Raw genomic sequence first — 49,518 nt, 5'->3', positions numbered from 1 at the left:
AGACACTCGCTTAGCAAAACAACACCATCTGTCTCAAAAGCCATGACGGGTTACATTCACCTACGACACTATTTTTTCTGACGGCTACCCATGGAACACCGTCACGCCGAGAGGTGACTATGTTCCCGACCATTCTGCGGTAGCTGCCAAAGCCGCACTGGGACTTTGGGCGCTTTGGGACACCGAGTACACGGACGTTCTTTATGAGGCGGTCATTGAGCTCTATGACCCGGAGAACGGCATGTATGAGGGGCTTTATGAGCGAGGCCAAGGTCGTGTGGCGATTTTTACTGCGAACAACAATGGCATCATCCTGACGTCACTGCTTCACAAGGTTCAAGGGCCAATCTTGACGCCTTACACGGGCGAGACCGAGGTCTGGTATACGGCCTACCGAGATCAGGACACCCGCGTCAATCGTAACTATCCCGATCCTCCACAAAAGGAAGATTGGCTGCCGGCCCTGCGCCACTCTGTTCAAGAAAGGGCGGATTTCTAATGACATTTATTCCTAGATCCATCGCGATTTTCCTTTGCCTGATTCAGATGCCGGGAGGGCTGAGTGCGCAAACCAGTTTCGACGCAGCAGAAAATCGTAGTTTCGCATCTGAAAACGCGATTCTGGACACGTCCATCCCATTCGCCATTGGAGCTCGAGAAGCACAGCAAGCTTTGCGAGGTTCGTTTGGCTGGCCAAATTTTCAGGAAGGTCTCGTGGAAGGGGTCTATTTTCGATTTGATCCGGACGGTTACGCGCGTTTCGCGCCCACCCCGAGATTGGACGTAGACGTCTTCGAGGTTATTTGTCGCCCGAGAACATATTCTTGTGCTGCCCGAAAAGAGGGCTTTGAGATGTTCCTCACCGATAGGGGGCAAATCCAGCTGAAACTGGAGAATGTGGCTTCTGGCGACACATTTCACGTTGTAGAAGGCGTGTCTGAAATACAAGTGCCGGTCCGGATACTTCAGCCGTTGGATTTCCAGTTGGAGATGCTGCTCGCCTCCGGTGGCGATTTTTCAGCAAGGCGCGGCGGCACAGAGGTTTTGCAGGTGTCTCTAAAAGGATTTGCGGCGGTTTCCGCCTACCTACGGTGGATTTCTGCACGGCAGAATTACGCGGTTTTACCAAGAGGGTGGCCGGTGCCAAACGGCGCGACAACTGACGCAGGTTCTACTGTCACTCAATCGTCAACGTGGGCCTCTCCAATGCCGCAACCCCAGGCACTTGCTCCTGCTGGCTCGCAGCAGCAGTTGCCGCAGATCACTTCTCCCTCGGGGGTCCCAACTCAGACTGAAGCAGGTGCACTACGGGCGGAGCTCGAAGAGTTAAAGCGACTGATGATGCAAGGAAACCTCCCTGCATCCGCGCCGCAGGCTCTGCCACCCGTCGTGGTGCACACCACGACACCGGCTGTGCCACAAGAACGCGATTTGGGGGGGCAAGAACTACTTGCGACAATATCGGCTTTGCAATCCGATCTTGACGCGCTGAAAACGCGGAGTCAGCACGTCCCATTGGCGGCCGAAACTGCGATTGAATCGGTTGGTCATTCTGCGGACATTGCGCCATCTCTACCGATGAATGACACGGCACAAAAAATGCAGTTCCTGATGGATAGCCTTGGTTTGGACATGCAAACCGCCGTGGCAGTCATACAAATGTCGCCCCAAGCGGGTGCCGCTTCGAATAGCCTTAATGCCGCGGCCTCTGGTAGCATGTTGGAGGTGCAAAAAACACCCGGGGCCGTCCTCGAATCTGCTCAGAATATGGCGGTGTTGCACGCGTCAAACCCTCCGGCTCAGGTCTTGTACCAAACTGATGTCGTGGACCAGATTTTGGCTGAAATAGAAGAGGAGATTGTCAGACCGAGGCAAGCCGCAAAGGGTTCTGACCTTGCGACGGGCCGCCCAACAATTGAGGACTATCAATTGCTTTCACGCTACTTCGTTTCAGTCGCGTTGCCAGCGTTATCGGCCATGGCACAGAAACCGTGAGGATTGGGTTCAAGAACGCGGGAGAGATGCGTTCGTTCGCGGACTGAGCATTGAACGCCGATAGAGTATTGAAACCGGTAAAGAAAAGACCTTGCGCCGGCGGCTAGGGACTGGATACTTCGGAGAGAAAATTGTCCCTTTCCAAGGTCCAAATGCAAAAACGACGCTCTTCTTTGTGTTCAGTAATAACGGCAGTTGCTGCAACCATTTGGATGTGCATTGCCGGTGCAAGCCGCGCCGACGTAAATGTCTTTGCGGCTGCCAGTTTGAAAAATGCACTGGAAGAGATCGCATCCCAATTTGCGCAATCCCATGAAGTCGACGTGCGACTGACGTTGGCTGGCTCGTCCGTTCTTGCGCGCCAAATTACTTTAGGTGCACCGGCAGATGTATATATCTCGGCCAACGTGGCCTGGATGGACTATCTTGTGACGAAGGGGAAGATCGCAGGAGGTTCTCTTCGTCGGGTCGCAGGCAATCAAATGGTTTTGGTTCGCCCTTCGAATTCGTCCAGAAACGAGTCCTTGGCACTGGAAGACGTTTTTGCGGGGAATGCAGAAGGCAGAATTGCAATGGCATTGGTAGAGGCTGTTCCTGCGGGGATATATGGCAAGGCAGCCTTGCAAACCCTAGAATTCTGGGATCAATCTTCGGCACGCGTTGTTCAAACAGATAATGTAAGAGCGGCCTTAGCGTTGGTAGCGCTTGGCGAAGTGTCTTGGGGCATTGTTTATGCCAGCGACGCCAAGGCGGAAAAGCGTGTGGAAATTGTGCATTACTTTGCCGCTGAGACGCATCCCGAAATCGTTTATCCGGCAGCGGTAATCGCGCGGTCGAAATCCTCCAGTGCACAAGAGTTCGTGGAATTCTTGGGAGGGGATAACGCGCGAAGGGTGCTTTCTGAAAATGGATTTGTTTTGCTGGGCGAGCCGCCATGATGGATTGGCTTGGACCAGAAGAATGGCAGGCAGTGGCCTTGTCTCTAAAAGTGGCGTTTTGGGCCGTTTTAGCAACCTTACCGCTTGGGATTCTAACCGCGTTTGCGATGGTGCGATGGCGGTTCGCAGGGCGCGATCTTCTGAATGTCATCATTCATCTACCTCTTGTTTTGCCTCCGGTTGTTACAGGGTACCTCCTGCTGCTGACCTTCGGCACTCAAGGCGCTGTTGGGCAGGCGCTGCAAAAGGTCGGTATCGTTTTTGCCTTTCACTGGACGGGCGCCGCTTTGGCCGCAGCGATCATGGCGTTCCCGTTGTTCGTGAGGGCTGTTCGCCTTTCTTTGGAGGCGGTCGATCCAAAACTCGAACAAGCGGCATCAACCTTAGGGGCTTCTAAACCGCGAATTTTTATCACGGTGACCTTACCGTTGATCCTTCCTGGAATATTAGCCGGGGCGGTTTTGGCCTTTGCCAAATCTATGGGCGAGTTCGGGGCAACGATAACATTTGTTTCCAATATCCCCGGGCAAACCCGCACGTTGCCCTCGGCCGTTTACGCCTTTTTGCAGGTGCCAGGTGGTGAGACGTCGGCGATGCGGTTGGTGATTGTGTCTATCGTCATCGCTTGTGCCGCCTTGGTTCTCTCTGAGGTTTTGGCGCGGCGGGTTTCGAGGCGGGTTGGCAAGTCATGACTCTTTCCGTCAAAATCAGACAAACATTTGAAGACTTTGCACTGAACATCGACTTTGAAGCGCCTGACGGTCTTACAGCGCTGTTTGGCGCCTCCGGATCGGGCAAAACCACTGTGGTCAACGCGGTCGCGGGATTGAGCCGACCTGATGAAGCAAAGATATCGGTCGGCGCGCGCGTGCTGTCGGACACGCAATCCCGAGTGTGGGTGCCGCCGCATCGTCGGGAAATTGGCTATATTTTTCAGGAGGGACGCCTGTTCCCGCATATGAGTGTGCGGAAAAATCTGTTGTATGGCAGGGCTTTGGCGCGTGATCGATCGGATGAAATCACATTGGACCGTGTGGTGGAAATGCTGGGATTGGGAGATTTGCTTGTTCGGCGCTCCGCGTATTTGTCGGGAGGTGAAAAGCAGCGGGTCGCCATTGGTCGCGCTTTGCTTGCGCGGCCGAACATGATCCTCGCGGACGAGCCGTTGGCCGCGCTTGATGAGGCGAGAAAAGCCGAAATCATGCCCTATTTTGAATTGCTAAGAGACGAGTTTTCCGTTCCAATTCTGTATGTTAGCCACTCCATAGCGGAAGTAGCGCGATTGGCGACCACCGTTGTGGCGCTAGAGAAAGGGAAGGTGTCTCGAGTGGGGTCTGCCGGCGCCGTGTTGAGCGATCCGGAGTTCACGCCAGCAGGGGTGCGGGCAGTGGGGGCGGTTCTTGAGGCGAAGGTCAGAGAGCATCACCGTGATGGGCTGACGGAACTGGATGCCGGAGGAACGGCGCTTTTCTTGCCAAAACTGGCGCACAAGGTCGGACGAACGGTCAGAGTGCGGATTGCCGCACATGATGTGATCTTGTCACGGGACGCACCTAAGGGGTTGTCGGCGTTGAATATTTTGTCCGGGAAAATTGCGGCCGTTCGCGCGGGTGACGGCCCCGGTGCAATTGTGTCGATAGACACAAATGCGGGGCGGGTTCTGGCACGGGTGACACGGCGGTCGGTTCAGACGATGGGGTTGGCAGAAGGGCAGGCCATTCATGCGGTGGTCAAATCTGTGGCCGTGGCGCCGGAAGATGTCGGGCGATAGACACGTCCCTACTGGTTAATGCGCTGAAAGATCAAAAAATCGATGTCTGCAACGCGTCGGTAATACGTCGGTTTTGCGACTGTGTGGATTTTCGGTTTGCCCCTATGAAACAGGCGTGCGGTGTTGCGTCGAAATTCTGTGGAAATTCCGACCTGCTTCGCCCTTGGCGGCGCACCGCGAGGCAGCTAGAAAGAGCATCCCAATGCCAAGAAGGAGCGCGCCCCAGTGCAGATGAGTGAGCAGGCCACCACCCGGATTTCCCGAACAATAGCCAATGAGATCGGCGCGTCCGCATCGCAAGTTGGATCGGCCGTAGGGTTGCTGGACGATGGGGCCACTGTTCCGTTTGTGGCGCGGTATCGCAAAGAGGCAACCGGCGGTCTGGATGACACGCAGCTGCGCACGCTTGCGGATCGTTTGGGATATTTGCGTGAGCTGGAAGTGCGGCGGGAAACTGTGTCGTCCTCGATCACAGAGCAAGGCAAGATGACCGAGGCGTTGGCCAAGGCAATTTTTGGAGCGGAGACCAAAGCGACGCTGGAAGATATCTATCTGCCATACAAACCCAAGCGGCGCACAAAGGCGATGATTGCGCGCGAAAACGGGTTGGAACCATTGGCGGAGGCGATTTTGTCGGATCGCGCAGCGGAGCCGGAGGCGTTAGCGGCGAGATATGTGTCCGACGCAGTGGCCGATGTGAAAGCCGCGCTGGACGGAGCGCGGGACATCGTCGCCGAAGGGCTGACCGAAAATGCGACGCTTTTGGGCGAGTTGCGCGCGTTCTTGCAAAAAGAGGCCCGCGTGTCTGGCAAGGTGATCCCGGGGCAAGAGCAGGCGGGCGCGAAGTTCTCGGACTATTTTGAACACACCGAACTGTGGTCCAAAGTGCCGAGCCATCGGGCTTTGGCGATGATGCGGGCCAGCAATGAAGGCGTGATCACGCTGGATATCGGGCCCGATCCCGAAGGTGGCAAAGCGCGTGCGGAGGAGATGGTGGCGAGCCATCTGCACACCAGAACCGAGGGTGCTGGCGACAAGTGGTTGCGCAAGATTTCCGGCTGGACCTGGCGGGTAAAGTTGAGCCTGACGATGACTGTGGATCTGATGGGCGAGCTGCGGCAGCGGGCACAGGAAGAGGCCATTCAGGTTTTTGCACGCAACTTGAAAGATTTGCTTCTGGCGGCACCGGCTGGCGCGAAGGCCACGCTGGGACTTGATCCGGGTATTCGGACGGGTGTGAAGGCCGCTGTTGTTGATGCCACGGGCAAGGTTTTGGATACAGCGACGTTGTATCCTTTTCAGCCGCGAATGGATGTGCGCGGTTCAGAAGCAGCCATTCTGGGGTTGATCGCCAAACACAACATCGAGTTGATTGCGATTGGTAACGGCACAGCAAGTCGCGAGACAGAAAAGCTGGTTGGGGACACGCTGAAACTCTTGCCCAAAGGTGTGGCCGCACCCACCAAAGTTGTGGTCAGCGAGGCGGGGGCGTCGGTCTATTCCGCGAGTGAACTTGCTGCGCGCGAGTTTCCGGATCTGGACGTGAGCCTGCGTGGCGCGGTGTCGATTGCGCGGCGCCTGCAGGATCCTTTGGCGGAGTTGGTGAAGATCGAACCCAAGTCGATTGGGGTTGGCCAGTATCAGCACGATTTGGATCAGCACCGACTTGGCAAGTCGCTTGAGGCCGTTGTTGAGGATGCGGTGAACGCGGTGGGCGTGGATTTGAACATGGCCTCTGCACCGCTGTTGGCGCATGTGTCCGGCCTTGGGCCTGGGTTGGCGGAGGCCATCGTGGCGCATCGCGACGAAAAGGGTGCCTTTGGCGCGCGCAAGGATTTGTTGAAAGTTGCGCGACTGGGACCGGTGGCGTTTGAACAGTGCGCAGGGTTTTTGCGCATTACTGGTGGATCAGAGCCTTTGGACGCCAGTGCGGTGCACCCGGAAGCCTATAATGTGGCGCGTAAAATCGTGTCGGCCTGTGGACGGGACGTGCGTGCGTTGATGGGCGACGGAGCGGCGCTCAAGCAAGTGCGAGCAGAGGAATTTGTGTCCGAGAAGTTTGGCCTGCCGACAGTGCGCGACATTCTGGGTGAGTTGGAAAAGCCGGGGCGCGACCCGCGGCCGACGTTTAAGACGGCGACGTTTGCTGATGGGGTTGAGCAGATCTCTGACCTTAAACCCGGCATGGTTTTGGAAGGCACGGTGACCAACGTCGCGGCCTTTGGTGCGTTTGTGGATGTCGGCGTGCATCAGGACGGGTTGGTGCATGTCAGCCAGTTGGCGGACCGGTTCGTGAAGGACCCGCATGAGGTTGTCAAAGCGGGCGACGTTGTGAAGGTGACGGTCGTTGAGGTCGACGCGCCGCGCAAACGGATTGGCCTGAGCATGCGCAAGGACGGCGGGGCCTCGGCCAAGCAGGATCGCAATGCGCGCGGTGGGGATGAGCGTGGCCGTGGTGGGCCCAAAGGCGGTGGGCCGCGCGGTGGCGGGCGTCCTCAGGCCAGCAAGCCGAAGGCAGATAGCGGCGGCAATGGCGCATTGGGCGCGGCGTTGCTGGATGCGATGAAAAAGCGCTAAAGGGCAGGGACGTTAGGCGAGCAACGTCCCCATCCGACGCATCGCGAGCGCGTAGCCTTCGACGCCGAAACCGGCGATCACACCATCGGCGCGTTGGCTGACGTAAGAATGATGCCGGAAGGCCTCGCGTTTGTGCACGTTGGAAATATGCACCTCAAGCACGGGACCGTCGAAGGTGTGCAGCGCATCCAGAATGGCAACAGAGGTGTGCGTATAGGCCGCCGGATTGATGATGATGCCGGCCGCGTTTTCGCGTGCGTCATGGATCATCTCGACGATCTCGCCTTCGTGGTTGGACTGCATGAGCTTGACCGACAGGGCGACGTCTTTGCCCACAGTGGCGCAGGTGGTCTCAACATCGTCAAGCGTGTCGTGGCCGTAAATCTCCGGCTGGCGTTTGCCCAGAAGGTTCAGGTTCGGGCCGTTCAGGATGTAGATCGTCTTGCTCATGGTCGGCTCCTGCCGTGTTCAGTTGTTTCGGAGTAGACGTTGAAGCGCCAATAAAGCAAGGGCTTAGCTCTTGATGTCGCGCAGAATGACGTTGGTCTGTGCCGAACTTACCGCAGGCAGGTCGAACAGAAAGCCTTCCATAAAGCGGTTGTAGGCCTCGATATCGGTGCAGAGTACGCGCATGTGGTAGTCCGCCGCGCCTGTGATTGCGAAGCATTCCTGAACCTCCTCTCGGGTGGAAACAGCGTCAATAAATCGCTTGAGATGCGCGGGGTCGTGGCGGGTGAGGTTCACGTGGACAATGGCGTGGAACGTTAGGCCGAGTTTGGCCGGGGCCAAGCGGGCGCCGTAGCCTTCGATCAAGCCTGCGCCCTCAAATGCGCGAATGCGGCGCCAGCAGGCGGAAGTGGACATGCCGACTTGTTCTGCAAGGTCGGCATTGGAGGCGCGGCAGTCGCGTTCCAATAGGGCCAATAAGTGGCGGTCTTTGGGGTCAAGGAGCATTGGTTCGATCTCTCAGAATTTTGTCCATACTTGGCACGTAAATTCGAATTTGGCCACATATCAGTAAAAGTTGGCACGAAATTCCCGCCTACGCGTGAGATTATAGAAGGCCAATAGGAGCGCGCAGATGACCAAAGCCAGCCACGACTTCAAAGGGTACGCCCTGTCAGACCGATATGATCACACCAAAGGGCGCGTGTTTTTGACCGGCACGCAGGCGCTAGCGCGGATCATGTTTGATCAAGCGCGGCGGGATCGCGACGCGGGGCTGAACACGGCGGGCTTTATTTCGGGGTATCGTGGGTCTCCGCTGGGTGCGTTGGATCTTGAATTCTGGCGCGAACGGCAGCGGGTGACGGACAACAACATCACCTTTATGCCTGCGGTGAATGAAGACCTTGGGGCGACCGCCGTTTTGGGCGCGCAGCAGGCGGTGCTGGACCCTGATTGCGAGGTCGAGGGCGTGTTCTCCATGTGGTATGGCAAGGGGCCGGGCGTGGACCGCTCGGGCGACGCGCTGAAACACGGCAATGCTTATGGATCGTCGGCCAAGGGCGGCGTGCTTGTGGTGGCGGGCGATGATCACGGCTGTGTCAGCTCGTCGATGCCGCACCAATCGGATGTCGCGTTCATGTCGTGGTTCATGCCGACGCTCAACCCGGCGAGCGTGGAAGAATATCAAGCGTTTGGCGAATTTGGCATCGCGCTCAGCCGGTTCTCGGGCACCTGGGTCGGTTTCAAGGCCGTGTCGGAGACTGTGGAGTCCGGTCGTTCGGTTGAAATCGTGCCGGATCGCACCTTTGCCACACCTGAGTTTGAGATGCCGGCGGGCGGGCTGCATGTGCGGCCCAGCGATTTGCCGAGTCCCGAGATTGAAACACGGATTGGCCACAAGCTGCGCGCTGTGGAGGCGTTTGTGGAGGCCAACCCGATTGATGAGCGTCTTTACGACATTGCCGATGCGAGTTTTGGCTTTGTGACTACGGGCAAAGGGCATCTGGACCTGATGGAGGCGCTGCGTCTGTTGGATTTGGATGAGGCCGCGTGCCGCCGGCTGGGCGTTGATATCTATAAGGTCGGCATGGTCTGGCCATTGGCGCGGCGCGACGCATTGGCGTTTGTGCATGGCAAAACCGAAGTGCTGGTGGTTGAGGAAAAGCGCGGCATCATCGAAAGCCAATTCAAGGAATACTTCTACGATTGGCCGGGCGATAAGCCTGAGCGCATGGTCGGTAAGCACCGCGCGGTGGGTGACCCGCTGTTGCCTTGGACGGGCGAGTTGAGCCCGCTGCAACTGGTGCCAGTGGTGGCGGAGCGTTTGGATCGGTTGTTTCCCGACGAAGGTCTGGCGGCAAAGGCCCGTGCGTTGACCGAAGAAAAGCCGCCGGTGTTGAATGTCACAGGTGCGACGCGCACGCCGTATTTCTGTTCGGGGTGTCCGCACAACACGTCGACCAAAGTGCCTGAAGGTTCCAAGGCTTTGTCGGGCATCGGCTGTCACGTGATGGCCAGCTGGATGGATCGCAACACCGGCGGCTATGCGCAGATGGGCGGCGAAGGCGTGCCCGTGGCCGTGGCGCAGAAATACAACGGCAAGAAACATGTGTTCCAGAATTTGGGCGAGGGGACGTGGTATCACTCTGGCTCACTTGCAATCCGACAGGCGGTGGCGGCTGACGCCAACATCACATTCAAGGTGCTGTTCAACGACGCTGTGGCGATGACCGGCGGACAGCCGGTGGACGGGCCGGTGTCGGTGCATGGCATCGCGTGGAATGCGCGGGCCGAAGACGTGGCGCGGATTGCCTTGGTCAGCGACGATATCGGCAAGTTCAAACGCGGTGATTTTCCGCCGGACACGTCGTTTCACGACCGAAAAGACATGGACCCCGTGCAGCGTGAGTTGCGCGAGATCGAAGGCGTGACGTTGTTGGTTTATGAGCAGACCTGCGCGACGGAAAAACGTCGTCGCCGCAAACGCGGGACGATGGAAGATCCTGACACATTTGCGTTTATCAATGATCTGGTCTGCGAAGGCTGTGGCGATTGTTCGGTTGAGAGCAACTGTTTGAGCGTGGAGCCGGTGGAAACCGAGTTTGGGCGCAAGCGGAAAATCAATCTGAGCACCTGCAACAAGGATTTCTCCTGTTTGAACGGGTTCTGCCCTAGCTTTGTGACCGTAACGGGAGCGAAGCGGCGCAAGAAAGACGGCAGCGATGTGGATTTGCCAGCGTTGCTGGCGGATGTGCCAATGCCGACTGTGCCCTCGTTGGACAAGCCGTTTGATTTGTTGGTGACGGGTGTGGGCGGCACAGGTGTGGTGACTGTGGGCGCGTTGATCACCATGGCGGCTCATTTGGAAGGGTTGGGCTCTTCGGTGCTCGACTTCACGGGTTTCGCGCAAAAATTCGGCACGGTGTTGAGCTATATCCGCTTGGGCACCAGCCCGGCGGCGGTCAATCAGGTGCGGATTGAACAAGGTGCGGCGGGTGCGGTGATCGGCTGTGACGTGGTGGTGAGTTCGGCCCCAAAGGCGAGCGTGCATTATCGCAAGGGTGCGCAGGTTGTTTTGAACACCGCGGCGATGCCCACTGGCGATCTGGTGCTAAACCGTGATGCAGACCTGAAGATCGGTCTCCGCGAGCAGGTCATTCGCCAAGCGGTTGGTGCCGAAAACGTACGGGCGATGGATGCCAACAAGCTGGCGGAGCGGCTTATGGGGGACAGTGTTTTTGCCAACGTGATGATGCTGGGCTTTGCTTGGCAACGTGGGTTGGTGCCGGTCAGCGAGACCGCTTTGAAACAGGCGATTTTGCTGAATGGCGTGGCAGTCGAGAAGAACGCGCGGGCGTTTGATCTGGGGCGTGTATTGGCGCATGACGCGGAGGCGATTTCGTTTGATGAGGCGCCGAAAATCGAGACATTGGACGAAGTGATCGCGCGCCGTGTGGCGTTTTTGACCGACTATCAGGATGCCAAATATGCGGCGCGGTTTGAGGCGCGGATCGCAGAGGTTCGGGGTGTGTTGCCTGAGCCGTTGGTGGAGCAGGCGGCGAAGTCGTTGTTCCGGTTGATGTCGTACAAAGACGAATACGAAGTGGCGCGGTTGCACATGCAGACCGGGTTTGAAGATCGACTTCGTGAAGAGTTCGATGGCGATTTCAAAGTGAACTATCATATGTCCCCGCCTGTGCTGCCGCTGGGCAAGGATGCGCGTGGACGGCCCAACAAGGTTGCGTTGGGGCCATGGATGCGGCCGGTGCTTGGGCGATTGGCCAAGATGAAAGGTCTGCGGGGTGGCGTGTTTGATCCGTTCCGCTTTAGCGTGGACCGCAAGCTGGATCGTGCTTTGTTGACGTGGTTTGAGGGCGTGTTGGATTTGGTGGTGGATCGCTATCGCCCGGCCACGCTAGAGGTTTGCGCGGCACTGGTGTCGGCGCCGTCTGACATTCGCGGTTACGGTCCGGTGCGCGAGAAAGCAGCGGAAGACGTGCGCGCGGCGATGCGCGTGCATGAAGATGCGTTGCGTGGGTGACAGCACAGCTGTGGCTGATAGGGTCGCGGAAAATTTAGGGAGAGAGTTATGTCTGTAATCGAAGCGCGCTTGGCGGACCTTGGAATGGTATTGCCTGCGGCGACCGTGGTTCCGGCCACGGTGCATTTGCCGTTTTCCTTTGTGAACCGGCAGGGCAGCCGTTTGTTGATATCCGGTCATCCGAAATCCAATGCGGACGGCAGCATTGGCGGCCCGTTTGGGCAATTGGGTACGGATATGACCACCGAAGAAGGGTATCAAGCGTCGCGCGAAATCGCGTTGGCGGTGCTGGCGAATGTGAAGGCCGAGATTGGCGATTTGGACGAGATCGCAGGATGGACGCGGGTTTTCGGCATGGTCAATTCCGCGCCCGGCTACGCCGAGCAGCATCTGGTGATCAACGGCTTCAGCGATGTGATCCTTGAGGTGTTTGGCCCGGACGTGGGGCGTCACGCGCGCTCGGCGATTGGCACCCATGGGTTGCCGATGAACTTTGCGATTGAGGTCGAAGGTGAGCTGGAGTTGCGCGCCTAAGTCACGCGGTGCAATTGGAAAAAATAAAGCCCGGATGGAAAACCATCCGGGCTTTGAAATTCTGTGGTGGCGGTACAGGGATTTGAACCCCGGACACGCGGATTATGATTCCGCTGCTCTAACCAACTGAGCTATACCGCCACGGTGGAGGCGATTTAGGCTTTCGAGCGCGCATGGTCAAGAGAGAAAACGCCAAGCCTCGCTTGGATTTTTTGGTTTCCGTGCCAATTTGAGAAATCTGCCAAGGCGCTCTCCCAAAAAACAGGTAATTTCAAGGAATTTGATGGCCAAAGCTTTGGTGGAGTATAGTCGGCGCAATCCGGAACACGCCGGCGACCGTTACAAAAAAGTTATGAAACCGACACGATTGCTTTGAGAAAGCGGCCTATTCACCGCCCCAACACAGTTTGGGGATAGCCGTGCTGAGAATCGAAGATCTGACCAAGTCATTTGGTCCAAATGTGGCTGTAGACGCGGCCAACATCACTGTCGCAAAACCTGCAATGATCGGCATCATTGGCCGGTCGGGTGCGGGCAAGTCCACCTTGTTGCGCATGTTGAATTGCCTGACGGAGGCGACCTCGGGCCGGATCCAGTTTGAAGATCAGGAGATCACGGCTCTGAAGGGGAGCGACAAACGTCGTTGGCAGTCCGAATGCGCGATGATTTTCCAGCAGTTCAACTTGGTTCCGCGTTTGGATGTGGTGTCCAACGTGCTGCACGGAACGCTCAATCAACGTTCAACTCTGGCCACGATGTTCAATCTGTTTCCGACATCCGACATTCATCGGGCCATCGACATTCTGGATCGTCTGGGCATTGCCGAGCATGGACCGAAACGCGCCGAAGCCTTGTCGGGCGGCCAGCAGCAGCGTGTCGCCATTGCGCGCGCCTTGATGCAGGACCCCAAGATCATTCTGGCTGACGAGCCGATCGCCTCGCTTGACCCGATGAACGCGCAGGTGGTGATGCAATCGCTGCGGTCCATCCACGAAGAAGACGGGCGCACGGTGATTGCCAACCTGCACACGCTTGATACGGCGCGACGGTTTTGTGACCGCGTGATCGGTATGCGCGACGGACGCGTCGTGTTTGACGGCACGCCTGAGCAGCTGACCACAGGCGCTGCCCGCGACATCTACGGCGCGGATGACAGCTTCAGCGAAGAAGCCACATCCACCCAGATCGAAACGCTCGGCCGCACAGAGGCGAACGAGATCGTTGCTTAACTTTCATCACAACCCTGCACACCAATGTGCGGGCAATTTACCAACCGGAGAGAAAAGATGAAAAAACTGATTGCTGCCGCACTGGCCACAACTGCTTTGACCGCACCGGTCATGGCTGAAGATATCAAAGAATTCCGCATCGGTGTTCTGGGCGGAGAAAACGCACAGGATCGCATGAATTCATACGAGTGCCTGCGTACCAAAACCGAAGACCTGTTGGGTGTAAAAACCAAAGTGTTCGCACCTGCCGATTATAACGGTGTGATCCAGGGCCTGTTGGGCGGCACCATCGACATGGCATGGCTCGGCGCGTCGGGTTACGCAAAAACCTTCCTGTCCGACCCAGAAGCGGTTGAGCCAATCCTCGTTAAAGTGAACGTTGACGGCGGCTTCGGCTACTACTCTGTTGGCTTTGCGCGCAAAGACGCGGACATCGAGAGCCTCGACGCCATGAAGGGCAAAGTCTTTGGCTTTGGTGACCCGAACTCCACGTCCGGTTTCTTGATCCCATCGATCGAAATTCCTGAAGCAACCGGCGCGACCATGACGTCCGGCGACTACTTCGGCGAAGTAAAATTCACCGGTGGCCACGAGCAGACAATCGTAGCGGTTTACAACGGCGACATCGACGCTGGCGTAACCTGGGCCGACGGTCTGGGCGAATGGGAAGACGGTTTCAACTCCGGCGCGCTGCGCAAGGCTGTTGATGCGGGTCTCGTAGACATGAACGAACTGGTTCAGATCTGGCAGTCCAAGCCGATCCCAGAAGGCCCAATCGTTCTGCGCAAAGCTCTGCCAGAAGCCACCAAAGTGAAAATGACTGCTCTGATGGCGTCGCTTCCGGCGATGGACAGCGAATGTGCTTACGGCGTTCTGTCGGGTGAGGCCAAAGGCCTGATGCCAATCGGTCATGACGCCTATGAGGTGATCATCGAAGCACGCAAACTGAAGTCCAACTAAAGTTTGCGACGCAAGATTTCTCAGGCCCCGCACCCTTCGCGGGGCCTGTTTTTTGACTTGAAAGGGCAGTCATGACTGAGCTGACGGGACGCGTCACCGATATTCGCGCCGATTACATGGCGCAGGTGCGGCGCAAGCGGATGATGGACGGCATCATCCTTGTGATTTTCATCGCGTTGATGGTGTCAGGGTTCATGATCGCAGACGACCGCAATGCAGGCGGTTTCTGGGACGGGCTGCACCGGTTTTTTGATTTCCCCAAAGAAGTCGTGAGCGAAGCGGTTGGCAAACTCGACGAGATGCCGGCGCATTTCGTGACGTTCTTCCCGTCGTTGATTGAAACGATCAACATCGCGGCGGCGTCGACCTTGCTGGGCGCAATGCTGGCGATGGTTCTGTCGCTGTTGTCGACACGTGGAATGGCCAAGTGGCCGCGCCTGATCCCTTTGTTTCGCCGGATCATGGACATTATGCGCGCAGTTCCGGAGATCGTGATTGCGCTGGTTCTGATCTTTGTCATGGGCGGCGGACCTGTGCCCGCGATGATCGCGATTGCGTTTCACACGGCTGGAGCGCTGGGCAAATTGTTTTCCGAAGTGAATGAGAACGCGTCGTTGAAACCCGTTGAAGGGCTGCAATCGGTTGGGGCCAGCTGGGCACAACGCATGTGGCTGGGCGTGATCCCGCAGGTGGCGCCGAATTATTTCAGCTATGCGCTGTTGCGGTTTGAGATCAACATCCGTGCGTCTGCGATTTTGGGTTTCGTGGGTGCCGGCGGCATTGGCTATGAGCTCAAGAACACTATGAGCTGGGGTAAAGGCCAGTATGACGAAGCTGCTGCGATTTTCCTTCTGTTGTTTGCCGCCATCGTGGCGGTCGATCAGCTGTCCTCTGTGGTGCGCGAGCGCCTGACACACGGCAAAACCACCGCACAAGCACAAAAGGTGTCGGCATGAGCATCGCAGCCAATGAAACCGATTTCCTGAAAGTTCAGGCCGATCAGCAATTTAGCCGCAAACGCCTGTTCAGCTTTGGTCTGCCGGTCGTGGTCTTGCTCTATCTGACTTTTATTTTCTTCAACTTCGACGTGCCGGGCCTGTTCAAGCGTTTTGAAGTCGACAATGCGCGGGCTTTGGTGGCTGACAGCTATAGCTACAAAACCCACATCACGCGTGACAACCGCACTGGTAATGTCACCGCCGCCATCGAAGGCGAGCGCAAAGGCTCTTATCCCGAAGGCACCGTCCCTGAATGGGTGACGCTGGGCGCGACCGACACGGTGATTGACCTAGGTGGCGGACATGAGATCGTCTTTGGGGCCGACAACTTTGTCAGCTACGACGTGCCGGGATACGGGATGATTACGGCACAGCCGAGCCGTGCGAGCGGTGTGCAAGCCAGCTTGCCAACCTCCGAAACGCCTGATTGGATCAATGCGTCCAAAAACCGGATGACGATCACCACCGACGCTGGCCGTTTGACGATCACCCGCAACCGCACCGAAGTCTTCCGGTATTTCGCGGGGTGGGAGCTCTTCTTCTTCACACTCGACAGCCCCTATTCCGGTCTCGGGTTTGGCGAGGTCATGTCTCGCGCGCTGGGCGGTGACTCTGCTGCGATTTGGCAGGACTTCTGGAACAACAAGATGTGGCGCCACAAAGACGTGGTCTGGGCCTTGTTTGAAACCATCCTGATGGCGTTTTTGGGCACGATGGGCGCGGCGATTGTCGCCTTGCCGCTGGCATTTCTGGCGGCCAAGAATTTCACGCCTTTCACCGCCGTGCGCCAAATCACCCGCCGGTTCTTTGACTTCTTCCGTGGCGTAGACGCGCTGATCTGGACCATCGTTCTGGCCCGTGCTTTTGGGCCCGGTCCTCTGACGGGCGCCTTGGCGATCCTGATCACGGACACGGGCAGCTTTGGTAAGATGTTCTCCGAGGCGCTGGAAAACGTCGACAAGAAACAGATCGAAGGCATCCAGTCTACCGGCGCAAAACCTCTGCAACGCTATCGCTTTGGCGTGATCCCGCAGGTGACACCGGTGCTGCTCAGCCAGATCCTGTATTATCTGGAAAGCAACACCCGCAGCGCGACCATCATTGGTGCGATCACCGGTGGCGGCATTGGCTTGATGCTGACCCAGGCGATGATCACCCAGAAAGACTGGGAAGAAGTCGCTTACTACATCGTTCTGATCGTCCTGATGGTAATGGCGATGGATTGGTTCTCCGGCTGGCTGCGCCGCAAATTGATCGCGGGCGACGAAAGCGGGCGCTGAGCGTTCTCTTAATGGAAAAGGCCTCGCGGAGACGCCCGGCCTTTTTTGTTCCCCAAATACCTCCGCCGGAGGCATTTCATCTCTTCTTCAATCGGAGACACAGACCATGGCCAAACTTTCGGCAGACGCCCCTTTGATCCATCCCGATTGTATTCTGCACGAGGTCACCTATGGCCGGTTTGTCGAAATTGGACAGGGCAGCCGGATCATCAATGCGCGGTTTGAAGACTACTCATACTGTGACCGCATGGCCGAGGTGGCCAATGCCGAGATCGGCAAGTTTGCCAACATCGCCGCCTTCAGCCGGATTGGCGCCACGGATCACCCGATGGAGAACGCTTCCCTTCATCATTTCCTCTATCGCTCTGCAGATTATTTTGACGACGCGGAGCACGATGTCGCGTTCTTTGAGCGCCGCGCTAGCCGCGTGGCGCTGATCGGGCACGACACGTGGATTGGGCACGGGGCGATGATCAAGCCAGAGGTCAGTTTGGGTCACGGCAGTATCGTGGCGGCAGGCGCGGTGGTCACAAAAGACGTGCCGCCTTACATGATTGTGGCGGGAACACCGGCGACGCCGTTGCGGCCAAGGTTTTCGCAAGCGGTCGCGGACCGGCTTCTGGCTTTGGCTTGGTGGGACTGGGACCACGCCGCGCTGCGGGCGGCGCTGACGGATTTCCGCAGCCTCAAAGCCGAGGCGTTTTTGGAAAAATATGAGCGGTGATAGCGTGGAATGGCGCGCGGGTTCTGCGTTAGGGTGTGATTGGCGTAGCGGGGAGAGTTTGGTTTGAGCCCAGAGCTACATGCCAACCTCAGTTCGATTCATTTGAATTCAAGCCTGTTGTATGCAAGCTCGCACAAATTAGATCTCTCTTGGATTGGAAAACGCGCGTGGCCACTTGGACATTTATAGTTGAATTCGGAGGCGGCACTTATTGTAGCCAGTTTCATGCCGAAAGGCTGCAAGATGCTGTTTTAGAATACAATAGAAGTGACCCGTCAGAGCAAGGGGCCATTCCGTTAGACGCAGATGCGGTGGAGTTGACGGGTTTGAAGAACATTTTTGGCACTAGCGGTTTAACCGAAAAAGATGAGCAACTCATCTTGGCAAGTATCGTGAAAACCGAAATCTCGAAGTAAGAAGTGCTGTGAGGAAGCATCGCTTTGTCCCGCAAAGCGGACGCGCCGAATGCCTGCCCCCAGCTAAAGGCCAACCCGCGAGGCGATCTACTCGGCGGCCATCTTCATATGCGTGGGCGAGGCAAAGAACCGCTGCGCCGCTATGCCGGTGAGGTGGCTGATGCGACCACCGGAGATTGTGCCTTCGATTGCGTGGGTCTTCTCGTTCACGATGGCAATGTCGGCGCGTTTTCCGTGATCCAATGTGCCGCGGTCATGCAGCCCCATGATGTCGGCTGGTGTGCGGGATATCATTGCCCAGGCTTGGGGCAGCGTGCACAGGCCGTCATCAACCAGACGAAAAGCCGCTTTGGCAAGGGCGGGGTAGTGATAGTCAGAGACCAACACGTCACACAGCCCTTCGGCGACCAGATTGGCGGCGCGAATGTTGCCCGCCTGCGATCCACCTCTGACGACATTCGGGGCGCCCATAATCACACAATCCCCAACAGCTTTGGCCACTGCGGCCGCGCCACGTGCCGTGGGAAATTCGCAAATCCGTGCGCCGATCAGGGAAAACCGCTCGCGCGTGTCGGCATCGGGGTCATCATGGCTGCCGTAGCGAATTCCGAGCGTGTCAAACGCATCCGCAAGCGTACAAAGATAGCGCGGCACGCGGGTTTCCTGTTCGATGGCGCCGTTGACGATGGCCATGTGTTGCGCGGCGGTGCGCCCGCTTTTCTTGGCCCAAAGCATAATCTCGTCGGGCTTTTCACGGGCCAGCTGGCGTGCTTCGTCGAGGTGATTGTTGAAGACAACATAGTCGATGGCATGGCGGCGAACGGCCGCCAAAAGCCGGTCTGTTGTGTCGACGGTATGGGTTTCGCAGCGCACTTGAATGCGCAGATCGCTGACCGCGTGGGGGCGGTAATGGTCCAGTGCATCAAACAGGTCTTCGGCAAAATCAGGGCCGCGATGGCCGCCTTCCCAGCTCCAGCTTTGGGCGAGCCACGCCGTGGTCACACCATTGGCCGCCATGTCGCGGTCGGTGGCGCGCAGACCCATTTCCAGCGGAAACGGCGCGGAGGGGCGCGGGGCGATGTGGCGCTCAAATGCGTCGCCGTGCATGTCGATAATGCCGGGCAGAAGCAAGTAACCGGACAGGTCAACTTCCGGCAACGGGCCTTTTGAGATGCGTCCTTTGTCAACCACCAGAGAGCGGCTTTGCAGGGTGCCATCGCGCAAGATTTTGGCGCCTGTGAGGCGCAGAGACAGTGTTGATCTGGACATGGTTATGCTCAATCTCGGTTTTTCGTAACTTTACATGTCCTATGTGTCGCCTGCGTGACGGGCGGTGGGGGTTTGGCCTTATTCAGAAAGGGTCAATGTCACACGGTCCCCGGCAAACCACGTGGTGCCAAATTCGATTGGACGCTGGTCAGTGTCGACGTTCACTCCGACGGAGCGCAGAATTGGGTCGCCTTCTGAAATGCGCAGGTGCAATGCCTGAGTGGCGGACGCGGGACGCGCGGCCAAACGGGTCTTGGCGCGGGTGTAGTCGGCGATGCCATGTTCCTTGAGTGCCGCGGTGACCGAGCGCAGGCGATCAAGTTGGGCGGTGAGGTCCGGAAAGCGGTCGGCGGGAAAGACGGAGCGGAAGACGGCAATGGGTTGACCATCCGCAAGCGACAGACCGTCGTAAACGTGAACTTGTGCGCCCTCAGGAAGGCCGAGGGCGTCGGCTTCTGTCGCGTCCGCGAGGCGTGTTTCAAGATGCAGTATTTCTTTGCCCGGCAGACGCCCGGCCTGTTCCAGATTGCGGTGGTAGCGGACGCGTTTGCCAATCGCATAATCTGTGGGAACCTGAGCCACAAAGACGCCCGCGCCGCGGCGCGCGTGGACCAACCCATTGTCAGACATGGATTTTAGAGCGTGGCGAACCGTATGGCGGTTGACCCCGAAGCGTGCGGAAAGCTCGGCCTCGGTGGGCAGTTTGTCGCCCGGTCCATAACGGCCTTCGGCAATGTCTTCGGTCAGAGCGACGGCAATGGATTGCCAGATGGGTGTGCGTTTGGCTGTCATCGGAGGTCTTTTGTCATGAAAAGTTCACGGGTCTTGGGATTGCGCGACTCGCGTCGTGCGGCTAGGATTTGTCTAGTTGTATATGAAAATAGACAAATCAGCAAGGTGTCTAGATGACCGCAGAAAATAACAGACGCTCATGGATGTCGGTGTTGGCCAAGGCGCCAGCGGGACGGCTTTTGGCGCTTTGGCATGAGTTGGGCGCAGAGCCTGATTTTCACTGGCTGCGCGCGCCGGAGATTGGCGCGACGATGGTACGAGGCCGCCTCGGTGGCACCGGTGCTCCGTTCAATTTAGGGGAAATGACGCTGACACGATGTGCGTTGCAGCTGGAGAGTGGCGCGGTTGGACATGGGTATGTGCAGGGGCGCGACAAGGACAAAGCGCGGGTCGCTGCGTTGGTGGATGCGTTGATGCAGACCGAACAGGCCGAAGCTGTGCGCGCGACGATCCTGACGCCTTTGCAGGCAGAAATGACGGCCGCCAAGGACACGCGTGCCGCTAAGGCTGCGGCGACGAAGGTGGATTTCTTCACCATGGTGCGGGGGGAAGACTGATGGATGCAGATGTCCTAAAGGGCGGTTTTGCAGATGCGCCGATTGAGGCAGCACATGCCTTTCGCGCGGCGATGACTGCGATTGCGCGCCCCGGCAAGATCGAAACCCTAAAAGGCGCGGTGCCGCCTGCGCCGATGTCGGTGGCGGCGGGAACCTTGGTTCTGACGTTGTGCGACCCTGACACGCCCGTCTTTCTTGTGGGCGAATGGGATTGCCAGCCGGTGCGCGACTGGATCGCGTTTCATGTGGGTGCCCCGATTGTTGGCGCCGCTGAGGCGATGTTTGCGATTGGCGATTGGGCGGGTTTGGCGCCGCACACGCAGTTTGCAATTGGCACGCCGGAATACCCGGATCGCTCGGCCACTTTGATTGTCGAGTGCGACGCTTTGAAAGCAGACGGCGCGGTGCTGCGGGGCCCCGGCATCAAAGACACGGCGTCGATGGGATTGCCTGAAGTAGACGCGTTTCAGATGAATGCGATGCTGTTTCCCTTGGGCTTGGACTTTTTCTTCACCAGCGGGGACCAAGTGTCCGCGTTGCCACGTACAACGAAAGTGGAGGCGGCCTGATGTATGTTGCAGTTAAAGGCGGCGAGCGTGCGATTGACAATGCGCACGCGTGGTTGGCCGAAGAACGGCGCGGTGATCTGGATGTGGCTGAGCTGTCGATTGCGCAAATCCGCGAACAGCTGTCACTGGCTGTGAACCGTGTAATGGCAGAAGGGTCGCTGTATGACCCCGATCTGGCGGCGCTGGCGATCAAGCAATCCCGCGGCGACATGATCGAGGCGATTTTCCTGATCCGCGCCTATCGCACCACATTGCCCCGGTTTGGTGCCACAGCCCCTGTGGACACCGAGGCGATGGCTTGTGACCGACGGATTTCGGCGACCTTTAAGGATGCGCCCGGCGGGCAGGTCTTGGGGCCAACGTTTGATTACACACACCGTTTGCTGGATTTTGCTTTGGCCGCCGAGGGGGACATTCCTGAAGCGCCCCAAAGTGAGCCGCGCACGGAGGTCACACCGCATATCACCGAGTTCCTCAATCAAGAGGGTTTGATCCAGACCGAGGTGTCATCGGATGACGTTCCGGGGGATTTGACGCGCGAACCGTTGGAATTGCCAAGTTCGCGTCCTTTGCGTCTGCAGGCTTTGACGCGGGGCGATGAGGGATTTGTTCTGTCGATGGCCTATTCGACGCAGCGTGGGTATGGCCGCAACCATGCCTTTGTCGGCGAGTTGCGGATTGGCAAAGTGGCTGTGGAAATGGACATCCCTGAATTGGGTTTCGCGATCGAAGTTGGCGAAATCGAGCTGACCGAATGTGAGACGGTGAACCAGTTTCAGGGCTCAAAGACCGAGCCGCCGCAGTTCACGCGCGGTTATGGGCTGGTGTTTGGACAATCTGAGCGTAAGTCGATTTCGATGGCTTTGGTGGACCGTGCGTTGCGCTGGCAGGAGTTGGGCGAGGACAACATGGGCGCGCCCGCGCAGGACGAAGAGTTCGTGCTGTATCACTCCGACAACATTCAGGCGACGGGCTTTTTGGAGCACATCAAGCTGCCGCATTATGTCGATTTCCAATCTGAGCTGGAGCTGATCCGCAAGCTGCGCCGTGAGGCGATGGAAAACATCAATCCCGTGCAGGAGGCGGCGGAATGAGCGACTATAACTTTGCCTATCTGGACGAGCAGACCAAACGCATGATCCGGCGCGCGATCCTAAAGGGGCTTGCCATTCCCGGATATCAGGTGCCGTTCGCCAGCCGCGAAATGCCAATGCCTTATGGCTGGGGCACGGGCGGTGTGCAGGTGTCTGCCGCGACTTTGACGCCGGATGATACGTTCAAGGTGATCGATCAGGGGGCAGATGACACCACCAACGCTGTGTCGATCCGCAAGTTTTTCGAGAAGACCGCAGGCGTGGCCACAACCGAAGAAGCCAGCGCGGCGAGTGTTATTCAGACCCGACACCGCATCCCAGAGGACGAACTGCGCGAAGATCAGATCCTTGTCTATCAGGTGCCAATCCCCGAGCCTTTGCGGTTTCTGGAGCCGTCTGAGGTGGAAACCCGCAAGATGCACAGCCTTGAGGAATACGGCCTGATGCATGTGAAACTCTATGAGGACATCGCCAAACATGGCGCAATTGCCACGTCTTACGCCTATCCGGTGAAAGTCGAGGGGCGCTATGTGATGGACCCGAGCCCGATCCCGAAGTTTGACAATCCCAAGATGGAAATGGCGGGCATTCAATTGTTCGGCGCTGGGCGCGAACAGCGGATTTACGCGCTGCCGCCGTATTGTCAGGTGGTCAGCCTCGACTTTGAAGATTTTCCGTTTGAGGCCAGCAAAGCCGATCACGCCTGTGACATGTGCGGCGCGACCGACAGTTATCTGGATGAAGTCATTATGGATGACGCAGGCAACCGGATGTTTGTGTGTTCGGACACAGATTATTGCGCCAGCCGCCGCAAGGCGGGGCATGTGGGTGCGCAAGGCACGCCTTTTGAGGAGACAGCAGCATGACGCCGCTTCTGAAGGTTGAGAACATCAGCAAGTTCTATGGCAACCGTATCGGGTGTGAGAACGTGAATTTTGACCTCTATTCAGGAGAGGTTATGGGCATTGTTGGGGAAAGCGGTTCGGGCAAATCTACGCTCCTCAACTGCCTCGCCGGTTTTCTAACTCCGGAGACCGGCGAGGTGCGATTTGAAATGCGCGATGGCGAGATGCGCGACACAGTCACGATGAGTGAGCCGGAGCGTCGTATGCTGAGCCGCACCGATTGGGCCTTTGTGCACCAACATGCGCGGGACGGGTTGCGGATGAACGTGTCGGCGGGCGGCAACGTTGGCGAGCGGCTGATGGCGGTGGGTGCGCGGCATTACGGCAATATCCGTGCTGAGGCCGTCGATTGGCTGGGCCGGGTGGAAATCAGCGAAGAGCGTGTGGACGATCGCCCGACACAGTTTTCCGGCGGGATGCAGCAGCGTTTGCAGATTGCGCGCAACCTGGTGACCGGGCCGCGATTGGTGTTCATGGACGAACCCACGGGCGGGCTGGATGTGTCGGTGCAGGCGCGCTTGCTGGATTTGTTGCGCGGATTGGTGCGCGAGATGGGGCTGAGCGCCATTATCGTGACGCATGATCTGGCGGTGGTGCGGCTGTTGGCGGACCGGCTGATGGTGATGAAGGATGGTCATGTGGTGGAAACCGGTCTGACCGATCAGGTGCTGGATGACCCGCAACATGCGTACACGCAGTTGTTGGTGAGTTCGGTTCTGCAAGTTTGAAAACGGGGAGGGGGGCTGTCTGCCCCCCGTCGCACGCGACTCCCCCCGAGGATATTTTGGGCAAAAGGAAGCTCTGATGATCGAGATCAGGAACCTCAGCAAGACATTCACCCTGCACAATCAGGGTGGCGCAGTCATTCCGGTGATGCACGGCGCAGAGTTGGTGGTGGCGCCCGGTGAGTGCGTGGCGTTGACCGGCGCGTCGGGTGCTGGCAAGTCGACGTTGATGCGGATGATATACGGCAACTATCTCGCTGCGGGCGGGTCGATTGTGGTGGACGGCGTGGACGTCGTGCAGTCGGAACCACGCGAGATTTTGGCGTTGCGGCGTGACGTGCTGGGCTATGTGAGCCAGTTTCTGCGCGTGGTGCCGCGTGTGCCAACCGTGGATGTGGTGGCGGAGCCGTTGTTGGCGGTGGGGGCCGAAAGTGAAGCAGCGCGGGCCAAAGCGCGAGAGCTGTTGGCGCGGTTGAATATTCCCGAAAGGCTGTGGTCGTTGTCGCCAACATCCTTTTCAGGCGGCGAGCAGCAGCGCGTGAACATCGCGCGCGGGTTTGCGCACGACTATCCGGCGATGTTGCTGGATGAGCCGACTGCGAGTTTGGATGCAACCAACCGCGAGACGGTACTGAACCTCATAGAAGAGGCAAAGGCGCGGGGAGCTGCCATCGTTGGCATTTTTCACGATGAGGCAGCGCGGGCGCGGGTTTGCGATCATGAGATTGACGTGTCGATCTATACTCCAGGTTTGACGGCGGGGGCTGCATGATGACGGTGCGCGTGATCGGTGTTGTCGGGCCATCCGGCGTCGGCAAGGATACCGTGATGGAAGCCTTGTCAGCGGCGGACGCACGGGTGCGGCTGGTTCGGCGGGTGATCACACGGGCGGCCGGCGCGGGCGGTGAAAACTCGGTTGGTGCGACCGAGGCGGAGTTTGATGCATTGGTCGCGCAAGACGCTTTTGCGCTGTGGTGGGCCGCGCATGGGCTGCATTATGGCGTGCCGCGTGACGGGCTGGCGGTTGAGGACGCGGACGCGGTTGTGTTGGTGAACTTGTCGCGCAGCATTCTCGACAAGGCGCGCACGGCATTTGACAATTTTGCGGTACTCTCTTTAACAGCCGACATTCCAACTTTGGCGGCGCGGTTGGCGGCGCGGGGACGCGAGAGCGCAAAAGAGATTGAAGGCCGTTTGGAGCGGGCTGCCAGTGAACAACCGCAGGGCGCGGATGTGATTGAAATTTCCAATGACGGCGCGCTTGAGGAGACCGTTGCGCGGGCTTTGGCCGCGCTTCAGCCGGTGAGGGTATGACGTTGGATTTCGTGAAACATTCCTGCGTCGTCCTCGCCCACGAGGGTGAGACTGTTGACCACAAACGGGTTTGGCAAAATCGGGGTCACGTGCGGCGTCAGCGCTGCAATCGTGGCCTCGGCGTTTTTGCCAACGCGACCGGACAGGGTGATGTGGAAGCGGAACTCGTCCATCACATAGGGATAACCCCATTGCGTCAGAAGCGCATCTTGGCGGGCGGAAAGGCTGGATTTGCGGCGGCGTTCCAACTCGGCTTTGGTTGGCGGGGCACGAAAGTTGTCAAGGTCGCGGACCACCGTACCTGCGAGATCCGCAAGCGCCGTCTGATCGCCATCAATTTTCAGTGCGATGAAGCTGCCGAGACGCGCAAGCACCAAGCCATCAAGCGTGATCGGTGCGAGGCGGGTGCAGAGCGTTGCGAAAGTTTGTGCCAGGTCATCGATCTGCGTGCCGTCCGCCAGAAAGAACGGCGGTTTGATCGTTCCGTGCAGGCCGTACTTGCGCGGCGTCGCGGTGATCTCAGTGACCGGCAGAGGCAGTCCGTCCACATCGGGATGCGCCACGTCCGCGCCGGTGGTCACGTCCCAACCCAACCAAGCCGCACCAAAATCAGCCAATGCGCCGGGGCACGGTGTGTAGTAAATGCCGTATCTTCGGAACTGCATGATGACTCTTTCAACCTTTTGACAGCGAATGCCAAGAATGCGTGACACCCACATGACACAAGAGATGATCCTTGCAAATGCCACCCTTGTTTTGCCCAACGAGACCGTAACCGGGTCTATCGTTGTGCGCGACGGAGTGATCGTTGAGATGGACCAAGGGGCCGCCGTGCCGAGAGGCGCGCAGGACTGCGAGGGGGACTATGTCGCTCCGGGTCTGGTCGAGTTGCACACCGACAACCTTGAGCGCCACATGCGACCGCGTCCCAAAGTGGATTGGCCGCATCAGGCGGCGATTGTGGCGCATGACGCCGAACTGGCGAGTGTTGGCATCACGACGGTGTTTGATGCGCTGCGCGTCGGGTCGATCTTGAGCGATCCAAGCAAGAAATACGGCAAGTACGCGCGTTCGGTTGCGAGCGAAATCCTGTCGATGCGCGACAGCGGCGGGTTGCGGATCAGTCATCACATTCACCTGCGTGCCGAAACCTGTTCGGAGACATTGGTGGAGGAGTTGGAAGAGTTCGGCGCCGAAGATCGTATCGGCATTGTGAGTTTGATGGATCACACGCCGGGCCAGCGCCAGTTCACGGACCTGTCGAAGTTTGAGGCCTATATTCGCGGCAAGTACGCGATGGATGCGGATGGGTTTGACGACTACATGGCGTTTCTTGTCGGGCTGCATGACGCGTTCGGACACAAACACGAACGCGCAACTGTTGCTGCTGCCGAGCGGTTTGGCGCCGTTTTGGCAAGCCACGACGACACGACGGCCGCTCAGGTGGCCACATCGGCGGGCTATGGCATTCGCTTGGCGGAGTTCCCAACCACGGTTGAGGCCGCAAAGGCGAACCACCACCACGGTATTGCCAATATCATGGGCGGGCCAAACCTTGTGCGCGGCGGTTCCCATTCGGGCAACGTCGCGGCGATGGAGTTGGCGGAGAAAGGCCTGTTGGACATTTTGTCCTCAGATTATGTGCCGTCGTCTTTGTTGTTCGGCGCTGTCATGCTTGGCAATCAATGGGGTGACATGGCCAAGGGGCTGCGCACGGTTACGGCCGCGCCTGCGGAATACACCAATTTGACGGATCGCGGGCGCTTGGAGGTGGGACTGCAAGCTGACCTGATCCGATTTAGATTGACCGAAGGTGTCCCTGCGTTGCGGGCCGTGTGGCACAAAGGGGTGCGGGCGGCTTAAAGTTGGTCAAAGGCGGCGGCGTAGGACACCGCGAAAGGCGTCTTTAGCGCACCGGGTGTCAGCTCGAGCGCCATGAAGTAGGGCCCGGCAAAGACGTTGGTGAAGCCTTTGGCGGTGTCCACCGCGTAACCAAAACGTGTATAGTAGTCCGGGTTGCCCAAAACAAAGCTGGCTTGCCAGCCGTCCATTTGCGCTTGGGAGAGGCCGCGGCGGATGAGCTGCGCGCCGATGCCTTGTTTCTGGTGATCGGGGGCGACGGAGACTGGCGCGAGGCCCAAGGCGCGGATCGGTGCGGCCATGGGCGAGAACATCACATGGCCGATGATGTGACCGGCATCTTCTGCCACGAGCGAAATCGCTGCATCACCGTTTTCGCGCAACAGGTCGACAAGTCGGGCTTCGTCCGGCTGGCCAAAGGCTGCGTCGGTCAGGTCGCGGATGGCCGTTATGTCACCGGGCGTTTCAGGGCGAATATGCATAAAACGAGATTAGGCGCTGTGGCATTTGAAGTCTATTGTCACGGACAGGGTTAAGGCCCGTTTGGCGGTGCGAGATCGCCCTAAAAAGAGCAGGTAGCAACCGGATTTGGTGCGGAGTCAGACACGCACAGAAGAAGACGTTAGGCCGCTTGCAGAAAACGCTCACATTGCGCCGTCTCTGCGTCTACTTTGCAAGGTGGCGGAGGTCTGCTCGGGAGGTTGACGGTTGCGAAACCCGCGTTTACAAAAATGGTTCAGGGGTCTGCAAGAACCTCGTGAGGCGCCAGCCCAAACTTGCATCCTTCCAACCTGTTCAAGGAGGATGCTTTATGGCGTCATACAATGAAATCCCCGTTTCGACATTGGCCCGCTTGGTGGGCACACCAGATTGCCCCGTGCTTTTAGATGTGCGCATCGATGCAGATTTCGAAGCGGACCCGCACCTGATCCCCGGCGCGGTCCGTCATCCCTTTCTAGACGTTCTTGACCTTGCCGACGCACTCGTGGGCCGTTCTGTTGTCATCTATTGTCAGAAGGGCCTGAAGATCAGCCAGGGTGCTGCAGCGTTGTTGCGATCAGCCGGTGTGAAGGCGGAAGTCCTTGAAGGCGGCCAGTTCGCATGGAGGGATGCCGGACATCCGATGGTTCTTGCTGAAAAGCTCCCACCGCTTGATGCCAGCGGGCGCACGGTCTGGGTCACGCGACACAGGCCAAAGATCGACCGGATCGCCTGTCCCTGGCTTATTCGCCGGTTTATCGATCCAAACGCCCAAATACTTTTCGTCGCAGCCTCGCAAGTCTCCAATGTGGCGGAACGTTTTAATGCGACGCCGTTCGACATCGAAGACGTGTTCTGGAGCCATCGCGGCGAAAAATGCACATTCGATACAATGGTTGAAGAATTTGGCATTACACATAAAGCGTTAGAGCGATTGGCCTTAATCGTTCGCGGAGCCGACACCAACAGGCATGATCTGGCCCCTGAAACAGCAGGGCTTCTTGCCGCCTCATTGGGCCTGTCGCGAATGTATCGCGACGACCTAGAACAACTCGAAGTTGGCATGGTTCTTTATGATGCATTCTATCGATGGGCGCGCGATGCGACGGCCGAAGGACACGACTGGCCTGCCGCGTCGGCGAGGGGATAGATCATGAGTTTATCCAATGACGTGCGGGTGGATGAAACCCCGACGCTTGGGGAAGCGACACAGGTTTGGTGGAAGATCGGTATTCTGTCGTTCGGAGGTCCGGCGGCCCAGATCGCGCTTATGCATAAGGAGATCGTCGAGGACCGCAGTTGGCTTTCTGAGCAGCAATTCCTGAATGCGTTGAGCTTTTGTATGCTCTTGCCCGGCCCGGAGGCGATGCAATTGGCAACCTATGCCGGGTGGCGGTTGCATGGCACGCGAGGGGGTCTGATCGCGGGGCTGTTGTTTGTATTGCCCGGTGCTGTTGTGATCATGATGCTGGCGGCGATTTACAGCATCTATGGGAACGTGCCCCTCGTAGAGGCTTTGTTTTATGGCATCAAGGCAGCCGTTCTGGTGATCGTGGTCGAGGCGCTGATGCGGGTCGCGAAAAAGGCGCTTTCGCAGCGCGTACACTGGATCATTGCCGGGATGACGTTTGTCGGGTTGTTCTTTCTGTCCATTCCATACCCGCTGATCGTGCTTATTGCGGGGGTGTTTGGCTGGTTCATGGGAACTCCGGATGCGGATGGGCAGACCATTGGCACCGCGCATGTGTCGGTCCGCAAGACCAGTGGCACAATTGTCCTGTGGCTGGCGATCTGGCTTTTGCCGCTGATCGCGCTCGCGAGTTCGGGCGCGCCGGAACTTCTGGTCGAAGTCGGCACGTTCTTCTCGACACTTGCCGTTGTGACCTTTGGCGGTGCCTACGCGGTCCTCGCCTATATGGCGCAGGATGTTGTGGGGCACTTCGGCTGGTTGACAGCGGGGGAGGTTGTCGATGCGCTCGGCTTGGCCGAAACAACGCCCGGGCCGCTTATTCTGGTCACGCAATTCGTCGGGTTTCTTGCAGGGTTCAAAGAGGGCGGGCTTCTTCTTGGGCTGAGCGCTGCTGTGGTGGCTCTATGGGTCACCTTCGCGCCGTGCTTTCTCTGGATTTTTGCCGGTGCCCCTTACATCGAATGGATATCAAGCCAACCGAGGCTGCGAGGAGCCCTCAAGGCGATCACAGCCGCAGTCGTTGGTGTCATCCTAAATCTCTCGATCTGGTTCGCGATGCATGTGTTGTTCGCTGACGTCAGTCAGCAGAAGCTTGGGCCCATCACGCTTTGGAGGCCGGACATTGAAACCGTCGAATGGCTCACTGTAGCCCTGTTCCTTATTAGCGGGTTTTTGGCCTTTCGGTTGCACTGGGGTATCATCAGGGTTCTATTCGTCGCGGCGCTTCTTGGCGCTGGTTTGCGACTGTTGATCTGACGCCGGATATACTTGGTGCTTGGCGGACGGACCCAACGAAAAAGCCCCAGCTTTCGCCGGGGCTTTTTGAATTCGTCTGTCGTCAAGCTTAGCCGATTGCAGCCGCTTTCACGTCTGCGTCGATGTAGGGCAGGTATTGCTCGAAGTTGTCGGCAAACATGCCTACCAGCTTGGCGGCTTGGGCGTCGTAGGCGTCTTTGTCACCCCATGTGCTGCGGGGATCGAGCAGGCTGTCATCAACGCCAGGCACAGAAACAGGCACTTCGAAGCCGAAGTTGGCGTCTTTGCGGAACTCAACGTGGTTCAGCGAGCCGTCGAGCGCTGCGGTCAGCAAAGCGCGGGTGGCTTTGATCGGCATACGCGAGCCTGTGCCATATGCGCCACCGGTCCAGCCAGTGTTGACCAGCCAGCAGGTGGTGCCGTGCTCGGCAATCTTTTGGCGCAGCAGGGCACCGTAAGCTTCTGGACGACGGGGCATGAAGGGCGCGCCAAAGCAGGTTGAGAAGGCGGGCGACGGTTCGGTCACGCCACGCTCGGTGCCAGCCATTTTGGCGGTGAAGCCCGACAGGAAGTGATATTCAGCCTGCGCGGGTGTCAGGCGGGCCACCGGAGGCAGTACACCGAATGCATCGCAGGTCAGCATGATCACGTTCTTGGGGTGGCCGCCAAGGCCGTTGTCTGACGCGTTCGGGATCGACTCCAGCGGATAGGCGCAGCGCATGTTCTCGGTCAGGCTGCTGTCTTCAAAGTCGAGCTCCTTGGTGTCTTCATCATAGACCATGTTCTCGATCACGGTGCCGAACATCTGCGTGGTGGCGTAGATTTCAGGCTCGGCCTCAGGATTGAGGCCGATGGTCTTGGCGTAGCAGCCGCCTTCGAAGTTAAACGTGCCGCGATCAGACCAGCCGTGCTCGTCATCGCCGATCAACGTGCGGTTGGGATCTGCGGACAGGGTGGTCTTGCCAGTGCCGGACAGGCCGAAGAACACGGCGCTGTCGACTGGGTTGCCTTTGGCATGGTTGGCGGAACAGTGCATCGGCATGATGCCTTTTTCCGGCAAGATATAGTTCAGAAGGCCAAAGACGGATTTCTTGTTTTCGCCCGCGTATTCGGTGTTGCCAATCAGGATCATCTTTTTGTCGATGTTCACGGCAATCACTGTCTCGGAGCGGCAGCCGTGCCGTTCGGGATCAGCCTGGAACGTCGGGCAGTTGATGATCGTGTAGTCCGCGACAAATGTGTCCAACGCGTCGCGGTCGGGGCGACGCAGCAGGTGGCGGATGAAGAGGTTGTGCCATGCCAATTCGTTCACCACACGCACGTTGATTGCATGGGTCGGGTCGGCGCCGGCTGTCAGATCCTGCACAAAGTATTCGCCACCCTTCATGTGCTCGAGCATGTCGGCGTGCAGGCGATCAAACGCCTCTGGTTCCATTGGGGCGTTGTTGTCCCACCAGATGGTGTCTTCGGTGGTGGGGGTGCGGACGGTGAATTTGTCCTTGGGCGAACGGCCGGTGAATTCACCGGTGCTGACAAGGAATGTGCCGCCATTGCCCAGAGTGCCCTCGCCACGCTTGAGCGCGTTCTCGATCAGGGCAGGCTCCATAAAGTTGTAATAGACATTTCCCAGACCTTCGATCCCTTGATCTTGTAGGCGGAAGTTCGGGTTTACCCGTCCAAATGTCATTTTTTACACTCCTGTAGCCGCATGCGAGTTGGCGGCGGTCCTTTTAAGGCCTCGGAACGAAATAATCTTGCGCGTTCAATCGTTCCGAAGCGTGACATGGCGGTCTTAACATGTGGTTTCCAAGGATGAACAGGAGGCTTTGACGCAGTTAGCGCAATCAAGTGCAGGTTAGCGCAATCAAATGTTCCTATTGGCGCACGGCTGCCAATTTGCGCAACAAAAGTGAGACAAATTAGCCATTCGGAAGTGAATTTGAGGCCAAATGAGGGCGAAATAAGACGCGAATCGCACTTTTACATTGATTGCCGGAGTCCCTAATGCGCATACTGGCGCAAAAAACAGGCAATAAAACGAGCAACATAAGGATCTGACAGATGTCGAAGATCGCCTTGGTGGACGACGACAGGAATATCCTGACGTCCGTATCTATGACCCTTGAGGCAGAGGGATTTGAAGTAGAAACCTATAATGACGGCCAGCAAGCGCTGGACGCTTTTAACAAAAAACTTCCGGACATGGCTGTTCTGGATATTAAAATGCCGCGCATGGATGGCATGGATCTGTTGCAGCGTTTGCGACAGAAGACCGCGATGCCGGTGATTTTCCTGACGTCCAAAGATGATGAGATTGATGAAGTTCTCGGCCTGCGCATGGGCGCGGACGATTACGTCAAAAAGCCGTTCTCGCAGCGCCTTTTGGTCGAACGCATCCGCGCGCTTTTGCGCCGTCAGGAAGCGATGGACGGTGAGATCGTTGGCGATACCGAAGACACAAAGATCATGGAACGCGGTGAGCTGACCATGGATCCGCTGCGCCATTCGGTAAGCTGGAAGGGCCAGGACGTCACCCTGACTGTGACCGAATTCCTGCTGTTGCAGGCTTTGGCACAGCGTCCCGGTTTTGTGAAAAGCCGTGATCAGCTGATGGACGTGGCCTATGACGATCAGGTCTACGTCGATGACCGCACAATTGACAGCCATATCAAGCGTTTGCGCAAAAAAATGCGGACTGCCGATTCTGACTTCTCAGCAATTGAGACGCTCTATGGCATCGGTTATAGGTACAACGAAGAGTAACGACGCAAGGCCGGAAGGACCGACGTGCAGGACATGGCCCAAGGGCGGGATGGAGACGTTGTATTGGGCGATGACTGGGTCGCGCCCGAAGCCAATGTTGAAAGGGAGATGCGTGGACGGCGGGAACGCCGCCGGCTTTTGCCGCTGAGCAAATCCCCGCTAACGCGCAAGATTATCACGTTCAACCTGATCGCTTTGTGCGTTTTGGTGGCGGGTATCTTGTATCTCAATAGTGCGCGCGACAGTTTTGCGGTGCAACGTGCCGCGGGGCTGATTGCCGAGGGACGGTTGATTGCGGGCGCCTTTGAGGCGCAGATGCCGTCTGGTGCACCGGTCAATTTGGCAACCGATGACGGCGTCAAAGTTGGCGGCACGCTGGAAAAGCTTCCCTTGCAACAGGGCACGAGCGTTTTTGTTTTTGATACATCCAAAAACGCCGTGGGCATGAAGGTCGGAGAGGCCACATCAAGCGCGGCCCAGGCCTTGGCGGAACGCCCAGAAGGCACACCGCTTACGTCGACATTGAACAAACTGTGGGAAACCATCGGCGGAGAAGGTGGAGGCGGGCTGGGTGAAGACGCCGAAAGTGAAGCGCGTCTTAGCCAAATTGCGGAATTGGCGCTGGCCGAGGGTGAGCATCTGGCGACGCTGGAGGCCGATGATGGCGACACCGTGTTCGCAGTGGGCGTGGCCATACAGCAAGCCGGGCGCAACGTTGGCGCGGTGGTGCTGGTAAGTGCGGCCGGCGAGTTGGACCAAATGGTCAGTTCCGAGCGTGAGCGCGTTTTGCAGATGTTCCTGATTGCCACTGTGGTGTCGGTTGGCCTGTCGATGGTATTGGCGTCTACAATTTCCAATCCATTGTCCGATCTGGCCGCTGCCGCCGAAATTGGCCGCGACAACGACACACGCAAGGTCAACCCGGGCCGCGTGCGGATCCCTGATTTGACAGCCCGCCCTGATGAGATCGGCCGTTTGTCCGGTGCATTACGCGGCATGGTGTCGGCCTTGTATGAGCGGATCGACAGTAACGAGCAATTTGCGGCTGACGTGGCGCATGAAATCAAGAACCCGTTGGCCTCGTTGCGGTCGGCAGTTGGGTCGCTTCGGATGGTCAAGAAAGAAGAGCATCGCGAAAAATTACTCGATGTGATCGAGCACGATGTGCGTCGCCTGGACCGTCTTGTAAGTGACATTTCCAACGCGTCCCGTTTGGACAGCGAACTGGTCAAGGAAGAAGAGGAGCAGTTCAATCTGCTCGAGATGATTGGAAATTTGGCGCAGTATCTGGGCGAAGACGCCAAGGGCAAAGGCATCGATTTCGTCAGCGACCTGCCTGAAGTGCCAATTGAAATCAATGGGCTTGAGGCGCGGCTGGCGCAGGTCTTTGTCAACCTGATCACCAATGCAATCAGCTTTTGCGAAGATGGTGACGCCATTCGTGTCTGGGCGCGCAAGCGCGAGAACCGCGTGCTGGTGGTGGTCGAAGACACCGGTCCCGGCATTCCGGAGCAGGCGCTTAACAAGATCTTCAATCGCTTTTACTCGCACCGACCTGAATCCGACTTTGGCAACAACTCCGGTCTTGGGCTGGCGATTTCCAAACAAATTGTCGAAGCGCACGGCGGTGTGATCTGGGCCGAAAATATCCGTCCCACGGATGCCGACATTACCTCTGAACCTTTGGGCGCCCGTTTCGTGGTCGGCCTTCCGGTGTAAGCCATGGCGACCGGCGAGGATGACGTGTCAGGCACCTCTGCCGGATCGTCAGACGTCGAGGACACCATTCTGCATGCTTCCTGTGTGGCTCTGGACGGGCGCGCGGTACTGATCACGGGTACATCCGGCAGCGGAAAATCGGCGCTTGCCTTGGCCCTGTTGGCCTATGGGGCGACGTTGGTTGCAGATGACCGCACGGTCCTTCGCCGGAGTGGAGCATCGTTGACGGCCAGCGCGCCAAAGACCATTCGCGGCAAGATCGAAGCGCGCGGGGTTGGCATCTTGCGGGCCCACACAGTGCCTGAGGCCGAGGTGGTGCTGGCTGTGGACATGGACAGGGTCGAAGAGGGCCGCTTACCGCACCCGCTACAAGTCGTTCTACTTGGCCATTCTATCCCCTTGTGCCGACGTGTCGAAGCAGCGCATTTTGCACCAGCGATTCTGCAATACCTGCGCGAAGGGAGAGATGCGTGACCGCAGCGCCGTCGACATCCAAGAAACACCGCCTGCTCTTGCTGACGGGTCCGTCAGGGGCGGGTCGGTCAACGGCCATCAATGCGCTCGAAGACAGCGGTTATGAAACCATCGACAATTTGCCGATTGGCCTGTTAGGGCGGCTGCTGTCAGATCAGCCTTTGACGGGGCCCTTGGCGCTGGGTCTTGATGTGCGAAACAGGGATTTTTCGTCACAGGCATTGCTGGAAGCGCTGGATCATCTGAAGGGCGTACACGAGGCCGACCCCGAGCTTTTGTACCTGGACTGTCGCGCCGATGTGCTTGCCCGACGCTATAGCGAAACGCGCCGCCGCCATCCAATGGCTCCGGACGGCGAACCATCACAGGGCATTCGTCGTGAGCTTGAGCTTTTCGCGCCGGTACGCGCCCGAGCGGATGTATTGATCGACACCTCAGAGCTGAGCCCGCATGAATTGCGCGCGGTGGTGGAGCAGCACTATGCCCCCAAGGACGGTCAATCACTGGCACTGACGGTTACGTCTTTCAGCTACAAGCGTGGGTTGCCACAAAGCGCTGACATGGTGTTTGACTGTCGGTTCTTGCGCAATCCGCATTGGGAGCCTGACTTGCGTCCTATGGACGGTGGAGATGCACCCGTGGGGGTCTATGTCGCGGATGATCCGTCATTTGATCCATTCTTCGACTCACTCACGAAAATGCTGACGACCCTGCTCCCTGCCTATATCGGAGAAGGCCGTAGCCACCTGATGATCGCATTTGGGTGCACGGGGGGGCGGCATAGATCGGTATTTATGGCTGATTCCGTCGCGGCTGCTCTTGCACAACAGGGCTGGCGGGTGTCAATTAGGCATCGCGAACTCAACCGGGTCGCAACGCTTCCGGGACATGGGCCGGACAGCACAGCAGATGGGGAAGACAAAGCGTGATCGGAATTGTGATCGTGGCACATGGCGGGCTGGCGGGCGAATACCTGGCAGCCATGGAGCATGTGGTCGGCGCGCAAAATGGCGTCTCTGCCATCGCGATTGAACCCGACCACGACCGAGCCACAAAGCAAGGTGAAATTTGTGTTGCGGCTGATGCCGTCGACACGGGCGATGGGGTGGTTATCGTCACGGACATGTTCGGAGGCTCGCCTTCTAATCTCAGCCTGCGTGCCTGTGCGCCTGCCAATCGGCGCATCCTATATGGGGCCAATTTGCCAATGTTGATCAAGCTGGCTAAAAGCCGCCATCTTGAGGTTGGAGATGCAGTGCGTTTGTCGCTGGATGCCGGTCGCAAATACATCGACAGCCAAAATATCCACACGGGGTGAGCCATGAGTGATACCACATTACGCACACTGGCAATCGTCAATGAAAAAGGGCTGCACGCGCGGGCTTCTGCCAAGTTGGTCGAAGTGGTCGAAGGATTTGACGCATCCGCAGAAGTGTCCAAGGATGGGTTGAGCGCAAGCGGCGACAGTATTATGGGTTTGCTGATGTTGGCGGCGTCCAAAGGTACGTCTGTGGATGTTCAGACCAGTGGGCCGGACGCAGAGGCGCTGGCCGATGCAATCGAAGCCCTTGTTGCCGACAAGTTTGGCGAAGGCTTCTAAAGCGAAAGACGGGCGGCCAAATTGTTGGCCGAGAAACGGGAAGATTGAGTTGGTGGACACTGTGCCAGAGCCACATATGGCGAACAAAGGCAAAGGCGGAAGCGAGACCGCCCACGACAGCGAAGGGCAGGTCTACGACCGGCGCACGCTGACCTATGCCAACTCGTTTGACGATCGGTGGACCGGTTTTGCCATCCGCGCCATTGAATGGATGACTGGGAAGTTGACCATTCTGGGCATGGTCAACAAGTTCGAAAGAAACAACGAGAAATTTCGGGGTCAGCGGTTCTGGCGCGGCGCGCTGGACGTGATGGGCATTGAACTTACAACGCCTGCTGAGCAGCTGGAAAACATCCCGGCGGATGGCCCGGTTATTGTGGTGGCCAACCACCCGCACGGCATGGTTGATGGCATGATTTTTGCCGACCTGATCGGCCGCGTTCGACAGGATTACCGTATTCTGACGCGGTCCGTGCTGACCGGTCTGGACGAAGCGGCGTCTAGCTTTATGATTCCGGTGCCGTTCCCACATGACCCTGATGCACAGCGCAAGATGGTCGAAATGCGCGGCAAGGCGATGTCGCACCTCAAAGAGGGCGGCGTGGTTGCGCTTTTCCCTTCGGGGGTTGTGATGAGCTCTGAGAGTTGGTTTGGACCAGCCATTGAGCAAGAGTGGAATGTCTTTACGGCGCAAATGATCCGCCGTTCCGGTGCGCGGGTTGTGCCGATCTTCTATCCCGGATCCAACAGTCGCGCGTATCAAATCGCCAACAAGCTGTCGCCAATCCTACGTCAGGGTTTGCTGCTGCATGAAATTGTACGATCCTGTAACAAGCCGCAAAAACCTGTGGTCGGCGAGCCGCTGACGGACGAACAGTTGGAAATGCTGCAAAGCGATCCGCGCGGCTTTATGGCGTGGTTGCGTCAGCACACGCTGGATCTAGGCAAGTCCGACTAAGGCGGTTTGCGCAGAGAGACATTCTACCGCGCCTAGCGCCCGTCTGTGCAAAACCTGTTCACGCGACTGTCCATTGGAAAACGGCCCCGCAAAGATCAGCGGGTCGGAACAGGGACGTCGCCACGGTAATCATAGAACCCGCGTTTGACCTTGCGGCCCAACCAGCCAGCTTCGACGTATTTGGTCAAAAGCGGGCAAGGGCGGTATTTGGTGTCGGCAAGACCGTCGTGCAGCACGTTCATGATCGCAAGACAGGTGTCCAAACCGATAAAGTCCGCCAATTCGAGCGGGCCCATTGGATGGTTGGCGCCGAGCTTCAATGCGTTGTCGATCGATGCCACATTGCCCACGCCTTCGTACAGGGTATAGCAGGCTTCGTTGATCATCGGGATCAGGATGCGGTTTACGATGAACGCCGGGAAATCCTCGGCACTGGCAGCGGTTTTGCCCAGTTTGGTGACGATGCCCAGACAGGTTTGGTAGGTGGGTTCATCGGTCGCAATGCCACGGATTAGTTCGACCAGTTGCATCACCGGCACGGGGTTCATGAAGTGAAACCCCATGAAACGTTCGGGGTTGGTGGTGCGGGAAGCCAGTCGGGTGATCGAAATAGATGAGGTGTTGGAGGTCAGGATCGTGTCCGGGTTGAGATGCGGCTTCAGCGTGTCAAAGATCTGGTGTTTGATTTCTTCGCGTTCGGTCGCCGCCTCAATCACCAAATCGGTGCCGCCCAAGGCAGGCAGTTCCAAAGTTGTTCCAATGCGCGCCATCGCGGCGGCCTTTTCGTCGGCAGAGATCGTTTCGCGACTCACCTGACGCTCAAGATTCTTATCGATTCGCGCGACAGCTGCGTCCAACGCGTTCTGATCGATGTCGTTGAGCAGGACTTCATAGCCCGCCAGCGCCATAACATGCGCGATGCCATTGCCCATTTGGCCGGCTCCGACCACTCCGATTGACCCGATGTCCATGATCCGACCCCATTATTTGGCTTTGTCGAACCTTATGCCTGCGTTTCACCCCACCGCAAGGGGGCGGGGTGGCTAAAATTTACTGTAACTTAGCACTTTAGGCATTTGGCAAACAGTTTGCGCGAATCTGGGCGCGGGTGAGGATAGTTGTGGTGAAAATATGTCGTTTGCTAAAATGGACGCTGGTGAAATTGATTACGCTCCGTGTCGGTATGGAAAATCTCGGATCACATTTCGTGGTCCGAAAAAGACGCTTGAAGATGCCTATGTGGCTTTCATCGGTGGAACGGAGACCTATGGAAAATTTGTACCGACTCCGTTTGTGTCGCTGGTGGAAACCGAATTGGATCGGGAATGCGTCAATCTGGGGTGTGTGAACGCTGGCATTGATGCTTTTCTCGCAGAGCCACCGGCGTTGGATGTGGCGCAACATGCGGATGTCACCGTGATTCAGGTGATGGGCGCGCAGAATATGTCGAACCGGTATTACAAGGTGCATCCGCGCCGCAACGACCGGTTCATCAGCGCGTCCCAAATGATGCAGTTGGTGTTTCCCGAGGTCGATTTCAGCGAGTTTCACTTTAACCGGCACATGCTGCAAACGCTGCAGTCACGGGCGCCAGAGCGTTACGCGATGGTGCGCGAAGAGCTGAAGATGGCGTGGAACGCGCGGATGAAGCTGCTACTCAATACCATCAGCGGCAAAGTGATCCTTTTGTGGGTGTCGGCACATACCCCTGATGACGAGGTTGCCACCTCAGAGCTTGGTCGTGATCCGCTGTTTGTTGATCGAGGAATGCTTGATGGTTTGGCGCCGTTGGTCGACGGTCTTGTCGAAGTGGTTGTAACGCCTGAAGACGCTTTGCAGTCCACCGACGGTATGGTGTGCTCTGAAATGGAAAAGGTTGCGGCGAAGGTTATGCTTGGCCCGAAAGTACACGAGCTTACGGCTCAGAAGGTCGCCGCAAAGGTCAAAGACCTGCTCTGATTGAATTCGCCCCGGTTATTTGAACGCAAAAGAAAAGGCCCGCCAATGAGCGGGCCTTTTTGTGTGTCTAGGGCAGGCGGCCTAGGCCGCCTGATGCGCGTTAGCCAAGCTTTTCGGTCAGGGCCGGAACGGCCTCAAACAGATCGGCAACCAACCCAAAGTCAGCAACCTGGAAGATAGGTGCTTCTTCGTCTTTGTTGATCGCAACGATGATCTTGGAGTCTTTCATACCGGCAAGGTGCTGAATGGCGCCCGAGATACCTGCAGCGATGTACAGATCAGGTGCCACAACTTTACCAGTTTGACCAACCTGCCAGTCGTTGGGGGCATAGCCCGAGTCAACGGCTGCGCGGGATGCGCCAACAGCGGCACCCAGTTTGTCGGCGAGGGCCTCGATGATTTTGAAGTCCTCTTCGGAGCCAACACCACGACCACCGGAGACAACGATGCCAGCCGAGGTCAACTCGGGACGATCGCTTGCGGCAACCTTGTCTTCAATCCATTCGGACAGACCGGGGTTGTCGGTTGCGCCAATGGTTCCCACGGATGCGGAGCCACCTTCGCCAGCTGCGTCAAAGGTCGATGTACGGAAGGTGATGACCTTTGTTGCATCGGACGATTTTACAGTCTGGATTGCGTTACCGGCATAGATCGGACGCTCGAATGTGTCGGCGTCGACCACGGCGGTCACTTCGGAAAGCACCATCACGTCCAAAAGTGCTGCCACGCGGGGCATCACGTTTTTCGCGTCGGTGGTGGCAGGTGCCACGATGTGGCTATAGTCGCCAGCCAGCGAGACGATCAGCGCGGCTGTCGGCTCTGCAAGGCGGTGGCCCAAGGACGCGTCCTCAGCAACCAGAACCTTTGCCACGCCGTCGATCTTGGCAGCAGCTTCGCCGGCGGCTGCGGCAGATGCACCAGCGGCCAGAATGGTCACGTCACCCAAAGTTTTGGATGCGGTGACAGCCTTGGCGGTGGCGTCCATCGCCAGTTCGCCGTTGTTGACTTCTGCGAGAAGAAGAACAGCCATTACACAGCCCCCGCTTCTTTGAGTTTCTCGACCAGCTCGTCTACGGAGCCAACCATGATGCCTGCGGCACGCTCGGACGGCTCGGAGGTTTTAACAACTTCCAGACGTGGTGTGACGTCGACGCCGTAATCAGCAGCTGTTTTCTCATCCAGCGGCTTTTTCTTGGCTTTCATGATGTTTGGCAGCGACGCGTAGCGTGGCTCGTTCAAACGCAGATCAACCGAGATGATGGTTGGGGTCGAAACCTTGATGGTTTGCAAACCGCCGTCCACTTCGCGGGTCACAACAGCGTTGTCGCCGTCGATGTCGACCTCGGACGCGAATGTCGCTTGCGACCAACCCAAAAGGGCGGACAGCATTTGACCAGTGGCGTTCATGTCGTTGTCGATCGCCTGCTTGCCGCAGAGAACCAGACCGGGCTGCTCTTCTTCGACCACTTTGGCGAGGATTTTGGCAACGGCCAGCGGCTCGATGTCCTGATGTACATCGTCAGCAGCAACCACGAGAATAGCGCGGTCGGCGCCCATGGCGAGGGCGGTGCGCAGGGTTTCCTGAGCTTGCTTGACGCCGATCGACACTGCGATCACTTCGTCAGCCTTGCCGGCTTCTTTCAGGCGGATGGCCTCTTCGACGGCGATTTCGTCGAATGGGTTCATCGACATTTTTACGTTGGCGAGATCGACACCGGTCCCGTCCGCTTTCACACGGACCTTCACGTTGTAGTCAATCACGCGCTTGACAGGCACAAGTACCTTCATGGGCGTTGGACTCCTTACAAAATGTCAGAGCCGGGGTCCGGCTCAAGCAATGCTCTCAGGGCGTTGATATATTCTTGCGCGCCCGTGAAACAGAGCAAAATCGTCACGTTTGTGCGTATCGACGTCACGTTGGGCTGTTTCACGCTACGTTTCTTGCAAGAATATTGCGGCGGCGCAGAAAAGTTACGTAAGGACAAATTGCGTAAGCCGAGATGTTAGCGCAATCGCCGCTAAACGGTCAGGTTAGCGATTCGCGCCGGGGACCCAGAGCACATCAGCGCGTCCGTCGTCGTTGGCGATGCGTGCAGCCACAAAGAACCAGTCCGACAGCCGGTTGAGGTAGGTCACGACATGTGGGTTGACCTCTTCGGACTGCGCCAGTTCCACAGAGAGGCGTTCGGCACGGCGGGCGACAGTGCGGCAAATGTGTAAATGTGCCGATAAGGCAGACCCGCCGGGCAGGATAAAGCTGCGCAGGGGTTCAAGGCGATCGTTCATGGCGTCGATTTCCGCCTCAAGCCGCAGGACCTGACTTTCGGCCATGCGCAGCGGCGGATATTCGGAGGTGGCGTCTTTGGCCATGTCGGGTCGGCAGAGATCTGCGCCGAGATCAAAGAGATCGTTCTGAATATAGGACAGTTGCGTGTCCATCGCGCCATCAGTGTGCAAGCGGGCGACGCCCAGCGTTGCGTTAAGTTCATCCGAGGTGCCGTAGGCCGTGACGCGCGCATCATATTTGGCGACGCGGTCGCCATTGCCAAGCGCGGTTGTGCCTTTGTCGCCGGTGCGGGTGTAGATTTTGTTCAGAACAACCATGTCGTTCAACCTCCTGAGCGGAACCAGACGAAGATCAGAATCATCACCACCGCAATGAATTGTGCGGCGATGCGCAGACGCATGAGCTTGTTGGCATATTTGCGATTGAAATCACCGCCTTTGGCAAAAACCCCGACGCCGATCACCAGAATGACCAGCACGCTCAGACATGCGATTGCGGCAACCCAAAAAAGGGGATCGTTGGCCATGATTCTGCTCCTGTTTCTTTGACGGGGTTCAGACATAGCCGCTGTTTGGGCAAAACTGAACTCCCTTGCTGGGCGAATACGGCCTGTCAGCCTTTGGAGATCACCCAGTCGAGCGTTTTTGTTGGAAGAAGCCGGCGCAGCAGTGACATGATGTGGGCGGGCTTGGTGACGCGATAGCGCGCGCGGGGACGGGGATTTTCGAGCGCGTGAATGAGCTTGGCCACAACGGCCTCTGCTGGCAGCTCAAAGGGATCAAGGCTCTGTTTGTCTTCGGCAAAGCGCGCAACCAGACCCGTGCGATAGTTGTCTGCGTGCGGCGATTTTTCCCAGTCGATCCAGCGGTGAAATTGATGCGCATTGTTGCGCCGCAAAGCGGAAGTGATCGGTCCTGGTTCAATCAGGCTGACGGAGATCGGGCTGTCGCGCAATTCGATTCGCAGGCAGTCGGCCCAGCCCTCGAGGGCGAATTTTGTGGCCACATAGGCGCCTCGATAACGCATGGACACGTAGCCCAGCACCGATGAGTTCAGGACAATTCGACCGTGCCCTTGCGCGCGCATGATCGGCATGAGTTGACGCGTAAGTTCGTGCCAGCCCAGCAGATTGCTTTCCATCAGGTCGCGAAATCCGTCAGTTGGCAGGTCTTCGATCGCACCGGGCAGTCCGCGCGCGCCGTTGTGAAAAACCGCATCCAGTGTGCCACCGGTTTCGGCCATGACCTCTGCCACCGCGGCGGTAATGCTGTCGGGGTCACAGTAGTCCAGTCGAGGGCTCAGGAAACCTTCGGCGCGCAGGCGATCGCAGTCGCGTTGCTGGCGGCAACTGGCGATCACATGCCAGCCGTGTTGGCGAAGATCACGAGCGGCGACAAGGCCAATGCCCGTCGAGCAGCCGGTAATGAGAATGGTCTTTTTGGTCATTGTGTGTCCGGCTGCCCCGTTGGGCCTATGTTAGTCGTCTGCCTCGTCGGCGCTTTCGGCGTTGAGTTGGCCGTAGTTCTGAGCGCCAATCGTGTCGTGCAGATCAAGTTGTGTTTCAAGGAAGTCGATATGGCCCTGCTCGTCGTTGATCAAGCTTTCAAACAGCCCCATCGAGGCATAATCACCAACGTCCGCACAATACTTGCGGGCCTCGGAATAAAGCGCGACGGCCTCCATTTCTGCTTCGAGGTCGCACGCAAGGGTTTCGCGCACGTTTTCGCCGATGCGCAGCGCGTCCAACGTTTGTAGGTTTGGATGGCCTTCGAGGAAAATGATGCGGTCGATCAGGCTGTCGGCATGCTCCATCTCTTCGATGCTTTCTTCACGCATCTTTTTGGCGAGCTTGCCATAGCCCCAGTCTTTCTGCAGGCGGTAGTGCAGCCAGAATTGACTGACGGCGGTCAGTTCAACCCGCAGCGCTTTGTTCAGATACTCGATAACCTTGGGATCGCCCTTCATCACGTTCACTCCTACTGGATTGTGTGCTGCGCAGACCGCGCAATTCGGCCGGCACTTCCAGATTAGGGTTCGCGCGCATTGAGGCAACAAAAAGCTTCATGCAGCCGCCGCAGTTGGGCGATTTCCCGAGGGCGTGATAGATTTTGCCAGGCGTTATGATTGCGGTGGTGTCTGACGCGCGCATCCAATCGATGGCGGAGTGAATATCGGTGTCCGAGATTCGTGCACAACTACAGACAATCATACTTCGGGCCTTCAACATTGGATTTGCCCGAGAAGTACGATGAAAACTGTCAGGTGGTCAATCCTGACAAAATTAGTCTGATGTAGATTTGACTGTGTTTCGGATCACTCGGCGATTTGGGCAAGCATCTTGCCGGCCATCCAGCCGACGCGACCGGTTTCATGATCGCGCAGTTTTACCCAACCTTTGCCCTCGTCTTGCAGCACCTCAACTTCTTGTCCACGCGTCAGAACACCCAAAACAGCAAAAGACGTGCCTGGTCCGCCTCGCAAATTCACGCGAGACCCACGCACAGAACGCAGATCTTTTTTCGGGTCGATAAGAATCAAATCATGTGAATTCACTGCAGCGAGGGTCGGCTGCGTCCCGATTTTTGTGTCTGGGGCGGCAAACGTTTCGGTCAGCGAAAGTGACGCGACTTTGGGCGTCTGAAAGCTTGTGACAGACGCGGCGTCGACGTTGTGAAGTGGCGTCTGGTTGGCGGGGGCTACTGGGACCGTTTCGATCTGTGTGCGGCGTTCCGTCGGCACCGCCGCAGAGGCCAATGTTACAACGGGTTCAATAGGGGTGGGCGTGATGCGCGCGGGCTCATGGGAAACAAGGGTCTTGGGGGTTTGAGCCTGAGCAATATCGCGACGGTATTTTGGTTCAAAATCGGAACCGCCGCTGAGCTCATAAAACGCCCAAGCCATGACCGCCAAACTAACAACAACAAACTTGTTCACGAGAAAATCTCCGAATTACTGGGCACGTCACAACAAATAGGCACGCATCACAATAACAGATTATCAAAGGCAAGAGTCCCTCCTCAGGGGAAAAAACCTGATTAATCCCCGTTCGGCCGCTTTACCGGGGCTGCAGCCTTGGGTATCACCGCACTATGACCGACCAGATCGACGATGACTTTTCCGCCCAGAATGTAACCGAACCGCTGCGCCGCGCCATTGGTGAGCGCTATCTGACCTATGCGCTGAGCACGATTATGCACCGCGCCTTGCCGGATGCCCGCGACGGGCTGAAGCCTGTGCACCGCCGGATTCTCTATGCAATGCGCGAGTTGAAGCTCAACTCCTCGGGCGGTTTCCGCAAGTCGGCCAAAATTTCCGGCGACGTGATGGGCAACTATCACCCGCATGGGGATATGGCGATTTATGACGCGATGGCCCGTCTGGCGCAGGATTTCAATGTTCGCTATCCGCTGGTCGACGGTCAGGGGAATTTTGGCAACATCGACGGCGATAACCCCGCCGCCAGCCGTTACACCGAAGCCCGGATGACCTCTGTGGCAGAAGCAATGCTGGACGGGTTGAACGAAAACGCTGTTGATTTCCGTGAGAACTATGACGGCACATTGACGGAGCCGGTGGTTTTGCCGGCAACCTTTCCGAACCTTCTGGCCAATGGGTCCAGCGGGATTGCGGTTGGCATGGCGACAAATATTCCGCCGCACAACATTGCCGAGCTGTGCGACGCCTGCCTTCATATGATCAAGACGCCGGACGTGCGCGAAGACACGCTGCTGAACTATGTACCGGGGCCGGATTTCCCCACCGGCGGCGTGATTGTTGAACCTAAAGAAAACATTGCGCAGGCCTATCGCACTGGACGCGGGTCGTTCCGGTTGCGGGCCAAATGGGAAAAAGAAGACTTGGGTCGGGGACAGTGGCAGATCGTGGTCACCGAGATCCCCTATCAGGTGCAAAAATCGCGCCTGATCGAGAAATTGGCCGAGGTGATCCAGACCAAGAAAGTGCCTATTCTGGGGGATGTGCGCGACGAAAGTGCCGACGACATCCGGCTAGTGCTGGAGCCAAAATCCAAGAATGTGGATCCAGACGTCCTGATGAACATGCTTTATCGCAACTCTGATCTTGAGGTGCGGTTCTCTTTGAACATGAATGTGCTGATCGACGGGGTCACGCCCAAGGTCTGTTCGATGAAAGAAGTGCTGCGGGCGTTCTTGGACTTCCGCCGCGACGTGTTGATCCGCCGTTCCAAGCACCGCATGGAAAAGATCGACCACCGGCTTGAGGTGCTTGAAGGCTTTATCATTGCCTTCCTCAATCTGGACCGCGTGATCGATATCATCCGCTATGATGATGCGCCAAAACAAGCACTTATGGCCGAGGATTGGGGTGTGGACCACGCGCGGGCCACCTCCGAAAGCGACTATACGTCGCCGCTGCCGACGACAGGTGAGGGCGAGCTGACAGAAGTTCAGGCCGAAGCTATTTTGAACATGCGCCTGCGCAGTTTGCGTCGTCTGGAAGAGCTGGAACTGGTGCGGGAACGCGACGCCTTGATGCTGGAACGCGCCGGGCTCGAAGACCTGCTGGACAGTGATAGCCTGCAGTGGGAGCGCATTTCGGATCAGCTGAAAGAGGCCAAAAGGCTCTTTGGCAAAGACCACGAAGGCGGCGCGCGCCGTACTCAGTTTGCCGAAGCGGGTGAAGTCGAAGATGTGCCGATCGAAGCGATGATTGATCGTGAACCGATCACTGTTGTCTGCTCTCAGATGGGGTGGATCCGCGCTATGTCGGGTCACATTGACCTGACACGCGAACTTAAATTCAAAGACGGTGACGGGCCAAGGTTTGTCTTCCACGCAGAGACCACGGACCGTCTTTTGGTGTTTGCCACCAATGGGCGGTTCTACACGCTGAGCGCCGCCAATTTACCGGGTGGTCGCGGCATGGGTGAGCCTCTTCGATTGATGGTCGATCTCCCGAATGAAGCTGAAATTGTTGACATTTTTGTGCATGACAAAGAGCGCAAGCTGTTGGTCGCCTCAAGCGCCGGCGACGGGTTTGTGGTGCCAGAAAAAGACGTGATTGCGCAAACGCGGACAGGCAAGCAGGTGCTGAACGTCAAAGATGACGCACGCGCACAGATTTGCATTCCTGCATCCGGAGATCACGTTGCAGTGGTATCCAAAAATGGCCGTTTCCTTGTGTTCCCACTTGAAGAGCTGCCGGAACTGGGCCGTGGCAAGGGCGTGCGCATTCAGAAATACAACATGGCACGCGGACGTCAGGGCACATTGGAACTGGATGGTGGCCTGTCTGACATCACAACCTTTGACTGGGCCGAAGGTCTAAGCTGGTCGATGGGGGGTAAAACCCGCCATGAAGCAGACCTCAGCGAATGGCTGGGCAAACGCGCAGGCGTCGGCAAAAAAGCTCCCTACGGCTTCCCTAAAACCTACACGTTTGGCTAAAGTCAGCGCTTCTTTCTGGTCACATACACCCCGGGGGAGACGCGGCTTGCCGCGTCGGGGGCTGGCCCCAAAGAAGCGGCATCGCCGCTGCCACGCCCAACCCCTAAAGGCGGCGGGCGCTCGCCCTAAACCGGACGCGCCGTCAGCCAGACGCCATTTTCGGGCCGCAACGTCAGGATCATCACGGGATCCGGGTCACGTCCCGCCACCGGCTCAAAGTGGAAACGGGTGAGTAAAGTGGCGAGGATCATCACGGCTTCCTGAATGGCAAAGCTCGCGCCGATGCAGATTCGCGGCCCGTCCCCAAAAGGCAGGTAGGCATAGCGATCCACAGTCTTGCGATCTGCGAAACGGCCGGGGTCAAACGCGTTTGGATCCTCCCAGAGCGCATGATTGCGATGCAGCGCATAGATCGGGATCATAACTGTGTCGCCCGGGCGGATGTCGCGGGCACAGAGCACGTCTGCCTCTTGCGCGGTCCGCGAAATGATCCCTGCCGGAGGGTAAAGCCGCAGCGCCTCGTCCACGATCTGACGGATCAGGGGCATGCGCGCGGCTTCTTCGCCGGTGGCGGCCTCTCCTTTAATGACAGAGGAAGCCTCTGCCCGCGCCTGATCCTGAATGCCTTGGTCGTAGGCGCACAGATACAACGACCAAGCCAGCGTCAGCGCGGTGGTTTCGTGGCCTGCCACAATGAAGGTCAATAAGTTGTCGCGCAGTTCGGATGTGTTCATGGATTTGGCGGTTTCGGGATCGACGCCGGCCATCAACAAATCCAGAAGGTCCGGCACGTCGCCTGCGCCGCGTGTGCGTCGGGCCTCGATCGCTTCATCCGCCACAGCTTTCATCTTGCCCACGGCTTTGCCGGAAAACATCCGCCCCGGGCGGGGAACCCAGTCGGGAATGCCAAGCATGTCGAGCAAAGAGACCTTGCCGGCCTCGGCGATATAAAGGTCGATGGCGCGGTGCACCGCGTCGGCGTCAAAGCTGCCATCACCGGAGAACGTGACTTCGGAAATGACATCAAAGGTGGTGCGCACCATTTCGTCCTGAAAATCCACGGCGCGGTTGCCGGCAGCAGCCACGCGGTCAACAGAGCGCAAAGCGGCGGCGCTCATGAACGGGGCCAGTGCCAGCATGTTGCGCTGACTGAACACAGGAGCGGCGGCGCGGCGTTGCCAACGCCAATGGGCGCCCTCGGCGACAAAAAGGCTATCGCCAATGGCGGGGCGCAGGATGTTTTTGGTGGCTTTGGATTTGGGGTAGTTGTCGACGTTTTCCAGCAGCACCCGCCGAATCGCGCCGGGGTCCATGATCATGTGCCAGCGGATCCCGGTTTGTCCCGAAACCATCGGTTGACGCACCGCGATTTCTGGCAGAATCGACAAGAGATTGCTGCGCGCTGCCTTGAGTGACCCCATGAGCCCAAGCGGCTCGGTTGCCAATGGCACAAAAACCGGGGGTTTGCGGTCGGAAGACTTGGCCGGCAGACGGGTCACGGTGGTGCTCCTGAGATGTTTCAAGTCTTATACGTTGGCGAAGACTACGGCGATCACGTCGTTGCGCATAGCCTGCGATTGCGCCAACCGGATGGTTCGGGTATGCCACCTGACAAAGAGGACTAGAGGGACTGTCGAGCATGATCCGATTGGCAATTTGCGTCGCAGCGCTGGTGGCGCTGGCGTCTTGCACGGCCCCGAGCGGCCCCGTGACTGATCAGAAGCGCGATCTGGGTGATTTTGTGCTGGGTCACAATATTGTGGTGGCACCGCAATTCCAAAAAGGCCCGCTGTCCCGAGAGGCATCAAAGGATGCGTTTATCGCGTCGATGAAAAACGCGATTGATTCGCGATTTGGACGGTATGACGGCGACCGGGTGGTTCACTTTGGCATCAACATATCGGGCTATGTTTTGGCTCAGAATGGTGTGCCGCTGGTGCTGTCGCCAAAGTCCGCACTTATCATCACTGTCACCGCATGGGATGACCGTGCAGGCGGCAAATTCAACGAAGAGGCGCGTGAATTTGTGGTTCTTGAGAGCTTTACCACATTTGGTGTGAGTTCGGGCATGACGATGACAGCCGAAGAACAGATGGACAACCTGACGTTCAACGCGGCCAAACAGATCGAAACCTGGATTTACGACAACCGTGCCTGTCTGGCGGACGACGTGCCGGCGGAGGTTTTGGCGGAGTGCTGGAAAGACACGTCTCAGGAACGCGCGGAGCGTAAGAAACAGCTAGATGAGCTTCGCTGAGTGAAAGCCCGCTTGATTTTTGTCGCGCAACGCAATATGTCGCGCGCCGTAGAGGTAATCGGGTCAGAGTGACCCCCCAAACGTAGAAAGCGCCCGAGATGGCTAAGGAAAAGTTTGAGCGCAGTAAACCGCACTGCAACATCGGCACCATTG

General features: G+C 57.7%; 50 protein-coding genes, 1 tRNA gene and 1 pseudogene. 34 read left to right on the top strand and 18 right to left on the bottom strand.

Features of this window, described 5'->3' with window-relative positions:
* Positions 1–67: 67 nt before the first annotated feature.
* The 6 genes and pseudogenes from SHIM_RS20220 to SHIM_RS15840 all read left to right on the top strand — a co-directional run.
* Positions 68–499: pseudogene (locus SHIM_RS20220) on the top strand (DUF3131 domain-containing protein); the annotation flags it as partial.
* Positions 499–1,995: a hypothetical protein gene (locus SHIM_RS15860; protein WP_054003659.1), complete on the top strand. Its 1,497-nt coding sequence runs from the start codon at positions 499–501 to the stop codon at positions 1,993–1,995. The pseudogene SHIM_RS20220 and the gene SHIM_RS15860, both read left to right, overlap by 1 nt.
* Before the next feature lie 131 nt (positions 1,996–2,126).
* The gene (modA, locus tag SHIM_RS15855; RefSeq protein ID WP_241488894.1) at positions 2,127–2,933 is read left to right on the top strand and encodes a molybdate ABC transporter substrate-binding protein; all 807 of its coding nucleotides are present in this window, start codon (positions 2,127–2,129) and stop codon (positions 2,931–2,933) included.
* Positions 2,933–3,625, top strand: coding sequence for a molybdate ABC transporter permease subunit (gene modB, locus SHIM_RS15850; protein ID WP_054003666.1), 693 nt, complete (start codon positions 2,933–2,935; stop codon positions 3,623–3,625). The genes modA and modB overlap by 1 nt, the downstream gene beginning before the upstream one ends.
* On the top strand, positions 3,622–4,704 hold the full coding sequence (gene modC / locus SHIM_RS15845) for a molybdenum ABC transporter ATP-binding protein (protein ID WP_054003658.1): 1,083 nt from the start codon (positions 3,622–3,624) through the stop codon (positions 4,702–4,704). The genes modB and modC overlap by 4 nt, the downstream gene beginning before the upstream one ends.
* A gap of 231 nt (positions 4,705–4,935) precedes the next feature.
* The gene (locus SHIM_RS15840) at positions 4,936–7,281 is read left to right on the top strand and encodes a Tex family protein (protein ID WP_054003657.1); all 2,346 of its coding nucleotides are present in this window, start codon (positions 4,936–4,938) and stop codon (positions 7,279–7,281) included.
* Between the two features lie 12 nt (positions 7,282–7,293).
* On the opposite strand, the gene aroQ is transcribed toward SHIM_RS15840, so the two are convergent.
* Positions 7,294–7,731, bottom strand: a complete 438-nt coding sequence (gene aroQ, locus SHIM_RS15835; RefSeq protein ID WP_054003656.1) for a type II 3-dehydroquinate dehydratase — start codon at positions 7,729–7,731, stop codon at positions 7,294–7,296.
* 63 nt (positions 7,732–7,794) lie between these two features.
* Positions 7,795–8,235 carry an Lrp/AsnC family transcriptional regulator gene (locus tag SHIM_RS15830; RefSeq protein ID WP_054003655.1) on the bottom strand — a complete coding sequence of 147 codons (441 nt, stop codon included), beginning with the start codon at positions 8,233–8,235 and terminating at the stop codon, positions 7,795–7,797.
* A 127-nt stretch (positions 8,236–8,362) separates the two neighbouring features.
* Here SHIM_RS15830 and SHIM_RS15825 point away from each other — a divergent pair, with 127 nt between their 5' ends.
* Positions 8,363–11,770, top strand: a complete 3,408-nt coding sequence (locus tag SHIM_RS15825) for an indolepyruvate ferredoxin oxidoreductase family protein (RefSeq protein ID WP_054003654.1) — start codon at positions 8,363–8,365, stop codon at positions 11,768–11,770.
* A gap of 48 nt (positions 11,771–11,818) precedes the next feature.
* Positions 11,819–12,304 (top strand): RidA family protein, encoded by a 486-nt coding sequence (locus tag SHIM_RS15820; RefSeq protein WP_054003653.1) that lies wholly within the window; start codon positions 11,819–11,821, stop codon positions 12,302–12,304.
* Between the two features lie 64 nt (positions 12,305–12,368).
* Here the strand turns inward: SHIM_RS15820 and SHIM_RS15815 are convergent.
* Positions 12,369–12,445 (bottom strand) — tRNA-Met (locus tag SHIM_RS15815).
* Positions 12,446–12,723: 278 nt separating this feature from the next.
* Between SHIM_RS15815 and phnC the strand changes: the two genes are divergently transcribed.
* The 6 genes from phnC (at position 12,724) to SHIM_RS15785 (ending at position 17,911) form a co-directional block, all read left to right on the top strand.
* A complete protein-coding gene (phnC, locus tag SHIM_RS15810) occupies positions 12,724–13,533 on the top strand; it encodes a phosphonate ABC transporter ATP-binding protein (RefSeq protein WP_054003652.1) in 810 nt (269 codons plus the stop codon).
* Between the two features lie 57 nt (positions 13,534–13,590).
* On the top strand, positions 13,591–14,493 hold the full coding sequence (gene phnD / locus SHIM_RS15805; RefSeq protein ID WP_054003651.1) for a phosphonate ABC transporter substrate-binding protein: 903 nt from the start codon (positions 13,591–13,593) through the stop codon (positions 14,491–14,493).
* Between the two features lie 71 nt (positions 14,494–14,564).
* Entirely contained in the window at positions 14,565–15,449 is an 885-nt protein-coding gene (phnE, locus tag SHIM_RS15800) for a phosphonate ABC transporter, permease protein PhnE (RefSeq protein ID WP_054003650.1), read from the top strand.
* Positions 15,446–16,771, top strand: coding sequence for a phosphonate ABC transporter, permease protein PhnE (gene phnE / locus SHIM_RS15795; RefSeq protein ID WP_054003649.1), 1,326 nt, complete (start codon positions 15,446–15,448; stop codon positions 16,769–16,771). The genes phnE (SHIM_RS15800) and phnE (SHIM_RS15795) overlap by 4 nt, the downstream gene beginning before the upstream one ends.
* A 106-nt stretch (positions 16,772–16,877) precedes the next feature.
* Positions 16,878–17,495: a chloramphenicol acetyltransferase gene (locus tag SHIM_RS15790; protein WP_054003648.1), complete on the top strand. Its 618-nt coding sequence runs from the start codon at positions 16,878–16,880 to the stop codon at positions 17,493–17,495.
* Between the two features lie 167 nt (positions 17,496–17,662).
* Complete coding sequence (locus SHIM_RS15785) at positions 17,663–17,911, top strand: hypothetical protein (RefSeq protein WP_152926574.1); 249 nt, start codon at positions 17,663–17,665, stop codon at positions 17,909–17,911.
* Between the two features lie 87 nt (positions 17,912–17,998).
* On the opposite strand, the gene SHIM_RS15780 is transcribed toward SHIM_RS15785, so the two are convergent.
* Positions 17,999–19,180 carry an alpha-D-ribose 1-methylphosphonate 5-triphosphate diphosphatase gene (locus tag SHIM_RS15780; protein WP_054003646.1) on the bottom strand — a complete coding sequence of 394 codons (1,182 nt, stop codon included), beginning with the start codon at positions 19,178–19,180 and terminating at the stop codon, positions 17,999–18,001.
* Positions 19,181–19,258: 78 nt separating this feature from the next.
* On the bottom strand, positions 19,259–19,972 hold the full coding sequence (phnF, locus tag SHIM_RS15775; RefSeq protein ID WP_054003645.1) for a phosphonate metabolism transcriptional regulator PhnF: 714 nt from the start codon (positions 19,970–19,972) through the stop codon (positions 19,259–19,261).
* A gap of 113 nt (positions 19,973–20,085) precedes the next feature.
* Here phnF and phnG point away from each other — a divergent pair, with 113 nt between their 5' ends.
* The 7 genes from phnG to phnN all read left to right on the top strand — a co-directional run bounded on the left by phnG (position 20,086) and on the right by phnN (position 25,136).
* On the top strand, positions 20,086–20,529 hold the full coding sequence (gene phnG / locus SHIM_RS15770) for a phosphonate C-P lyase system protein PhnG (protein WP_054003644.1): 444 nt from the start codon (positions 20,086–20,088) through the stop codon (positions 20,527–20,529).
* Positions 20,529–21,098 (top strand): phosphonate C-P lyase system protein PhnH, encoded by a 570-nt coding sequence (gene phnH, locus SHIM_RS15765; RefSeq protein WP_054003643.1) that lies wholly within the window; start codon positions 20,529–20,531, stop codon positions 21,096–21,098. The genes phnG and phnH overlap by 1 nt, the downstream gene beginning before the upstream one ends.
* Positions 21,098–22,192, top strand: coding sequence for a carbon-phosphorus lyase complex subunit PhnI (locus tag SHIM_RS15760; protein WP_054003642.1), 1,095 nt, complete (start codon positions 21,098–21,100; stop codon positions 22,190–22,192). The genes phnH and SHIM_RS15760 overlap by 1 nt, the downstream gene beginning before the upstream one ends.
* Positions 22,189–23,058, top strand: a complete 870-nt coding sequence (locus SHIM_RS15755) for an alpha-D-ribose 1-methylphosphonate 5-phosphate C-P-lyase PhnJ (RefSeq protein ID WP_054003641.1) — start codon at positions 22,189–22,191, stop codon at positions 23,056–23,058. Before SHIM_RS15760 ends, SHIM_RS15755 begins: the two co-directional genes overlap by 4 nt.
* The gene (gene phnK, locus SHIM_RS15750; RefSeq protein WP_054003640.1) at positions 23,055–23,825 is read left to right on the top strand and encodes a phosphonate C-P lyase system protein PhnK; all 771 of its coding nucleotides are present in this window, start codon (positions 23,055–23,057) and stop codon (positions 23,823–23,825) included. Before SHIM_RS15755 ends, phnK begins: the two co-directional genes overlap by 4 nt.
* Positions 23,826–23,901: 76 nt before the next feature.
* Positions 23,902–24,594 carry a phosphonate C-P lyase system protein PhnL gene (gene phnL, locus SHIM_RS15745; protein ID WP_054003639.1) on the top strand — a complete coding sequence of 231 codons (693 nt, stop codon included), beginning with the start codon at positions 23,902–23,904 and terminating at the stop codon, positions 24,592–24,594.
* Complete coding sequence (gene phnN / locus SHIM_RS15740) at positions 24,591–25,136, top strand: phosphonate metabolism protein/1,5-bisphosphokinase (PRPP-forming) PhnN (RefSeq protein ID WP_342585520.1); 546 nt, start codon at positions 24,591–24,593, stop codon at positions 25,134–25,136. The genes phnL and phnN overlap by 4 nt, the downstream gene beginning before the upstream one ends.
* Here phnN and SHIM_RS15735 read toward each other — a convergent pair.
* The gene (locus tag SHIM_RS15735) at positions 25,118–25,801 is read right to left on the bottom strand and encodes a DUF1045 domain-containing protein (RefSeq protein WP_054003664.1); all 684 of its coding nucleotides are present in this window, start codon (positions 25,799–25,801) and stop codon (positions 25,118–25,120) included. The two genes, phnN and SHIM_RS15735, sit on opposite strands and share 19 nt — an antisense overlap.
* 52 nt (positions 25,802–25,853) lie before the next feature.
* Between SHIM_RS15735 and SHIM_RS15730 the strand changes: the two genes are divergently transcribed.
* On the top strand, positions 25,854–26,999 hold the full coding sequence (locus SHIM_RS15730) for an alpha-D-ribose 1-methylphosphonate 5-triphosphate diphosphatase (RefSeq protein WP_054003638.1): 1,146 nt from the start codon (positions 25,854–25,856) through the stop codon (positions 26,997–26,999).
* On the opposite strand, the gene SHIM_RS15725 is transcribed toward SHIM_RS15730, so the two are convergent.
* Entirely contained in the window at positions 26,996–27,478 is a 483-nt protein-coding gene (locus tag SHIM_RS15725) for a GNAT family N-acetyltransferase (RefSeq protein WP_054003637.1), read from the bottom strand. The genes SHIM_RS15730 and SHIM_RS15725 overlap by 4 nt on opposite strands.
* Before the next feature lie 329 nt (positions 27,479–27,807).
* Here SHIM_RS15725 and SHIM_RS15720 point away from each other — a divergent pair, with 329 nt between their 5' ends.
* The gene (locus SHIM_RS15720) at positions 27,808–28,626 is read left to right on the top strand and encodes a chromate resistance protein ChrB domain-containing protein (RefSeq protein WP_054003636.1); all 819 of its coding nucleotides are present in this window, start codon (positions 27,808–27,810) and stop codon (positions 28,624–28,626) included.
* 3 nt (positions 28,627–28,629) lie between these two features.
* Positions 28,630–29,922: a chromate efflux transporter gene (gene chrA, locus SHIM_RS15715; RefSeq protein WP_054003635.1), complete on the top strand. Its 1,293-nt coding sequence runs from the start codon at positions 28,630–28,632 to the stop codon at positions 29,920–29,922.
* A gap of 88 nt (positions 29,923–30,010) precedes the next feature.
* Here chrA and SHIM_RS15710 read toward each other — a convergent pair whose 3' ends face one another.
* Positions 30,011–31,609, bottom strand: a complete 1,599-nt coding sequence (locus SHIM_RS15710; protein WP_054003634.1) for a phosphoenolpyruvate carboxykinase — start codon at positions 31,607–31,609, stop codon at positions 30,011–30,013.
* A 374-nt stretch (positions 31,610–31,983) separates the two neighbouring features.
* Between SHIM_RS15710 and SHIM_RS15705 the strand changes: the two genes are divergently transcribed.
* From SHIM_RS15705 to SHIM_RS15675, 7 genes are all read left to right on the top strand, one after another.
* Complete coding sequence (locus tag SHIM_RS15705) at positions 31,984–32,685, top strand: response regulator transcription factor (protein ID WP_054003633.1); 702 nt, start codon at positions 31,984–31,986, stop codon at positions 32,683–32,685.
* 33 nt (positions 32,686–32,718) lie between these two features.
* Positions 32,719–34,404 (top strand): sensor histidine kinase, encoded by a 1,686-nt coding sequence (locus SHIM_RS15700; protein ID WP_054003632.1) that lies wholly within the window; start codon positions 32,719–32,721, stop codon positions 34,402–34,404.
* A 3-nt stretch (positions 34,405–34,407) separates the two neighbouring features.
* Entirely contained in the window at positions 34,408–34,878 is a 471-nt protein-coding gene (locus tag SHIM_RS15695; protein ID WP_082358423.1) for an HPr kinase/phosphorylase, read from the top strand.
* Complete coding sequence (gene rapZ / locus SHIM_RS15690) at positions 34,875–35,807, top strand: RNase adapter RapZ (RefSeq protein ID WP_054003631.1); 933 nt, start codon at positions 34,875–34,877, stop codon at positions 35,805–35,807. Before SHIM_RS15695 ends, rapZ begins: the two co-directional genes overlap by 4 nt.
* Positions 35,804–36,196 (top strand): PTS sugar transporter subunit IIA, encoded by a 393-nt coding sequence (locus SHIM_RS15685; protein ID WP_054003630.1) that lies wholly within the window; start codon positions 35,804–35,806, stop codon positions 36,194–36,196. Before rapZ ends, SHIM_RS15685 begins: the two co-directional genes overlap by 4 nt.
* A gap of 3 nt (positions 36,197–36,199) precedes the next feature.
* Positions 36,200–36,478, top strand: coding sequence for an HPr family phosphocarrier protein (locus SHIM_RS15680; protein WP_054003629.1), 279 nt, complete (start codon positions 36,200–36,202; stop codon positions 36,476–36,478).
* 76 nt (positions 36,479–36,554) lie between these two features.
* Entirely contained in the window at positions 36,555–37,436 is an 882-nt protein-coding gene (locus tag SHIM_RS15675; RefSeq protein ID WP_054003628.1) for a lysophospholipid acyltransferase family protein, read from the top strand.
* A gap of 95 nt (positions 37,437–37,531) precedes the next feature.
* Here the strand turns inward: SHIM_RS15675 and SHIM_RS15670 are convergent, their stop codons facing one another.
* A complete protein-coding gene (locus SHIM_RS15670; protein ID WP_054003627.1) occupies positions 37,532–38,407 on the bottom strand; it encodes a 3-hydroxybutyryl-CoA dehydrogenase in 876 nt (291 codons plus the stop codon).
* Positions 38,408–38,567: 160 nt separating this feature from the next.
* On the opposite strand from SHIM_RS15670, the gene SHIM_RS15665 reads away from it, so the two are divergent.
* On the top strand, positions 38,568–39,395 hold the full coding sequence (locus tag SHIM_RS15665; RefSeq protein WP_054003626.1) for a DUF6473 family protein: 828 nt from the start codon (positions 38,568–38,570) through the stop codon (positions 39,393–39,395).
* A gap of 100 nt (positions 39,396–39,495) precedes the next feature.
* Here the strand turns inward: SHIM_RS15665 and SHIM_RS15660 are convergent, their stop codons facing one another.
* From SHIM_RS15660 to SHIM_RS15630, 8 genes are all read right to left on the bottom strand, one after another.
* Positions 39,496–40,425, bottom strand: coding sequence for an electron transfer flavoprotein subunit alpha/FixB family protein (locus SHIM_RS15660; RefSeq protein WP_054003625.1), 930 nt, complete (start codon positions 40,423–40,425; stop codon positions 39,496–39,498).
* The gene (locus tag SHIM_RS15655; protein ID WP_054003624.1) at positions 40,425–41,183 is read right to left on the bottom strand and encodes an electron transfer flavoprotein subunit beta/FixA family protein; all 759 of its coding nucleotides are present in this window, start codon (positions 41,181–41,183) and stop codon (positions 40,425–40,427) included. The genes SHIM_RS15660 and SHIM_RS15655 overlap by 1 nt, the downstream gene beginning before the upstream one ends.
* A 14-nt stretch (positions 41,184–41,197) precedes the next feature.
* The gene (locus SHIM_RS20635; RefSeq protein ID WP_275043957.1) at positions 41,198–41,326 is read right to left on the bottom strand and encodes a hypothetical protein; all 129 of its coding nucleotides are present in this window, start codon (positions 41,324–41,326) and stop codon (positions 41,198–41,200) included.
* A 100-nt stretch (positions 41,327–41,426) separates the two neighbouring features.
* The gene (locus SHIM_RS15650) at positions 41,427–41,999 is read right to left on the bottom strand and encodes a cob(I)yrinic acid a,c-diamide adenosyltransferase (protein WP_054003623.1); all 573 of its coding nucleotides are present in this window, start codon (positions 41,997–41,999) and stop codon (positions 41,427–41,429) included.
* Between the two features lie 5 nt (positions 42,000–42,004).
* Positions 42,005–42,208: a twin transmembrane helix small protein gene (locus SHIM_RS15645; RefSeq protein WP_054003622.1), complete on the bottom strand. Its 204-nt coding sequence runs from the start codon at positions 42,206–42,208 to the stop codon at positions 42,005–42,007.
* A gap of 86 nt (positions 42,209–42,294) precedes the next feature.
* Positions 42,295–43,128 (bottom strand): SDR family NAD(P)-dependent oxidoreductase, encoded by an 834-nt coding sequence (locus SHIM_RS15640; RefSeq protein ID WP_054003621.1) that lies wholly within the window; start codon positions 43,126–43,128, stop codon positions 42,295–42,297.
* Positions 43,129–43,158: 30 nt separating this feature from the next.
* Positions 43,159–43,647, bottom strand: coding sequence for a bacterioferritin (gene bfr / locus SHIM_RS15635; protein ID WP_054003662.1), 489 nt, complete (start codon positions 43,645–43,647; stop codon positions 43,159–43,161).
* Between the two features lie 348 nt (positions 43,648–43,995).
* A complete protein-coding gene (locus SHIM_RS15630; RefSeq protein ID WP_054003620.1) occupies positions 43,996–44,616 on the bottom strand; it encodes an SH3 domain-containing protein in 621 nt (206 codons plus the stop codon).
* A gap of 155 nt (positions 44,617–44,771) precedes the next feature.
* Here SHIM_RS15630 and SHIM_RS15625 point away from each other — a divergent pair, with 155 nt between their 5' ends.
* A complete protein-coding gene (locus SHIM_RS15625; RefSeq protein ID WP_054003619.1) occupies positions 44,772–47,108 on the top strand; it encodes a DNA topoisomerase IV subunit A in 2,337 nt (778 codons plus the stop codon).
* Between the two features lie 125 nt (positions 47,109–47,233).
* Here the strand turns inward: SHIM_RS15625 and SHIM_RS15620 are convergent, their stop codons facing one another.
* A complete protein-coding gene (locus SHIM_RS15620) occupies positions 47,234–48,529 on the bottom strand; it encodes a cytochrome P450 (RefSeq protein ID WP_082358425.1) in 1,296 nt (431 codons plus the stop codon).
* Between the two features lie 218 nt (positions 48,530–48,747).
* Between SHIM_RS15620 and SHIM_RS15615 the strand changes: the two genes are divergently transcribed.
* Positions 48,748–49,365, top strand: a complete 618-nt coding sequence (locus tag SHIM_RS15615; RefSeq protein ID WP_054003618.1) for a hypothetical protein — start codon at positions 48,748–48,750, stop codon at positions 49,363–49,365.
* Positions 49,366–49,518: the final 153 nt, after the last annotated feature.

It is taken from the genome of Shimia sp. SK013, from assembly GCF_001292625.1.
GTDB lineage: Bacteria > Pseudomonadota > Alphaproteobacteria > Rhodobacterales > Rhodobacteraceae > Shimia.
This window is presented reverse-complemented; position numbering and strand designations above follow the sequence as displayed.

Bases quoted from the DNA above. Each gene is read 5' to 3' on its own strand.
- SHIM_RS15860 (WP_054003659.1), top strand. From the start codon at position 499: ATGACATTTATTCCTAGATCCATCGCGATTTTCCTTTGCCTGATTCAG.
- modB (WP_054003666.1), top strand. From the start codon at position 2,933: ATGGATTGGCTTGGACCAGAAGAATGGCAGGCAGTGGCCTTGTCTCTA.
- modC (WP_054003658.1), top strand. From the start codon at position 3,622: ATGACTCTTTCCGTCAAAATCAGACAAACATTTGAAGACTTTGCACTG.
- SHIM_RS15840 (WP_054003657.1), top strand. From the start codon at position 4,936: ATGAGTGAGCAGGCCACCACCCGGATTTCCCGAACAATAGCCAATGAG.
- aroQ (WP_054003656.1), bottom strand. From the start codon at position 7,731: ATGAGCAAGACGATCTACATCCTGAACGGCCCGAACCTGAACCTTCTG.
- SHIM_RS15830 (WP_054003655.1), bottom strand. From the start codon at position 8,235: ATGCTCCTTGACCCCAAAGACCGCCACTTATTGGCCCTATTGGAACGC.
- SHIM_RS15825 (WP_054003654.1), top strand. From the start codon at position 8,363: ATGACCAAAGCCAGCCACGACTTCAAAGGGTACGCCCTGTCAGACCGA.
- SHIM_RS15820 (WP_054003653.1), top strand. From the start codon at position 11,819: ATGTCTGTAATCGAAGCGCGCTTGGCGGACCTTGGAATGGTATTGCCT.
- phnD (WP_054003651.1), top strand. From the start codon at position 13,591: ATGAAAAAACTGATTGCTGCCGCACTGGCCACAACTGCTTTGACCGCA.
- phnE (WP_054003650.1), top strand. From the start codon at position 14,565: ATGACTGAGCTGACGGGACGCGTCACCGATATTCGCGCCGATTACATG.
- phnE (WP_054003649.1), top strand. From the start codon at position 15,446: ATGAGCATCGCAGCCAATGAAACCGATTTCCTGAAAGTTCAGGCCGAT.
- SHIM_RS15790 (WP_054003648.1), top strand. From the start codon at position 16,878: ATGGCCAAACTTTCGGCAGACGCCCCTTTGATCCATCCCGATTGTATT.
- SHIM_RS15780 (WP_054003646.1), bottom strand. From the start codon at position 19,180: ATGTCCAGATCAACACTGTCTCTGCGCCTCACAGGCGCCAAAATCTTG.
- phnF (WP_054003645.1), bottom strand. From the start codon at position 19,972: ATGACAGCCAAACGCACACCCATCTGGCAATCCATTGCCGTCGCTCTG.
- phnG (WP_054003644.1), top strand. From the start codon at position 20,086: ATGACCGCAGAAAATAACAGACGCTCATGGATGTCGGTGTTGGCCAAG.
- phnH (WP_054003643.1), top strand. From the start codon at position 20,529: ATGGATGCAGATGTCCTAAAGGGCGGTTTTGCAGATGCGCCGATTGAG.
- SHIM_RS15760 (WP_054003642.1), top strand. From the start codon at position 21,098: ATGTATGTTGCAGTTAAAGGCGGCGAGCGTGCGATTGACAATGCGCAC.
- SHIM_RS15755 (WP_054003641.1), top strand. From the start codon at position 22,189: ATGAGCGACTATAACTTTGCCTATCTGGACGAGCAGACCAAACGCATG.
- phnK (WP_054003640.1), top strand. From the start codon at position 23,055: ATGACGCCGCTTCTGAAGGTTGAGAACATCAGCAAGTTCTATGGCAAC.
- phnL (WP_054003639.1), top strand. From the start codon at position 23,902: ATGATCGAGATCAGGAACCTCAGCAAGACATTCACCCTGCACAATCAG.
- phnN (WP_342585520.1), top strand. From the start codon at position 24,591: ATGATGACGGTGCGCGTGATCGGTGTTGTCGGGCCATCCGGCGTCGGC.
- SHIM_RS15735 (WP_054003664.1), bottom strand. From the start codon at position 25,801: ATGCAGTTCCGAAGATACGGCATTTACTACACACCGTGCCCCGGCGCA.
- SHIM_RS15730 (WP_054003638.1), top strand. From the start codon at position 25,854: ATGACACAAGAGATGATCCTTGCAAATGCCACCCTTGTTTTGCCCAAC.
- SHIM_RS15725 (WP_054003637.1), bottom strand. From the start codon at position 27,478: ATGCATATTCGCCCTGAAACGCCCGGTGACATAACGGCCATCCGCGAC.
- SHIM_RS15720 (WP_054003636.1), top strand. From the start codon at position 27,808: ATGGCGTCATACAATGAAATCCCCGTTTCGACATTGGCCCGCTTGGTG.
- chrA (WP_054003635.1), top strand. From the start codon at position 28,630: ATGAGTTTATCCAATGACGTGCGGGTGGATGAAACCCCGACGCTTGGG.
- SHIM_RS15710 (WP_054003634.1), bottom strand. From the start codon at position 31,609: ATGACATTTGGACGGGTAAACCCGAACTTCCGCCTACAAGATCAAGGG.
- SHIM_RS15705 (WP_054003633.1), top strand. From the start codon at position 31,984: ATGTCGAAGATCGCCTTGGTGGACGACGACAGGAATATCCTGACGTCC.
- SHIM_RS15700 (WP_054003632.1), top strand. From the start codon at position 32,719: ATGGCCCAAGGGCGGGATGGAGACGTTGTATTGGGCGATGACTGGGTC.
- SHIM_RS15695 (WP_082358423.1), top strand. From the start codon at position 34,408: ATGGCGACCGGCGAGGATGACGTGTCAGGCACCTCTGCCGGATCGTCA.
- SHIM_RS15680 (WP_054003629.1), top strand. From the start codon at position 36,200: ATGAGTGATACCACATTACGCACACTGGCAATCGTCAATGAAAAAGGG.
- SHIM_RS15675 (WP_054003628.1), top strand. From the start codon at position 36,555: ATGGCGAACAAAGGCAAAGGCGGAAGCGAGACCGCCCACGACAGCGAA.
- SHIM_RS15670 (WP_054003627.1), bottom strand. From the start codon at position 38,407: ATGGACATCGGGTCAATCGGAGTGGTCGGAGCCGGCCAAATGGGCAAT.
- SHIM_RS15665 (WP_054003626.1), top strand. From the start codon at position 38,568: ATGTCGTTTGCTAAAATGGACGCTGGTGAAATTGATTACGCTCCGTGT.
- SHIM_RS15660 (WP_054003625.1), bottom strand. From the start codon at position 40,425: ATGGCTGTTCTTCTTCTCGCAGAAGTCAACAACGGCGAACTGGCGATG.
- SHIM_RS15655 (WP_054003624.1), bottom strand. From the start codon at position 41,183: ATGAAGGTACTTGTGCCTGTCAAGCGCGTGATTGACTACAACGTGAAG.
- SHIM_RS15650 (WP_054003623.1), bottom strand. From the start codon at position 41,999: ATGGTTGTTCTGAACAAAATCTACACCCGCACCGGCGACAAAGGCACA.
- SHIM_RS15645 (WP_054003622.1), bottom strand. From the start codon at position 42,208: ATGGCCAACGATCCCCTTTTTTGGGTTGCCGCAATCGCATGTCTGAGC.
- SHIM_RS15640 (WP_054003621.1), bottom strand. From the start codon at position 43,128: ATGACCAAAAAGACCATTCTCATTACCGGCTGCTCGACGGGCATTGGC.
- bfr (WP_054003662.1), bottom strand. From the start codon at position 43,647: ATGAAGGGCGATCCCAAGGTTATCGAGTATCTGAACAAAGCGCTGCGG.
- SHIM_RS15625 (WP_054003619.1), top strand. From the start codon at position 44,772: ATGACCGACCAGATCGACGATGACTTTTCCGCCCAGAATGTAACCGAA.
- SHIM_RS15620 (WP_082358425.1), bottom strand. From the start codon at position 48,529: ATGGGGTCACTCAAGGCAGCGCGCAGCAATCTCTTGTCGATTCTGCCA.
- SHIM_RS15615 (WP_054003618.1), top strand. From the start codon at position 48,748: ATGATCCGATTGGCAATTTGCGTCGCAGCGCTGGTGGCGCTGGCGTCT.